This window comes from Sporosarcina highlanderae, assembly GCF_030433715.1.
Lineage (GTDB): Bacteria > Bacillota > Bacilli > Bacillales_A > Planococcaceae > Sporosarcina > Sporosarcina highlanderae.
In genome coordinates, this window is the sequence record NZ_JAROCC010000002.1 from 173,014 (window position 1) to 229,476 (window position 56,463).

69 protein-coding genes, 1 riboswitch and 2 other annotated features (1 of these 72 only partly in view) are annotated in these 56,463 nt (G+C 44.5%); of the genes, 2 read left to right on the top strand and 67 right to left on the bottom strand.

Going from position 1 to position 56,463, the window contains the following annotated elements; translation table 11 throughout:
* Positions 1–11: 11 nt before the first annotated feature.
* The 67 genes from truA to P5G49_RS03635 form a co-directional block, all read right to left on the bottom strand.
* Positions 12–758 (bottom strand): tRNA pseudouridine(38-40) synthase TruA, encoded by a 747-nt coding sequence (gene truA, locus P5G49_RS03305; protein ID WP_301242045.1) that lies wholly within the window; start codon positions 756–758, stop codon positions 12–14.
* A gap of 1 nt (position 759) precedes the next feature.
* Complete coding sequence (locus P5G49_RS03310; RefSeq protein ID WP_301242046.1) at positions 760–1,563, bottom strand: energy-coupling factor transporter transmembrane component T family protein; 804 nt, start codon at positions 1,561–1,563, stop codon at positions 760–762.
* Complete coding sequence (locus P5G49_RS03315) at positions 1,563–2,429, bottom strand: energy-coupling factor ABC transporter ATP-binding protein (RefSeq protein WP_301242047.1); 867 nt, start codon at positions 2,427–2,429, stop codon at positions 1,563–1,565. Before P5G49_RS03315 ends, P5G49_RS03310 begins: the two co-directional genes overlap by 1 nt.
* Positions 2,405–3,250 (bottom strand): energy-coupling factor ABC transporter ATP-binding protein, encoded by an 846-nt coding sequence (locus P5G49_RS03320; RefSeq protein WP_301242048.1) that lies wholly within the window; start codon positions 3,248–3,250, stop codon positions 2,405–2,407. The genes P5G49_RS03315 and P5G49_RS03320 overlap by 25 nt, the downstream gene beginning before the upstream one ends.
* A gap of 276 nt (positions 3,251–3,526) precedes the next feature.
* Positions 3,527–3,907, bottom strand: a complete 381-nt coding sequence (gene rplQ, locus P5G49_RS03325; protein ID WP_301242049.1) for a 50S ribosomal protein L17 — start codon at positions 3,905–3,907, stop codon at positions 3,527–3,529.
* A 28-nt stretch (positions 3,908–3,935) separates the two neighbouring features.
* Positions 3,936–4,880: a DNA-directed RNA polymerase subunit alpha gene (locus P5G49_RS03330; protein ID WP_147057420.1), complete on the bottom strand. Its 945-nt coding sequence runs from the start codon at positions 4,878–4,880 to the stop codon at positions 3,936–3,938.
* 137 nt (positions 4,881–5,017) lie between these two features.
* Positions 5,018–5,407, bottom strand: a complete 390-nt coding sequence (rpsK, locus tag P5G49_RS03335; protein ID WP_239430248.1) for a 30S ribosomal protein S11 — start codon at positions 5,405–5,407, stop codon at positions 5,018–5,020.
* 25 nt (positions 5,408–5,432) lie between these two features.
* Positions 5,433–5,798, bottom strand: a complete 366-nt coding sequence (rpsM, locus tag P5G49_RS03340; protein WP_283733660.1) for a 30S ribosomal protein S13 — start codon at positions 5,796–5,798, stop codon at positions 5,433–5,435.
* A 24-nt stretch (positions 5,799–5,822) separates the two neighbouring features.
* A complete protein-coding gene (gene rpmJ / locus P5G49_RS03345; protein WP_076758849.1) occupies positions 5,823–5,936 on the bottom strand; it encodes a 50S ribosomal protein L36 in 114 nt (37 codons plus the stop codon).
* A gap of 40 nt (positions 5,937–5,976) precedes the next feature.
* Positions 5,977–6,195: a translation initiation factor IF-1 gene (gene infA, locus P5G49_RS03350; RefSeq protein ID WP_060203457.1), complete on the bottom strand. Its 219-nt coding sequence runs from the start codon at positions 6,193–6,195 to the stop codon at positions 5,977–5,979.
* The gene (locus tag P5G49_RS03355; protein WP_301242050.1) at positions 6,195–6,626 is read right to left on the bottom strand and encodes a hypothetical protein; all 432 of its coding nucleotides are present in this window, start codon (positions 6,624–6,626) and stop codon (positions 6,195–6,197) included. The genes infA and P5G49_RS03355 overlap by 1 nt, the downstream gene beginning before the upstream one ends.
* Positions 6,623–7,276 (bottom strand): adenylate kinase, encoded by a 654-nt coding sequence (locus tag P5G49_RS03360; RefSeq protein WP_301242051.1) that lies wholly within the window; start codon positions 7,274–7,276, stop codon positions 6,623–6,625. Before P5G49_RS03360 ends, P5G49_RS03355 begins: the two co-directional genes overlap by 4 nt.
* 54 nt (positions 7,277–7,330) lie before the next feature.
* Positions 7,331–8,623 carry a preprotein translocase subunit SecY gene (gene secY, locus P5G49_RS03365; RefSeq protein ID WP_301242052.1) on the bottom strand — a complete coding sequence of 431 codons (1,293 nt, stop codon included), beginning with the start codon at positions 8,621–8,623 and terminating at the stop codon, positions 7,331–7,333.
* A complete protein-coding gene (rplO, locus tag P5G49_RS03370; RefSeq protein WP_060203448.1) occupies positions 8,623–9,063 on the bottom strand; it encodes a 50S ribosomal protein L15 in 441 nt (146 codons plus the stop codon). The genes secY and rplO overlap by 1 nt, the downstream gene beginning before the upstream one ends.
* A 33-nt stretch (positions 9,064–9,096) precedes the next feature.
* The gene (gene rpmD / locus P5G49_RS03375) at positions 9,097–9,279 is read right to left on the bottom strand and encodes a 50S ribosomal protein L30 (RefSeq protein ID WP_060203446.1); all 183 of its coding nucleotides are present in this window, start codon (positions 9,277–9,279) and stop codon (positions 9,097–9,099) included.
* Positions 9,280–9,292: 13 nt separating this feature from the next.
* Positions 9,293–9,793 (bottom strand): 30S ribosomal protein S5, encoded by a 501-nt coding sequence (rpsE, locus tag P5G49_RS03380; protein ID WP_301242053.1) that lies wholly within the window; start codon positions 9,791–9,793, stop codon positions 9,293–9,295.
* 22 nt (positions 9,794–9,815) lie between these two features.
* A complete protein-coding gene (gene rplR, locus P5G49_RS03385) occupies positions 9,816–10,178 on the bottom strand; it encodes a 50S ribosomal protein L18 (RefSeq protein WP_301242054.1) in 363 nt (120 codons plus the stop codon).
* A 34-nt stretch (positions 10,179–10,212) separates the two neighbouring features.
* A complete protein-coding gene (gene rplF, locus P5G49_RS03390; protein WP_301242055.1) occupies positions 10,213–10,752 on the bottom strand; it encodes a 50S ribosomal protein L6 in 540 nt (179 codons plus the stop codon).
* Between the two features lie 30 nt (positions 10,753–10,782).
* Complete coding sequence (rpsH, locus tag P5G49_RS03395) at positions 10,783–11,181, bottom strand: 30S ribosomal protein S8 (protein ID WP_147057440.1); 399 nt, start codon at positions 11,179–11,181, stop codon at positions 10,783–10,785.
* Positions 11,182–11,210: 29 nt separating this feature from the next.
* Positions 11,211–11,396, bottom strand: a complete 186-nt coding sequence (gene rpsN / locus P5G49_RS03400; RefSeq protein ID WP_066366377.1) for a 30S ribosomal protein S14 — start codon at positions 11,394–11,396, stop codon at positions 11,211–11,213.
* A gap of 19 nt (positions 11,397–11,415) precedes the next feature.
* Positions 11,416–11,955 (bottom strand): 50S ribosomal protein L5, encoded by a 540-nt coding sequence (gene rplE / locus P5G49_RS03405; RefSeq protein WP_301242056.1) that lies wholly within the window; start codon positions 11,953–11,955, stop codon positions 11,416–11,418.
* Positions 11,956–11,981: 26 nt separating this feature from the next.
* The gene (gene rplX / locus P5G49_RS03410) at positions 11,982–12,293 is read right to left on the bottom strand and encodes a 50S ribosomal protein L24 (RefSeq protein ID WP_147057444.1); all 312 of its coding nucleotides are present in this window, start codon (positions 12,291–12,293) and stop codon (positions 11,982–11,984) included.
* A gap of 35 nt (positions 12,294–12,328) precedes the next feature.
* A complete protein-coding gene (rplN, locus tag P5G49_RS03415) occupies positions 12,329–12,697 on the bottom strand; it encodes a 50S ribosomal protein L14 (RefSeq protein ID WP_239430258.1) in 369 nt (122 codons plus the stop codon).
* A 39-nt stretch (positions 12,698–12,736) separates the two neighbouring features.
* On the bottom strand, positions 12,737–13,000 hold the full coding sequence (gene rpsQ, locus P5G49_RS03420) for a 30S ribosomal protein S17 (RefSeq protein ID WP_147057446.1): 264 nt from the start codon (positions 12,998–13,000) through the stop codon (positions 12,737–12,739).
* A gap of 17 nt (positions 13,001–13,017) precedes the next feature.
* Complete coding sequence (gene rpmC, locus P5G49_RS03425) at positions 13,018–13,218, bottom strand: 50S ribosomal protein L29 (RefSeq protein WP_009499049.1); 201 nt, start codon at positions 13,216–13,218, stop codon at positions 13,018–13,020.
* Positions 13,208–13,642 (bottom strand): 50S ribosomal protein L16, encoded by a 435-nt coding sequence (gene rplP / locus P5G49_RS03430; protein ID WP_301242057.1) that lies wholly within the window; start codon positions 13,640–13,642, stop codon positions 13,208–13,210. The genes rpmC and rplP overlap by 11 nt, the downstream gene beginning before the upstream one ends.
* A gap of 2 nt (positions 13,643–13,644) precedes the next feature.
* Positions 13,645–14,301: a 30S ribosomal protein S3 gene (gene rpsC, locus P5G49_RS03435; RefSeq protein ID WP_283733648.1), complete on the bottom strand. Its 657-nt coding sequence runs from the start codon at positions 14,299–14,301 to the stop codon at positions 13,645–13,647.
* Between the two features lie 3 nt (positions 14,302–14,304).
* Complete coding sequence (rplV, locus tag P5G49_RS03440; RefSeq protein ID WP_301242058.1) at positions 14,305–14,649, bottom strand: 50S ribosomal protein L22; 345 nt, start codon at positions 14,647–14,649, stop codon at positions 14,305–14,307.
* Between the two features lie 19 nt (positions 14,650–14,668).
* A complete protein-coding gene (rpsS, locus tag P5G49_RS03445) occupies positions 14,669–14,947 on the bottom strand; it encodes a 30S ribosomal protein S19 (protein WP_147057454.1) in 279 nt (92 codons plus the stop codon).
* 63 nt (positions 14,948–15,010) lie between these two features.
* A complete protein-coding gene (gene rplB / locus P5G49_RS03450) occupies positions 15,011–15,841 on the bottom strand; it encodes a 50S ribosomal protein L2 (protein ID WP_301242059.1) in 831 nt (276 codons plus the stop codon).
* Between the two features lie 32 nt (positions 15,842–15,873).
* Positions 15,874–16,158: a 50S ribosomal protein L23 gene (rplW, locus tag P5G49_RS03455; RefSeq protein ID WP_301242060.1), complete on the bottom strand. Its 285-nt coding sequence runs from the start codon at positions 16,156–16,158 to the stop codon at positions 15,874–15,876.
* Positions 16,158–16,781, bottom strand: a complete 624-nt coding sequence (rplD, locus tag P5G49_RS03460; protein WP_301242061.1) for a 50S ribosomal protein L4 — start codon at positions 16,779–16,781, stop codon at positions 16,158–16,160. Before rplD ends, rplW begins: the two co-directional genes overlap by 1 nt.
* Positions 16,782–16,806: 25 nt before the next feature.
* Positions 16,807–17,433 (bottom strand): 50S ribosomal protein L3, encoded by a 627-nt coding sequence (rplC, locus tag P5G49_RS03465; protein WP_301242062.1) that lies wholly within the window; start codon positions 17,431–17,433, stop codon positions 16,807–16,809.
* A 38-nt stretch (positions 17,434–17,471) separates the two neighbouring features.
* The gene (rpsJ, locus tag P5G49_RS03470; protein WP_042478628.1) at positions 17,472–17,780 is read right to left on the bottom strand and encodes a 30S ribosomal protein S10; all 309 of its coding nucleotides are present in this window, start codon (positions 17,778–17,780) and stop codon (positions 17,472–17,474) included.
* 941 nt (positions 17,781–18,721) lie between these two features.
* Positions 18,722–19,909: an elongation factor Tu gene (gene tuf, locus P5G49_RS03475; RefSeq protein WP_301242063.1), complete on the bottom strand. Its 1,188-nt coding sequence runs from the start codon at positions 19,907–19,909 to the stop codon at positions 18,722–18,724.
* Positions 19,910–20,030: 121 nt separating this feature from the next.
* Complete coding sequence (gene fusA / locus P5G49_RS03480) at positions 20,031–22,109, bottom strand: elongation factor G (protein ID WP_301242064.1); 2,079 nt, start codon at positions 22,107–22,109, stop codon at positions 20,031–20,033.
* 150 nt (positions 22,110–22,259) lie between these two features.
* The gene (gene rpsG, locus P5G49_RS03485; protein ID WP_147057469.1) at positions 22,260–22,730 is read right to left on the bottom strand and encodes a 30S ribosomal protein S7; all 471 of its coding nucleotides are present in this window, start codon (positions 22,728–22,730) and stop codon (positions 22,260–22,262) included.
* Between the two features lie 35 nt (positions 22,731–22,765).
* Entirely contained in the window at positions 22,766–23,188 is a 423-nt protein-coding gene (gene rpsL, locus P5G49_RS03490; RefSeq protein ID WP_301242065.1) for a 30S ribosomal protein S12, read from the bottom strand.
* Positions 23,189–23,292: 104 nt separating this feature from the next.
* The gene (locus tag P5G49_RS03495; protein ID WP_301242066.1) at positions 23,293–23,541 is read right to left on the bottom strand and encodes a 50S ribosomal protein L7ae-like protein; all 249 of its coding nucleotides are present in this window, start codon (positions 23,539–23,541) and stop codon (positions 23,293–23,295) included.
* Positions 23,542–23,666: 125 nt separating this feature from the next.
* Positions 23,667–27,260: a DNA-directed RNA polymerase subunit beta' gene (gene rpoC / locus P5G49_RS03500; protein WP_301242067.1), complete on the bottom strand. Its 3,594-nt coding sequence runs from the start codon at positions 27,258–27,260 to the stop codon at positions 23,667–23,669.
* Positions 27,261–27,379: 119 nt separating this feature from the next.
* On the bottom strand, positions 27,380–30,913 hold the full coding sequence (gene rpoB, locus P5G49_RS03505) for a DNA-directed RNA polymerase subunit beta (RefSeq protein WP_301242068.1): 3,534 nt from the start codon (positions 30,911–30,913) through the stop codon (positions 27,380–27,382).
* 206 nt (positions 30,914–31,119) lie between these two features.
* Positions 31,120–31,743, bottom strand: a complete 624-nt coding sequence (locus tag P5G49_RS03510; RefSeq protein ID WP_301242069.1) for a class I SAM-dependent methyltransferase — start codon at positions 31,741–31,743, stop codon at positions 31,120–31,122.
* A 100-nt stretch (positions 31,744–31,843) separates the two neighbouring features.
* On the bottom strand, positions 31,844–32,209 hold the full coding sequence (gene rplL / locus P5G49_RS03515) for a 50S ribosomal protein L7/L12 (protein WP_301242070.1): 366 nt from the start codon (positions 32,207–32,209) through the stop codon (positions 31,844–31,846).
* Between the two features lie 70 nt (positions 32,210–32,279).
* The gene (gene rplJ / locus P5G49_RS03520) at positions 32,280–32,780 is read right to left on the bottom strand and encodes a 50S ribosomal protein L10 (protein WP_301242071.1); all 501 of its coding nucleotides are present in this window, start codon (positions 32,778–32,780) and stop codon (positions 32,280–32,282) included.
* A 28-nt stretch (positions 32,781–32,808) separates the two neighbouring features.
* Positions 32,809–32,954 (bottom strand) — a sequence feature (ribosomal protein L10 leader region).
* A 49-nt stretch (positions 32,955–33,003) separates the two neighbouring features.
* Positions 33,004–33,702 carry a 50S ribosomal protein L1 gene (rplA, locus tag P5G49_RS03525; RefSeq protein WP_301242072.1) on the bottom strand — a complete coding sequence of 233 codons (699 nt, stop codon included), beginning with the start codon at positions 33,700–33,702 and terminating at the stop codon, positions 33,004–33,006.
* A 118-nt stretch (positions 33,703–33,820) separates the two neighbouring features.
* Entirely contained in the window at positions 33,821–34,246 is a 426-nt protein-coding gene (rplK, locus tag P5G49_RS03530; RefSeq protein ID WP_191693394.1) for a 50S ribosomal protein L11, read from the bottom strand.
* A 167-nt stretch (positions 34,247–34,413) separates the two neighbouring features.
* The gene (gene nusG, locus P5G49_RS03535; protein ID WP_301242281.1) at positions 34,414–34,950 is read right to left on the bottom strand and encodes a transcription termination/antitermination protein NusG; all 537 of its coding nucleotides are present in this window, start codon (positions 34,948–34,950) and stop codon (positions 34,414–34,416) included.
* A gap of 176 nt (positions 34,951–35,126) precedes the next feature.
* On the bottom strand, positions 35,127–35,312 hold the full coding sequence (gene secE / locus P5G49_RS03540; protein WP_301242073.1) for a preprotein translocase subunit SecE: 186 nt from the start codon (positions 35,310–35,312) through the stop codon (positions 35,127–35,129).
* A 17-nt stretch (positions 35,313–35,329) separates the two neighbouring features.
* Complete coding sequence (gene rpmG, locus P5G49_RS03545; protein WP_301242074.1) at positions 35,330–35,479, bottom strand: 50S ribosomal protein L33; 150 nt, start codon at positions 35,477–35,479, stop codon at positions 35,330–35,332.
* 141 nt (positions 35,480–35,620) lie between these two features.
* Complete coding sequence (sigH, locus tag P5G49_RS03550; protein WP_435877173.1) at positions 35,621–36,268, bottom strand: RNA polymerase sporulation sigma factor SigH; 648 nt, start codon at positions 36,266–36,268, stop codon at positions 35,621–35,623.
* 71 nt (positions 36,269–36,339) lie between these two features.
* Positions 36,340–36,855, bottom strand: coding sequence for an NYN domain-containing protein (locus tag P5G49_RS03555; protein ID WP_301242076.1), 516 nt, complete (start codon positions 36,853–36,855; stop codon positions 36,340–36,342).
* Positions 36,852–37,610: a 23S rRNA (guanosine(2251)-2'-O)-methyltransferase RlmB gene (gene rlmB, locus P5G49_RS03560; RefSeq protein WP_301242077.1), complete on the bottom strand. Its 759-nt coding sequence runs from the start codon at positions 37,608–37,610 to the stop codon at positions 36,852–36,854. Before rlmB ends, P5G49_RS03555 begins: the two co-directional genes overlap by 4 nt.
* A 15-nt stretch (positions 37,611–37,625) precedes the next feature.
* Positions 37,626–38,060 carry a Mini-ribonuclease 3 gene (locus P5G49_RS03565; RefSeq protein WP_301242078.1) on the bottom strand — a complete coding sequence of 145 codons (435 nt, stop codon included), beginning with the start codon at positions 38,058–38,060 and terminating at the stop codon, positions 37,626–37,628.
* Entirely contained in the window at positions 38,057–39,454 is a 1,398-nt protein-coding gene (gene cysS / locus P5G49_RS03570; protein WP_301242079.1) for a cysteine--tRNA ligase, read from the bottom strand. The genes P5G49_RS03565 and cysS overlap by 4 nt, the downstream gene beginning before the upstream one ends.
* Positions 39,435–40,103: a serine O-acetyltransferase EpsC gene (gene epsC / locus P5G49_RS03575; RefSeq protein WP_301242080.1), complete on the bottom strand. Its 669-nt coding sequence runs from the start codon at positions 40,101–40,103 to the stop codon at positions 39,435–39,437. Before epsC ends, cysS begins: the two co-directional genes overlap by 20 nt.
* 60 nt (positions 40,104–40,163) lie before the next feature.
* Positions 40,164–40,385 (bottom strand) — a binding site (T-box leader).
* A gap of 68 nt (positions 40,386–40,453) precedes the next feature.
* The gene (gene gltX / locus P5G49_RS03580; RefSeq protein ID WP_301242081.1) at positions 40,454–41,917 is read right to left on the bottom strand and encodes a glutamate--tRNA ligase; all 1,464 of its coding nucleotides are present in this window, start codon (positions 41,915–41,917) and stop codon (positions 40,454–40,456) included.
* Positions 41,918–41,985: 68 nt separating this feature from the next.
* Positions 41,986–42,462, bottom strand: a complete 477-nt coding sequence (ispF, locus tag P5G49_RS03585) for a 2-C-methyl-D-erythritol 2,4-cyclodiphosphate synthase (RefSeq protein ID WP_301242082.1) — start codon at positions 42,460–42,462, stop codon at positions 41,986–41,988.
* 11 nt (positions 42,463–42,473) lie between these two features.
* Positions 42,474–43,157: a 2-C-methyl-D-erythritol 4-phosphate cytidylyltransferase gene (gene ispD / locus P5G49_RS03590; RefSeq protein ID WP_301242083.1), complete on the bottom strand. Its 684-nt coding sequence runs from the start codon at positions 43,155–43,157 to the stop codon at positions 42,474–42,476.
* A gap of 41 nt (positions 43,158–43,198) precedes the next feature.
* Positions 43,199–44,302, bottom strand: coding sequence for a PIN/TRAM domain-containing protein (locus P5G49_RS03595; protein WP_301242084.1), 1,104 nt, complete (start codon positions 44,300–44,302; stop codon positions 43,199–43,201).
* A gap of 123 nt (positions 44,303–44,425) precedes the next feature.
* On the bottom strand, positions 44,426–45,796 hold the full coding sequence (radA, locus tag P5G49_RS03600; protein ID WP_301242085.1) for a DNA repair protein RadA: 1,371 nt from the start codon (positions 45,794–45,796) through the stop codon (positions 44,426–44,428).
* Positions 45,797–45,868: 72 nt separating this feature from the next.
* Complete coding sequence (gene clpC, locus P5G49_RS03605) at positions 45,869–48,313, bottom strand: ATP-dependent protease ATP-binding subunit ClpC (protein WP_301242086.1); 2,445 nt, start codon at positions 48,311–48,313, stop codon at positions 45,869–45,871.
* Positions 48,314–48,497: 184 nt separating this feature from the next.
* The gene (gene mcsB / locus P5G49_RS03610) at positions 48,498–49,580 is read right to left on the bottom strand and encodes a protein-arginine kinase McsB (RefSeq protein WP_301242087.1); all 1,083 of its coding nucleotides are present in this window, start codon (positions 49,578–49,580) and stop codon (positions 48,498–48,500) included.
* A complete protein-coding gene (locus P5G49_RS03615; protein WP_301242088.1) occupies positions 49,570–50,133 on the bottom strand; it encodes a UvrB/UvrC motif-containing protein in 564 nt (187 codons plus the stop codon). Before P5G49_RS03615 ends, mcsB begins: the two co-directional genes overlap by 11 nt.
* A gap of 25 nt (positions 50,134–50,158) precedes the next feature.
* Positions 50,159–50,629 (bottom strand): CtsR family transcriptional regulator, encoded by a 471-nt coding sequence (locus P5G49_RS03620; RefSeq protein ID WP_301242089.1) that lies wholly within the window; start codon positions 50,627–50,629, stop codon positions 50,159–50,161.
* A 187-nt stretch (positions 50,630–50,816) separates the two neighbouring features.
* The gene (locus P5G49_RS03625) at positions 50,817–52,496 is read right to left on the bottom strand and encodes a hypothetical protein (RefSeq protein ID WP_301242090.1); all 1,680 of its coding nucleotides are present in this window, start codon (positions 52,494–52,496) and stop codon (positions 50,817–50,819) included.
* A gap of 117 nt (positions 52,497–52,613) precedes the next feature.
* Positions 52,614–53,210 carry a biotin transporter BioY gene (locus P5G49_RS03630; protein ID WP_301242091.1) on the bottom strand — a complete coding sequence of 199 codons (597 nt, stop codon included), beginning with the start codon at positions 53,208–53,210 and terminating at the stop codon, positions 52,614–52,616.
* A 138-nt stretch (positions 53,211–53,348) separates the two neighbouring features.
* Complete coding sequence (locus P5G49_RS03635; protein ID WP_301242092.1) at positions 53,349–53,531, bottom strand: histidine kinase; 183 nt, start codon at positions 53,529–53,531, stop codon at positions 53,349–53,351.
* 112 nt (positions 53,532–53,643) lie between these two features.
* A riboswitch (SAM riboswitch) is annotated at positions 53,644–53,750 on the top strand.
* Between the two features lie 81 nt (positions 53,751–53,831).
* On the opposite strand from P5G49_RS03635, the gene P5G49_RS03640 reads away from it, so the two are divergent.
* On the top strand, positions 53,832–55,679 hold the full coding sequence (locus P5G49_RS03640) for a bifunctional homocysteine S-methyltransferase/methylenetetrahydrofolate reductase (protein ID WP_301242093.1): 1,848 nt from the start codon (positions 53,832–53,834) through the stop codon (positions 55,677–55,679).
* Positions 55,672–56,463: the beginning of a methionine synthase gene (metH, locus tag P5G49_RS03645; protein WP_301242094.1), read on the top strand. It continues 2,646 nt past the right edge of the window; only the first 792 of its 3,438 coding nucleotides appear in the window; the start codon lies at positions 55,672–55,674; its stop codon lies off the right edge, out of view. Before P5G49_RS03640 ends, metH begins: the two co-directional genes overlap by 8 nt.

A 56,463-nucleotide genomic window follows, 5' to 3' on the forward strand; every position in this document is an offset into this window, starting at 1 on the left:
GAAAAGTTGGCTCAGTCATCATACGTGACGTTCATCAAGTACAAACCGTGTGCTGGCGCTGTTTTGCCGACTTTTTTCCGGTCCTTCGCCTCAAGCATTTTCTCCATATCCGATGGCTCGTTCCATCCGATGCCAACTGCGAAAAGCATGCCTGCAATCGTACGTACCATATTGTAAAGAAATCCATCGCCTTCAATCGTCATGATCAGCTCTTCACCCTGCTCAACGACTGTTAGTTCACGTACAGTTCGAACTTTACTTGCAGTCGCTGTTTTTGAAGAGCAAAAGCTTGTGAAATCATGCGTCCCGATAAAATACTTTGCAGCTTCTTTCATTCTTTCAATATCCGGGCTCCACTTACCAAGGTGAACGACATAATTCCGTTCGAATGGACTTTGAATCTCACTCGAAGACCATTTGTACATATATGTCTTTCCTGTAGCGGAATACCGGGCGTGGAACTCATCATCCACAAATTCCACATCAACAACCCTTACATCCTTCGGTAAAAGAACATTCAGGGCCATTCGCCAACGGTCCGGAGCCAACTCTAATGGCGTATCAAAGTGAATTACTTGTCCCCATGCATGTACACCGGCATCAGTGCGTCCACTTGCAACTGAATAGATGGAATCGTCCTTGTGCAGTTTTACGAGCGCTTTGTCGATTACAGATTGTACAGTCCGCATATTCGGTTGGAATTGGTAACCTGCAAAATTTGTACCATCATAAGCAACCGTAGCTTTTACCCGATTCATATCAGCTTCCTCCTCTCAGCCAAACGAGAGCGGTAACCAAAACAAGAAAAATGATAATAACCAATGTATCGCGTCCTTGCCAATTCAACTGGCGATACCTCGTCCTTCCTTCTCCACCGCGATATCCACGCACTTCCATCGCAATCGCAAGATCTTCCGCCCTTTTGAACGCGCTGACGAATAAAGGAACAAGGAGAGGTACGACAGCCCGGATTCTCTCCTTTATCGTCCCACTCGTCAAATCTGATCCACGCGCTAACTGTGCCTTCAAGATTTTATCCGTTTCATCCATCAAAGTAGGAATGAAGCGTAATGAAATCGACATCATTAACGCCAACTCGTGGACGGGAACTTTTATACGCTTTAAAGGATTCAATAAAGTCTCCATTCCGTCCGTTATCGATATAGGTGATGTCGTCAACGTTAAGATCGTTGTCATAAGCACAAGGACAAGGAAGCGGATTGAAATGAAAATACCTTGTCGAACACCTTCTTCATGGATTTTCAAGAATTTCAAGTCCACAAGCACTGGGCCTTCCTTCGTGAAAATGAAGTGCATGAGAAATGTGAAAATAATCAAGAAGAGGATCGGTTTTAACCCATTCAATAAAAAATAAAGTCTAATGCGTGAGATGAAAATAACAAGCAACGTAAAACCTAATAATAATGCATAGGTAATTGTATTATTCGCCATAAAGACTGCTATGATAAACAGAAAAACGAATAGGAGCTTAGACCTTGGATCCAATTTATGAACAAATGAATCTCCAGGTACATATCTTCCGAAAATCATCTTTTCTAACATTATCGCTCACCATCCTTCAGGGCGGCAGCAATTTCAAAAGCAAGTTGTTCCTCGGTTAACGCTAATTTGTCTAACGGCTGGCCGATCAGCTTCTCAAAATCACGCTGGAACGCCACAGAACGCGGCAACCCAAGTCGGAAGGTCTTCAATCGCTCAGCATCACTGAACACATCTGCTGGCGTCCCAGCCATCACAGAGCGTCCCTCATGCATGACAAGTATCTGATCCGCATACCTTGCCGCATCCTCCATACTATGCGTGACAAGTATTGTTGTCAGACCTTCTTCCTCATGTAATTTATTGAACAGCTCCATAATTTCCTTCCGTCCGCGCGGGTCAAGTCCTGCCGTTGGTTCATCCAAGATTAATATGGATGGTTTAAAAGCAAGGACTCCCGCAATCGCAACTCTACGCATCTGTCCACCTGATAGGTCAAACGGCGACTTTTGCGCAACATCCTCAGGCAATCCAAGTAATTTGATCAATTCATGAGCACGACGTTTTGCCTCTTCAGCAGGAACCCCAAAGTTCATCGGACCAAACATTATATCTTTCTCAACCGTTTCCTCAAAAAGTTGATGCTCAGGGAATTGAAAAACGATACCGACGTGTTTGCGTATTTCTTTCAATTCTTTTGCCTTCGTACTAGCTGTAATGTTTACATCTCCAATACGAACTGTTCCCTCGCTTGGTTTAAGAAGGCCATTTAAGTGAAGAAGCAATGTCGATTTACCTGACCCTGTGTGTCCTATAACAGCTGTATAGGAGCCGGATTTAATAGAGGCATTCACTTCCTTCAACGCCCGCTTTTCAAATGGTGTTCCAAGTGCATATGAATATCCTACTTGTTGCAGTGAAATGTCCATAGTTCATTCACCAACTCTTCTTCAGTCGTATGTTCACCTTGTATCGCAATGCCTTCCTCACGCAGGAACCGGGACAGCCTTGATGCGAAAGGCAAGTCCAACCCAATTGCCTCAAGCTCATCGCCATGAGCAAAGATTGCTTCGGGCTTCCCACTCATCATCATCTTTCCATCATTCATGACAATGACCTTGTCAGCCAACAGCACTTCTTCAAGATCATGTGTTATCGAAATAACCGTGAGTCCAGTTGTACGTTTTAATTCATCAACGACCTTAATCACTTCATCCCGGCCCTGCGGATCAAGCATCGATGTCGCCTCGTCTAAAATAAGAAGTTTTGGTCGCATAGCCAGCGCGCCAGCAATTGCTACACGCTGTTTCTGACCACCTGAGAGGTGATGGGGTTCATGATCCAGAAATCCTTCCATATTTACCTGAGCGAGTGATTCATGGACCCGTGGCACCATCTGGTCATACGGAACGCCGTTATTCTCGAGTGCGAATGCAACATCGTCCTGAACGGTCGACCCGACGAACTGATTATCCGGATTTTGAAAGACGATTCCGATTCGGGAACGAATATCCCATAAGTTATCGACGTTCAGCTCTTCAAGAAAAACATTCAACTTTCCGTTTTCCGGAAATAGTAGGCCAATCATCAACTTCGCTAACGTCGATTTTCCTGAACCGTTGTGTCCAACAATCGCAATCCACTCCCCTTCCCAAACGGTGAAGCTCACTTCATCAACCGCTTTTCGGGGCTCTCCCTCTTCAGATTCATATGTATAGGAAACATGATCCAATGATAAAATTTCTTTCACATCATTCACCTCCAGAATGCTACTATTATGTATAAAAATCATGAATACTACAATAATTCGTGAGTATAAATAAAAAAAGCGCGCACCTCATCCGAAGAAATGCGCTCAAATCTATTCTGATGCCGGGTGCTCAATCCGGATCAGCGGATGAGATGCGTAGAGCTAGACCGAGCGGCTAAACCGTCGATCGTAACACTCAGCTTTTAATATTTGTCGTATAAATGAAAAGGGTGTGGCTGTGCGTATGCCAGACACACCCTCAATTGTTGTGTTTAATTAAACTAATTCGATAACGACAACAGGTGCTCCGTCTCCGCGACGAGGTCCCATTTTCAAGATACGTGTGTAACCGCCTTGGCGATCCGCGTAACGTGGTGCAACGTTATCAAATAGTTTTTGAATAGCAAAGATTTCCTTCTCGTTGCCTTCTTCATCAGCAGTAGTAACTAACTCACGACGAATGAATTCAGCAGCTTGACGACGTGCATGCAAGTCACCGCGCTTACCAAGAGTAATCATCTTTTCAACAACAGAACGCAATTCTTTCGCACGCGCTTCAGTAGTTTGGATACGCTCATGCACGATAAGGTCTGTCGCTAAGTCGCGAAGCATTGCTTTACGTTGTGAACTTGTACGTCCAAGTTTTCTGTAACCCATAGAAGTTTCCCTCCTTCAATCTAGTTGTTTAATCTTCCGAGCGCAACTCAAGGTTCAACTCGTCCAATTTCGCCTTCACTTCTTCAAGTGATTTACGGCCAAGGTTGCGCACTTTCATCATTTCATCCTCGGACTTGTTTGCAAGTTCAAGTACAGTGTTGATGCCTGCGCGTTTTAGGCAGTTATAAGATCTGACTGATAGATCAAGTTCTTCGATAGTCATCTCAAGAACTTTCTCTTTCTGGTCTTCTTCTTTTTCTACCATTATTTCAGCAGTTTGTGCCTCGTCAGTCATGCCTACGAAAATATTCAGATGCTCCGTCAGGATTTTTGCTCCGAGCGAAACAGCTTCTTTCGGACCGATGCTACCATCTGTCCAAATATCAAACGTCAACTTATCAAAGTTTGTACTTTGACCAACACGAGTATTCTCGACTTGGAAATTGACGCGTGAAACTGGAGTGTAAATAGAGTCGATCGGAATAACACCAATCGCAAGATCCTCACGTTTGTTCTGATCAGAAGGTGCATATCCTCTACCACGGACAGCATACATGCGCATGCGTAAATGGCCGTTTTTGCCAAGTGTGGCGATTTGAAGTTCTGGGTTCAATACTTCGACATCACTATCATGAGTAATATCAGCAGCAGTGACTGTACCTTCACCCTTCACATCTATTTCAATCACTTTCTCATCATCTGAATAGATTTTGAGAGCAAGTTTCTTCACGTTCAAAATAATTGTTGCTACGTCTTCGACGACACCTTCAATTGTTGAGAATTCATGAAGTACTCCATCGATCTGGATAGATGTCACGGCAGCTCCTGGCAACGAGGAAAGAAGAATGCGGCGCAAGGAATTCCCTAAAGTATTTCCATATCCACGCTCCAACGGTTCGATAATAAACTTACCGAATTTGGAATCTTCACTGATCATAACTGTTTCAATCTTCGGTTTCTCAATCTCGATCATTCATTTACCCTCCTTCAAAACGTCTAGTATATAGGCCGTTCCATATTGAAATCGATTATCAAGTTGATAGCATAAAACAATCACACAATTCATTTTTACCAAAAATTGTGCTTTTCAATCAATTGGAGAACAAACCATTATACACGGCGGCGTTTTGGTGGGCGGCATCCGTTATGTGGAACCGGAGTTACGTCTCTGATTGCAGTCACTTCAAGACCTGCAGCTTGTAGTGAACGAATAGCAGCCTCACGACCAGCACCCGGTCCTTTAACAGTAACTTCCAAAGACTTTAAGCCGTGCTCCATAGCTGCTTTAGCAGCTGTTTCAGCAGCCATTTGTGCAGCAAACGGAGTCGATTTACGAGAACCTCTAAATCCTAGTGCACCAGCACTTGACCATGAAAGTGCATTACCATGACTATCAGTGATCGTTACGATTGTATTGTTGAACGTCGAACGGATATGTGCAATACCAGTTTCAATATTCTTTTTCACACGACGTTTACGAGTTTGTTGTTTACGTGCCATGTCTACGAAAAACCTCCTTTACCTATTATTTCTTCTTGTTAGCAACTGTCCGTTTAGGACCTTTACGTGTACGTGCGTTGTTTTTCGTGTTTTGACCACGAACAGGCAACCCACGGCGATGACGGATTCCTCGGTTACTTCCGATTTCCATCAAACGTTTGATGTTAAGGGAAGTTTCACGACGAAGATCCCCTTCAACTTTCAAGCCGTCCATTTGCTCACGGATTTTATCAAGTTCTGCATCAGTTAGATCGCGAACGCGAGTTTCTTCAGAAACACCAGCATTAGCAAGAACCTTTTGTGCAGTTGTTTTACCGATTCCAAAAATGTATGTCAATGAAATGACTACGCGCTTATCGCGCGGTACGTCTACACCAGCAATACGTGCCATATAGATAGTGCACCTCCCTTTGTATTAGCCTTGTCTTTGTTTATGTTTTGGATTTTCACAGATTACCATTACTCGGCCGCGTCTGCGAATAACTTTACATTTTTCACAGATCGGTTTTACAGATGGTCTTACTTTCATCTTACCCAACCTCCTTCAATATTCCGGAGTTGCAAAAGTTTCATTTGAAACGGTATGTGATACGACCGCGTGTTAAATCATAAGGTGAGAGTTCCATCGTCACTTTGTCACCAGGCAGGATACGGATAAAGTGCATGCGGATCTTGCCAGAAACATGCGCAAGAATCGTATGACCATTTTCCAACTCCACCTTGAACATTGCGTTCGGCAACGTTTCGACTACAGTACCTTCAACTTCAATTACGTCGTCCTTCGCCATCAATCCTGTCTCCCTTCTATATCCAATAAAGGTTTTAACCCTCGAGCGGCAGCAGTCGCCTTCAAAGCTTCCTTCAACATATGTCCGGATTGCATGAGTGATGTTCGAAAGACGTCTGTCACACTTCGTTTCCCGTAAGTCAGTCCCCGACTTTTGTTGTGGAAAATCGTATCGGAAAAGACACAAACGACAGGTTTGCCGTTGTTACATTCCATACTGGCTACACGGTTCCGGACACCATATACATTATACTCACCGAAGCGAGCATATGCATTTCTGACGTCCCGAAACAGTGCCACTTGTGGATTATCACCAGTTCCTATACCGGGCACCATATGCTTTTGCAGCTCGTTAATTATACGCTCTTTCCGTGCAATAATGCGATGCTGCCCACTATATGGCGTGCATGAATTGCGTCCGGAAAGGATCACTGAGCACTCTCTTGTAAGATAGCGTCCAGATCTTTGAAAACATCATTGATGTCTTTTTGCCCATCTATGTTCGTCAGCACGCCTTTCGCATCGTAGAAAGCCAAGAGCGGTGCTGTTTGATTCATATTTACTTCCAGACGGTTCGTGACAGTTTCCGGATTGTCATCCGCTCGCTGATAAAGTTCCCCGCCATCCTTATCGCAGATGCCTTCGACCTTAGGTGGGTTGAATTGCAAATGGTAGGATGTGCCGCATACTTTGCAAATTCTGCGACCGGTCAATCTTGCAATAAGTTCATCTTTTTCCACTTTGATGTTGAGGACATGCTCAATTTTCCGCCCCATATCCAAAAGCAATGCATCAAGTGCTTCAGCTTGAGGAACTGTACGAGGAAAACCATCAAGTAGGAATCCATTATCACAATCGGATTTGCTTAGTCGTTCACGAACAATGCCAATTGTAACCTCATCAGGAACAAGTGCGCCTTGATCCATGAACGATTTTGCTTTGACTCCAAGTTCCGTGCCTTCCGAAATCGCAGCACGGAACATATCGCCTGTAGAAATATGAGGGATTTCGTACTTTTCGACAATTTTATCTGCTTGTGTGCCTTTACCAGCACCCGGCAGACCCATTAATACGATATTCATACGTCTTGCCCTCCATCCTTGTTCCGAAAAGGAATTTCCCACCTTTAAGGAATTTTATTTCATAAACCCTTTGTAATGCCTTTTCACAAGCTGTGATTCAAGCTGTTTCATCGTTTCAAGAGCAACCCCGACGACGATAAGCAAGCTTGTTCCTCCAATTTGAAGCGACTGTGGAAGATTCGCCAAATTGATGAAGAAGATTGGCATGATTGCAACGACAGCAAGGAAAATCGAGCCGACGAATGTCAATCTATACAAAGTGCTTGTTAAATAATTTTGTGTGTTTTGTCCAGGACGAATGCCCGGGATATAGGCGCCTTGTTTTTTCAGATTATCTGCCATATTTTCCGGATTCACCTGGATGAAAGCGTAGAAATATGTGAAAGCAAGGATTAGTGACACATAAAGGATCATACCGACCGGTTGATTGTAATCAAACGTACGTGTAATGAACTTTGTTACACTATTTTCGCCAAAGAATGTAGCTATTTGCTGTGGTGTTATGAAAAACGCCACTGCAAAGATTACCGGGATTACCCCTGCAGCATTCAATTTCAATGGCAAGTGTGTTTGTTGTCCAGCCGTTGTTTGCCCACGGCCAGTCATACGTTTTGCATACTGAATCGGGATTTTACGAAGTGCTTCTTGTACGTAAACAACTCCGACGATGACTGCCACAATGACAATCAACAACAATACCATCGTTGCAATTCGAATGAACAAAGCGTCACCTGCATCTTGAATTTGTGATGCATACAGTTGGTTTACTGCGTTTGGAATAGCTGAAACAATACCTGCGAAGATGATAATGGAAATACCATTTCCGACACCTTTCGCAGTGATCTGCTCACCAAGCCATAGCAGAAATGATGTACCGGCAGTTAAGACAATCGCAATTACCACATAAGTGGAGATCCCTTCGTCCTTTATCAACGTTCCACCAAACATTTGGTTAAAACCGAATGACATGGCAATCGCTTGAATAAAAGCGAGGATAACTGTGAAGTATCTTGTAAATTGTGCAAGCTTCCGTCTTCCAACGTCCCCTTGCTTTGACCATTCAGAGAATTTCGGAACAACATCCATCTGCAATAATTGCACAATGATGGAAGCGGTGATATAAGGCATGATTCCCATTGCAAAAATGGAGAACTGCTGTAATGCTCCACCGCCAAATGTGTTAAGTAATCCGATGAATTGGTTGTTTGTTTGTTGCAAAGCTGTTGCATCAACGTTCGGGACAGGAATGAAAGCCCCTAGTCTGAAAACGATGAGCACTAATAGTGTGAAAATGATTTTAGACCTAATATCTCTAACGCGCATAAAGTTGGAGATTGTCTGAAACATTAAATCACCTCGGCTTGCCCGCCCGCTTTCTCGATTGCTTCCTTAGCAGAAGCAGAGAATTTATGAGCTTTGACAGTAATCTTCTTCTCAAGAGTCCCATTTCCAAGAATCTTAATTCCTGATTTTTCATTGCTCACGATTCCAGTTTCAATTAGCAACTCAGGCGTAACTTCGGTACCTTCGTCAAAACGATTAAGTACGTCTAAATTCACGATTGCATATTCTTTACGATTAATGTTCGTAAATCCACGCTTCGGAAGTCTTTGGAAAAGAGGAATTTGACCACCTTCAAATCCAAGACGAACGCCACCGCCCGAACGAGCGTTTTGTCCTTTATGACCTTTACCGGAAGTTTTACCTGTACCGGAACCGATTCCACGACCAATGCGTTTACGTGCTTTACGTGCGCCTTCAGCTGGTTTCATATCGTGTAATTTCATCTTATCGGCACCTCCTTATTTCGAAAATGTGCATTATTGTTCTTTAACAGTGACTAAGTGGCTAACTTTGTTGATCATGCCACGGATTGCTACGTTGTCTTGGTGCTCGACAGTTTGATTCAACTTGCGTAAACCAAGAGCCTCAACTGTTTTACGTTGTGCCGGTTTTGCACCGATTACACTTTTCGTAAGGGTGATTTCAAGTTTGTTTGCCATTGTTATTCCCCCCTTAACCTAACAGTTCTTCGACGGATTTACCGCGCAATTTAGCAACCTCTTCAGCGCGTTTCAAATTCTTCAACCCTTCAATTGTTGCACGTACCATGTTGATTGGTGTGCTTGATCCCAAGGATTTTGAAAGGATATCCGTGATTCCTGCAAGTTCAAGTACCGCACGGACAGGTCCGCCAGCGATAACTCCTGTACCAGGCGCTGCAGGTTTGATAAGGATTTGGCCTGCACCGAAACGTCCAATAACTTCATGTGGAGTCGTTCCTTTAACTCTTGGCACTTCGATCAAGTTCTTCTTCGCATCTTCAATCGCTTTACGGATTGCATCTGGAACCTCTTGCGCTTTACCGGTTCCGAAACCAACACGGCCGTTTTTATCTCCGACAACGACAAGTGCTGTAAAGCGGAAACGACGTCCACCCTTTACCACTTTCGCTACGCGGTTGATCGTTACTACGCGTTCTTCGAATTCACTTCTATTCTGATCATTACGACGCATGAAATATGTCCCTCCTTCTTAATTAAAATTCCAGTCCATTTTCGCGTGCTGCGTCAGCAAGAGCTTTCACACGGCCGTGGAATAGGTATCCGCCACGGTCGAAAACAACCGATTTGACATCTTTTTCAACGGCTTTCTTCGCGATCAACTCGCCGATTTTAGCTGCTGCTTCGGCATTCGCCTTAGAGTCCAATTCGAACCCTTTATCCATAGTGGAAGCACTAGCAATCGTAACGCCATTTACATCATCGATTAGTTGTGCATAGATATGTTTGTTTGAACGGAATACGTTCAAGCGTGGACGCGCTGGAGTTCCGCTAATTTTCGTACGCACACGTGCGTGACGTTTTTTACGGACAGCGTTCTTATCTTGTTTCGTGATCATCGTGGTCACTCCTTCCGAATGCCTTTACGCGGCATTATTTACCTGTTTTTCCTTCTTTACGACGGATAATTTCGCCTTCGTACTTAATACCTTTACCTTTATACGGCTCTGGTGGACGTACTTGACGAATGTTCGATGCTAAAGCACCAACACGTTCTTTGTTGATACCGCGAACGATGATTTTCGTGTTAGCAGGAACTTCAACTTCGATTCCTTCTTCCGGTGTGAATTCAACCGGATGAGAGTATCCAACGTTCAACACTAGTTTATTACCTTGAAGTTGAGCACGGTACCCAACCCCAACTAATTCTAATGTACGTTCGAAACCTTTAGAAACTCCAGTCACCATGTTGTCCAATAGAGAACGTGTAGTTCCGTGGATTGAACGGTGTTCTTTCGATTCTGTCGGGCGAGTCAATGTGATAACATTGCCTTCTTGCTCGATTTTAATATCAGTATTAAATGTATTTGTAAGTTCGCCTTTAGGACCTTTAACAGTAACGTGGTTGTTATCAGCGATAGTAACTGTTACGTTTTCAGGTACCTCGATCGGGCGTTTACCAATTCGGGACATCCTATTGCACCTCCATTCAATTGTTACAGATTACCAAACGTAAGCTACGACTTCTCCGCCTACTTGTTTTGCACGTGCTTCCTTATCAGTAAGGAGACCGTTTGACGTGGATACGAGGGCGATACCAAGGCCGTTCAAAACTTTAGGTACTTCGTTCGTTTTTGCATAAACGCGAAGACCAGGTTTTGAGATACGCTTAAGACCAGTGATAACACGCTCATTGTTTTGACCATATTTAAGGAAAATGCGGATAATGCCTTGTTTGCTATCTTCCACATATTCAACATCGCGAACGAAACCTTCACGCTTTAGGATTTCAGCGATTTCTTTTTTCATGTTTGAAGCAGGTACCTCAAGCTTCTCGTGGCGAACCATGTTCGCATTACGGATGCGTGTAAGCATGTCTGCAATCGGATCACTCATTGTCATTACATTAACCTCCTTCCCAAGTTAGGGGATTACCAGCTTGCTTTTTTAACGCCAGGAATTTGTCCCTTATATGCTAGTTCTCGGAAACAAATACGGCAAAGTTTGAATTTGCGATATACGGAATGCGGACGCCCACAGCGCTCGCAACGTGTATATTCTTGAACTTTGAACTTTGGCGTACGTTTCTGTTTAACGATCATTGATTTCTTAGCCACGTTTTCGCCTCCCTTTAGTTTACTTTTGGAACGGCATGCCGAACTGCGTTAACAACTCGCGCGCTTCTTCATCGGAGTTAGCAGTCGTAACGATGACGATATCCATTCCTCTTACTTTAGATACTTTATCGTAGTCAATTTCAGGGAAAATAATCTGTTCCTTCACACCTAATGTGTAGTTACCGCGACCGTCGAATGCTTTCTTCGAAACACCTCGGAAGTCACGAACACGTGGAAGTGAAATTGAGATCAGCTTGTCCAGGAACTCGTACATACGCTCACCACGTAGTGTTACTTTCGCTCCAATCGGCATTCCTTCACGAAGACGGAATCCAGCGATTGATTTCTTCGCTTTTGTAACAACTGGCTTTTGACCGGAAATAGTAGCTAAATCTTCTACTGCCGCGTCAAGCGCTTTAGTGTTTTGAACAGCATCACCAACACCCATATTGATGACGATTTTTTCTACTTTTGGTACTTGCATTACTGAAGTATATTCAAACTTGCTCATAAGAGCAGGTGTGATTTCTTTTGAAAACTTTTCTTTTAATCGGCTCATCAGTTGGACCTCCTTTCATCCATTACTCATTTGTCCAGTGCTTCACCGGATTTTTTTGCAATACGAATCTTTTTGCCATTTTCGATTTTGTAACCTACGCGAGTCGGCTCGCCAGTTTTAGGATCGATCGGCATGACATTAGATACATGGATAGCTGCTTCTTGGCTGATAATTCCGCCTTGAGGATTAGCTTGGTTTGGTTTCGTATGTTTCTTTACGATGTTAACACCTTCAACAAGCACACGATCCTTCTTAGGGAAAGCAGCTAAGATAACTCCGGTCTTACCTTTGTCTTTTCCGGTGATGACCATAACTTTATCGCCTTTTTTAACGTGCATTTTATCGCACCTCCTTGATTGGCACTGTCATGTGATTAAAGAACTTCTGGAGCAAGTGAAATGATTTTCATGAAGTTGTTGTCGCGCAATTCGCGTGCAACTGGTCCGAAAATACGAGTTCCACGTGGGCTCTTGTCATCACGGATGATAACACATGCGTTTTCGTCGAACGTAATGTAGGAGCCATCTTTACGGCGCACTCCGCTCTTCGTACGAACGATAACAGCCTTAACGACGTCACCTTTCTTGACAACGCCACCAGGTGTTGCTTTTTTCACTGTTACAACAACTACATCACCGATATTTGCAGTCTTACGACCTGTTCCACCAAGTACTTTAATTGTTAGAACTTCACGTGCGCCTGAGTTATCGGCAACTTTCATACGGCTTTCTTGTTGAATCATTGAGGCTACCTCCTCTCGGAATTTAGTTTCCGAACGATATTAGATGATGACCGCTTTTTCGACTACTTCGATGAGGCGGAAACGTTTTGTAGCTGATAGTGGACGAGTTTCCATAATACGTACTACATCGCCGATTTTCGCTTCATTTAGTTCGTCATGGGCCTTGAATTTCTTCGAATACTTTACACGTTTGCCGTATAAAGAGTGCTTTTTATGTGTCTCTACCATTACGGTAACCGTTTTATCCATTTTGTCGGATACAACACGGCCTGTATATACTTTGCGCTGGTTACGCTCAGTCATGGCTGCAACCTCCTTCATCAGTTATTTGCACTGATCTCTCTTTGACGTATTACAGTTTTCATGCGCGCAATCGATTTGCGAACTTCACGGATGCGTGCAGTGTTTTCTAATTGTCCTGTCGCTAATTGGAAGCGAAGGTTGAAAAGCTCTTCTTTCAGTGATTTCACTTTTTGCTCGATTTCTGCAGTTGTCAAGTCACGGATTTCTTTAGCTTTCATTAGACTCACCACCAATTTCTTCTCGTTTAACAAACTTGCTCTTTACAGGCAGTTTGTGAGATGCGAGGCGAAGTGCTTCACGTGCAACTTCTTCTGACACACCTGCGATTTCAAACATTACACGACCTGGTTTCACTACTGCTACCCAGCCTTCTACAGCACCTTTACCGGAACCCATCCGGACTTCAAGAGGCTTTTTCGTATAAGGCTTATGTGGGAAGATGTTGATCCAAACTTTACCGCCACGTTTCATGTAACGTGTCATTGCGATACGAGCGGACTCGATTTGGCGGTTTGTGATCCAACCTGATTCAGTTGCTTGTAAACCGAATTGACCAAATTGCACAGATGCTCCGCCTTTTGTAGTTCCGCGCATTTTACCACGGAATACACGACGATATTTAACGCGTTTAGGCATTAACATAATTAGTTGCCTCCTTCCTCAGAGTTCTTCTTCACTGGAAGGACTTCTCCCCGGTAAATCCATACTTTAACGCCGAGCTTACCATATGTTGTGTCAGCTTCTGCGTGTGCATAGTCGATGTCTGCACGTAATGTATGAAGAGGTACAGTACCTTCACTATAGTGTTCCGCACGAGCGATGTCTGCACCGCCAAGACGTCCGGATACTTGTGTTTTGATTCCTTTTGCACCAGAACGGATAGTGCGTTGGATTGCTTGTTTTTGTGCACGACGGAAAGATACACGGCTTTCAAGTTGACGTGCGATTGATTCTGCAACCAATTTCGCGTCAAGGTCAGCACGCTTGATTTCCACAATGTTGATGTGTACACGCTTGCCAGTAATATCGTTAAGAGACTTACGAAGTGCTTCGACTTCGGAACCGCCTTTACCGATAACCATACCAGGCTTCGCAGTGTGAATTGTAATATTTACACGCTTTGCAGCACGCTCGATTTCCACTTTGGAAACTGCTGCGTCCACTAGGCGTTTTTCGACAAATTCACGGATTTTCAAGTCTTCGTGTAAAAGATTCGCATAGTCTTTTTCTGCATACCATTTCGAATCCCAGTCACGGATGATTCCAACCCGCAAACCATTAGGATGTACTTTTTGACCCACGAATTACCCCTCCTTCTTTTCGGATACCACTACAGTGATGTGGCTCGTACGTTTGTTAATCGCACTTGCACGACCTTGTGCACGTGGACGGAAACGTTTCATTGTTGGACCTTCGTCAACGAATACTTCGCTAACTACAAGATTCTCAATATCCATTTCATAGTTGTGCTCAGCGTTTGCGATAGCTGACTTCAAAACTTTTTCTACAACCGGAGATGCCGCTTTCGGCGTCAGGCGTAGAATCGCGACAGCTTCACCGATTTTCTTGCCCCGGATAAGATCAACGACCAAACGGACTTTGCGAGGAGCAATACGGACTGTGCGGGCAGTAGCTTTTGCTTGTTGCATCAGAATAACCTCCTCTCAATTAACGTCTTGTTTTCTTATCGTCTGCGCCATGACCTTTGTATGTGCGCGTAGGTACGAACTCACCAAGTTTGTGACCAACCATATCTTCAGTCACGTAAACCGGTACGTGTTTGCGTCCGTCGTATACAGCAATCGTCAAACCGATGAATGACGGGAAGATTGTAGAACGGCGAGACCAAGTTTTAATGACCTGCTTTTTTTGTGCATCTTTTTGAGCGTCGACCTTTTTCAAAAGATGATCATCTGCGAAAGGTCCTTTTTTCAAGCTGCGGCCCATGTCGGATCCTCCTTCCGTGATGACTCTGCTACGGTCCATTCATAGAACCGCAGTGTCATCACATTATTTTTTACGGCGACGAACGATAAGTTTGTCGGATTTGTTGTTTTTCTTACGAGTTTTGAAACCAAGAGTTGGTTTACCCCAAGGTGTAACTGGGCTCGGACGGCCGATTGGTGTACGTCCTTCACCACCACCGTGTGGGTGATCGTTAGGGTTCATTACAGATCCACGTACTGTCGGACGTTTGCCCAACCAGCGTGAACGACCTGCTTTACCGATGTTGATCAATTCGTGTTGTTCGTTACCAACTTGACCGATAGTAGCGCGGCAAGTTGAAAGGATCATACGAACCTCACCGGATTGTAGACGAATGATGACATATTTGCCTTCACGTCCAAGTAGTTGAGCAGAAGTACCTGCAGAACGAACTAATTGTCCGCCTTTGCCTGGTTTCAACTCGATGTTATGGATAGTTGAACCCATTGGGATATTTTCAAGTGGAAGTGAGTTTCCTACTCTGATATCCGCTTCTGGACCTGACATTACAGTCATTCCAACTTCCAAACCTTTTGGTGCAAGGATATAACGTTTTTCCCCATCAGCATAGTTGATAAGGGCAATGTTAGCAGAACGGTTCGGATCGTATTCGATCGTAGCAACGCGTCCTGGAATGCCATCTTTCCGACGTTGGAAGTCGATGACACGGTATTGGCGCTTGTGGCCTCCACCTTGGTGACGAACAGTAGTCCTACCTTGGTTGTTACGTCCGCCTTTACGCTTAAGTGGTTCAAGCAATGATTTTTCCGGCTTATCTGTTGTAATAGCAGAGAAGTCTGAAGAAGTCATGTTACGACGTCCGTTGGAGGTAGGTTTATATTTCTTAATCGCCATTTGTGTTCCCTCCTTCGTTATTTATGAATAAATTAGATCTCGAATAGTTCGATGTCTTTTGAGTCTGCAGTCAACGTTACGATCGCTTTGCGACGCTTGTTTGTGTAACCTGCATGTTTGCCCATACGTTTGAACTTACCTTTGTAGTTCTGAACGTTGACTTTTTCCACTTTTACTCCGAAGATTTCTTCGACAGCTTGCTTCACATGAGTTTTGTTCGCGCGAGTGTCAACTTCGAAAGTGTACTTTTTGAATTCCATTTGTTCTGAAGAACGCTCGGTAATGACCGGACGTTTTAGTACATCACGTGCTTCCATTAACCAAGCACCTCCTCAATTTTTTGAACTGCATCTTTAGTAACGACAAGTTTGTCATGGCCGATAAGGTCAAGAACGTTAATGCCGTTTGCTGTAACAACGCTAATTCCAGGGATGTTACGAGCAGACAATGCTACTGCTTCATCAAGGTCAGCTGTTACAAACAATGCTTTTTTATCGATTGAAAGGTCTTTAAGAACTTTCGTGAACTCTTTTGTCTTCGGTGCATCGAATGTTAGGCCATCCAATACGATGATTTCTTCATCACGCACTTTCGTAGAAAGAGCAGATAGAAGTGCCAAACGACGAACTTTCTTTGGAAGCTTGTAGCTGTAGCTTCTTTGAGTCGGTCCGAATACGATACCGCCTCCACGCCATTGTGGTGAACGGATTGAACCTTGACGTGCACGACCTGTTCCTTTTTGGCGCCATGGTTTACGGCCACCGCCGGCAACTTCCGCGCGAGTTTTAACTTTATGGTTACCTTGGCGCAACGATGCACGTTGTTGAACCAAAGCTTCGAAAAGGACTGCTTCATTTGGTTCGATTCCGAAGATTGCTTCGTTCAATTCGATTTCTCCAACTGAAGATCCTGTTTGACTTAGTACGGATACTTTTGGCATTTGTGTTTCCTCCTTCCTTTAAGAATTACTTTCCTTTGATTGCACTTTTCACTGTGACAAGTGATTTGCGCGCTCCAGGAATGTTACCTTTTACTAACAACAAGTTACGCTCAGCGTCAACTCGTACGATTTCAAGGTTTTGGATCGTTACAGTGTCTCCACCAGTACGTCCTGGCAATTTCTTACCTTTGAATACACGTTGTCCGTCAACCGCACCTAATGAACCTGGCGCACGGTGGAAACGGGAACCGTGACTCATTGGTCCGCGTGAGTAACCGTGGCGTTTAATAACACCTTGGAACCCTTTACCTTTTGATACTCCTGTAATGTCGACGATATCGCCTTCTGCGAATGTATCGACTTTGACTTCCTGACCAACCTCGTACCCAGCAACGTCTCCGCGGAATTCGCGAATGAAGCGCTTAGGTGCCGTTTCAGCTTTAGCAACGTGTCCCTTTTCAGGTTTGTTTGCAAGCTTTTCACGTTTGTCGTCGAATCCAAGCTGGATTGCTTCGTAGCCGTCTGTTTCAGCAGTCTTCTTTTGAAGAACTACGTTCGGAGCAGCTTCAATCACAGTTACTGGAATGAGATCGCCGTTTTCAGCAAAAATTTGCGTCATGCCGACTTTTCTCCCTAAGATTCCTTTGGTCATTTGTCACACCTCCTGAATTAATAGTTTTATTTTATAGATTAAAGTTTGATTTCAATGTCAACGCCAGATGGTAAATCAAGTTTCATCAACGCATCGACAGTTTGTGGTGTCGGGTTGACGATATCGATTAGACGTTTATGCGTACGCATTTCGAACTGCTCGCGCGAATCTTTGTACTTATGTACCGCACGAAGGATCGTGTAAACAGATCTTTCAGTTGGAAGAGGTATCGGACCCGATACACTTGCACCCGAACGTTTTGCTGTTTCAACAATCTTTTCAGCTGACTGATCAAGAATTCTGTGATCATATGCTTTTAAACGAATACGAATCTTCTGTTTTGCCATTATTTTCCCTCCTTTTCGCCTATTTTCTAGACATTCTCCACGGAAATTTCCCACACACATGCCATGGCAAAGCGGCCGGGTGTGTCGGCAACCTCCCGCTTCATCGCAGTCAAAGACCAACATTCAACATTATACACAATGAAAAAGAATCCCGCAACCCTTTTGGCGAAATTCTTTTTGTCGGCTTTATTATTATAATGTGATGTTACCTATATTTCAACTATTAACGAGAAAAAAGTTGAGGGAAAGTGAATAAATAAATATAGCGACGATTTAGAAGACTTGAATGATAAGTTATGTTCAATAGTGGGGATATAGAAATCCTCTGATTGAAGTCTTTATGTTTTTATAGGTAGTCTCGGAGAGTTTGTGGGTATTCATCATGCTTCCATGGGAACACATGGGGACTTTAGGAGAAGTCTTTGTGCTTTTATGAGAAGTCGCAGCAAGTCTACGGGAACTCTTTGTGGCTCTACGGGAAGTTAGATTAGTTTTACGGGAAGTCTCTACGGTTTTATGGGAACTCAGGATGATTCTACGGGAACTCTCAGGGTTTCTATGGGAACTCAGTCGACAATGTCATCTCAAATTGGATGAGTGTCATCACAAACTGGCAAAGTGTGCTCGCATCCGCAGGAAGTCTACCCGCAATTCATCAAAGTGTCATCTCACCGCACAGGTGTCCCCGCAAACTGGCAAAGTGTCCCCCCAATAATAGAAAGTGTGCCCGCATCTGCAGGAAATCTACCCGCAATTCATCAAAGTGTCCTCACACCGCGTGGGTGTACCCGCAAACTGGCAAAGCGTACCCTCAATGATAGAAAGTGTGCCCGCATTAGTCGATAGTCTACAAGCAATCAAAGGAAATCCCCTCACAATCACAAAATATATCCCCCAAACCATAAAAAAAATCCCGCACGAGTGCGGGATTTTAAAGGTTATTATTTTACGATTGTTGCTACAACGCCAGCGCCTACTGTACGGCCACCTTCACGGATTGAGAATTTAGTACCTTCTTCAATCGCGATTGGAGCGATAAGTTCAACAGTCATTTCAACGTTGTCGCCAGGCATAACCATTTCCACGCCTTCTGGAAGTTGGATGATACCAGTTACGTCAGTTGTACGGAAGTAGAACTGTGGGCGGTAGTTTGAGAAGAATGGAGTATGACGTCCACCTTCTTCTTTTGAAAGAACATAAACTTCTGATTTGAAGCTTGTGTGTGGTGTGATTGTACCTGGTTTAGCAAGTACTTGACCACGCTCGATGTCTTCACGGGATACCCCACGAAGAAGTGCACCGATGTTGTCGCCAGCTTCTGCATAGTCAAGAAGCTTACGGAACATTTCTACACCTGTAACAGTTGTAGATTTTGGCTCTTCAGTCAAACCGATGATGTCTACAACGTCACCGACTTTAACTACTCCACGCTCAACACGTCCAGTAGCAACAGTACCACGGCCAGTGATTGAGAATACGTCCTCAACAGGCATCATGAATGGTTTATCAGTATCACGTGGTGGTGTTGGGATGTACTCGTCAACAGCGTTCATAAGTTCAACGATTTTCTCTTCCCACTCAGCTTCACCTTCAAGAGCTTTTAGAGCAGAACCTTTGATGACAGGAATGTCGTCGCCAGGGAACTCGTACTCAGAAAGAAGGTCACGGATTTCCATTTCAACTAGTTCAAGAAGTTCTTCGTCGTCAACCATGTCACATTTGTTCATGAATACAACTAGGTAAGGAACACCTACTTGACGAGAAAGAAGGATGTGCTCACGAGTTTGTGGCATTGGGCCGTCAGCTGCAGATACAACTAGGATACCGCCGTCCATTTGAGCAGCACCAGTGATCATGTTTTTAACGTAGTCCGCGTGACCTGGGCAGTCAACGTGTGCGTAGTGACGTTTGTCAGTTTCGTACTCGATGTGTGAAGTATTGATCGTGATTCCACGCTCTTTTTCTTCTGGAGCGTTATCTACGTCAGCGTAAGATTTCGCTTCCCCACCCATTCTTTTTGAAAGAACTGTTGCGATTGCAGCAGTCAAAGTTGTTTTACCATGGTCAACGTGACCGATTGTACCAACGTTAGCGTGCTCCTTGGAGCGGTCGAATTTTGCTTTAGCCATTGTGGAATTCCTCCTTAAAATATGAATGTTTTATTATTTATAGGTATGGAAGCTGAGGTAATATTCCCCCAACTAACCATATCTTACAAGTAATCACTGAAGTAAACAAGGATGAATTTTATTATTCACCTTTATTTTTCTTAATGACTTCTTCTGAAATTGATTTCGGAACGTCTTCGTAGTGATCGAATGTCATGGAGAATACTCCGCGACCTTGTGTATTCGAACGAAGTGAAGTTGCGTAACCGAACATTTCTGCAAGTGGAACCATCGCGCGGACAACTTGTGCGTTACCGCGTGCATCCATACCTTCTACGCGACCACGACGTGATGTAATATCACCCATGATGTCACCCATGTATTCTTCAGGGATGATGACTTCAACTTTCATCATTGGCTCAAGAAGTACCGGGTTACATTTCGCAGCGGCATTTTTAAGTGCCATAGAAGCAGCGATTTTGAACGCCATCTCGTTGGAGTCAACGTCATGGTAAGAACCGTCGAATAGACGAGCCTTCACGTCGATCAACGGATAGCCTGCAATAACACCGTTGTTCAGGGAGTCACGAACACCCGCTTCAACGGATCCGATATACTCACGAGGAACAACTCCACCAACGACAGCGTTGATGAATTCGAATCCTTTTCCTTCTTCGTTCGGAGAGAACTCGATCCAAACGTGACCATATTGACCACGACCACCTGATTGGCGGACGAACTTCCCTTCAACTTCCGCAGAAGAACGGAATGTTTCACGGTAAGAAACTTGTGGTGCACCTACGTTTGCATCTACCTTGAACTCACGACGTAGACGGTCAACAATGATATCAAGGTGAAGTTCACCCATACCAGCGATGATGACTTCGCCTGTTTCTTGGTCAGTGTGCGCACGGAAAGTCGGGTCTTCCTCTTGCAATTTCGCAAGGGCGTTACCCATCTTATCTTGGTCACCTTTAGTTTTTGGTTCAATTGCAACAGAGATAACCGGTTCTGGGAATTCCATGGACTCAAGGATGATTGGTGCTTTGTCGTCACAAAGCGTATCACCTGTTCCTGTATCTTTCAAACCGACTGCAGCTGCAATTTCACCAGAATGAACTTCAGCAATTTCTTCACGGGAGTTCGCGTGCATTTGTAGGATACGTCCTACACGCTCACGCTTGCCTTTTGTAGAGTTCAAGACATATGAACCCGATTGAAGGACTCCAGAATAAACACGGAAGAATGTAAGCTTACCAACGTAAGGATCAGTCATAACTTTGAATGCAAGAGCAGAGAACGGCTCTTCGTCGCTGGAATGACGTTCTTCTTCTTCTTCAGTGTCCGGATTTACACCCGTCATTGCTGCAATATCAAGTGGTGATGGCAAGTAGTCGACGACAGCGTCAAGTACAAGCTGAACACCTTTGTTTTTAAATGCAGTACCACAAACAACTGGGTAGAATTCTACCGCAAGAGTTGCTTTACGGATAGCAGTTTTGATTTCTTGAACTGTAAGTTCTTCTCCGCCAAGGTATTTCTCCATAAGATCTTCATCGAAATCAACAACAGCTTCGATTAGTTTCTCACGGTACTCTTCAGCTTGTGCACGATATTCTTCAGGAATTTCCTCGACAGATGTATCTGTACCAAGGTCATTACCGTACATTGTAGCTTTCATCTCGACTAAGTCGATGATTCCGCTAAATGCATCTTCAGCACCGATCGGCAATTGGATCGGATGTGCGTTCGCTTGAAGACGGTCATGTAGTGTGCCTACAGAATAAAGGAAATCTGCACCTGTCTTGTCCATCTTGTTGATGAATACAAGACGTGGTACGCCATAAGTAGTAGCCTGACGCCAAACTGTTTCAGTTTGCGGCTCAACACCTGATTGAGCATCAAGAACTGTTACAGCACCGTCAAGCACACGTAGGGAACGTTCAACCTCAACTGTGAAGTCCACGTGTCCCGGTGTGTCGATGATGTTTACACGATGGCCTTTCCATGCAGCTGTTGTCGCAGCAGATGTGATCGTGATTCCACGCTCTTGCTCCTGCTCCATCCAGTCCATTTGGGAAGCACCTTCGTGAGTCTCTCCGATTTTATGGATTTTACCTGTGTAAAAAAGGATCCGCTCAGTCGTCGTTGTTTTACCAGCATCGATGTGAGCCATGATACCAATGTTACGAGTATTCTCTAAGGAGAACTCTCTAGCCATATTGTATATCTCCTTCCGTTTCGGATTAAGGTGACAATCTATCGTGTACCGGCAATAGCCGGTAGCTATTATCTTTATTCAGCTGGAACTCGGACACCTGTTAGACAGATGTCAAGATTCTTTCGCTGAATAAAGATAAACCTTTCGATCTTACCAACGATAGTGAGCGAATGCTTTGTTGGCTTCAGCCATTTTATGCATTTCTTCACGACGTTTTACAGATGCACCTGTGTTGTTGGATGCGTCAAGGATTTCATTCGCAAGACGTTCCTCCATTGTTTTCTCACCACGTGTGCGTGAGTAGTTCACAAGGTAACGTAATCCGAGAGTTGTACGACGTTCAGGACGAACTTCAACCGGAACTTGATAGTTTGCACCACCGACACGGCGAGCACGTACTTCAAGTACAGGCATTACGTTGTTCAATGCCGCTTCAAATACTTCTAATGGATCCTTACCAGAACGTTCTTTAACAAGTTCAAACGCACCATAGAGGATTTTTTGAGATGTACCTTTTTTACCGTCAACCATCATTTTGTTGATGAGACGTGTTACAAGCTTGGAATTGTAAATTGGATCCGGTAATACGTCGCGTTTTGCAACAGGACCTTTACGAGGCATATTGTTTTCCTCCTTTCGAAATGATCATTCCGTTATTAGTTTTTCTTTGCTTTAGGTTTTTTCGCACCGTATTGTGAACGGCTTTGCATACGGCCAGTAACTCCAGCAGTATCAAGCGCACCACGAACGATATGGTAACGAACACCCGGTAAGTCTTTTACACGTCCTCCGCGGATAAGAACAACGCTGTGCTCTTGAAGGTTGTGACCTTCACCAGGGATATATGCGTTAACTTCCAAAGTATTTGTCAAACGAACACGCGCATATTTACGAAGAGCCGAGTTTGGTTTCTTCGGAGTCATTGTACCAACACGAGTACAAACACCTCTTTTTTGTGGCGAGTTAACGTTAGTCATTGACTTTTTGAAGCTGTTATAGCTTTTACCAAGTGCTGGTGCCTTAGAAGTGTCCGACTTCGATTTACGAGGTTTGCGGACTAATTGGTTAATTGTAGGCATCGGATTTTCCTCCTTTCATTGTGCTTTTAGTAAGACCACACATCCAGGTGGTTCATTTTTGGGGTAAAAACAAAGTCTTTGTGTTTTATATAACACAAAAACCATTATACAGTAATTGCGACAACAGCTGCACCGACTTGAATGCCGCATGCACGACCGAGCTTTTCCCTCGAATCGACATAGTTCACTTTGATGCCACGTGTCGTCGTTTCTCCAATTACAGGAGCGACTAACCGTTCATCAGCATCTTCGGCAATGAAAACTTCTTTCACTACACCTGACCTTATCGCTTTCACTGTTTGCTTTGTACCGATGATTGTCTTCTTTGCCTGCTCTACTTTTTCGTAAGACATTCGTACATCCTCCAAAGTACAGACATTCAACTATCAACCTTTTGTATATTACCACTTACAAGAAGACATGTCAACAAATAAAAAAATGGGGAGAGGATTTTTCTCTCCCCATTACAATCCAATACTTATTCTGCAGTTACTGCTTTTGTATCTTCGACCTTTTCCATTTGAATCTGGCGATAGCGTTGCATCCCCGTTCCAGCTGGTACAAGTTTACCGATGATGACATTCTCTTTCAAGCCTAACAATTCATCAGTTTTCCCTTTGATTGCTGCATCAGTCAAGACACGAGTCGTTTCTTGGAACGATGCTGCAGATAGGAATGATTCCGTCTCAAGTGAAGCTTTCGTAATACCGAGAATGACCGGACGTGATGTAGCTGGCACTTTTCCACTTTTTAGAACTACTGCATTTGCATCCGCGAACTGATGGATGTCAAGCAACGAACCTGGGAGTAGGTCAGTGTCTCCAGCTTCGATGACACGCACTTTGCGAAGCATTTGGCGAACCATAACTTCAACGTGCTTATCACCGATTTCAACACCTTGCATACGGTATACTTTTTGAACTTCTTTAAGAAGGTATTCTTGGACTGTAGCAACGTCTTTTACAACAATCAACTCTTTAGGGTCGATAGAACCTTCTGTTATGCTATCTCCTCGTTCAATCGAGTCGCCGACTTGCACTTTCAATCGGGCGTTGTATGGAGCAAGATACTTGCGCGTCTCCACATTTCCTTGAATTGTGATTTCCTTCTGACCTTCACGGATTTCATCAATCTCAGTTACTTCACCTTTGATCTCAGAGATGACCGCTTGCCCTTTAGGATTTCGAGCTTCAAAGATTTCCTGGATACGTGGAAGACCGGATGTGATATCATCCCCGGCAACCCCACCTGTATGGAATGTACGCATCGTAAGCTGTGTTCCTGGCTCCCCGATAGATTGAGCAGCGATGATACCGACTGCTTCGCCGACCTCAACTGCTTCACCTGTCGCAAGGTTGATGCCATAACACTTCTTACAAACACCGTGTTTCGCATTACATGTGAATGCAGAACGAATAGTAACTGTTTCGATTCCAGCTTCGATAATTGCAGCACCCAGATCCGCGGTGATTAGGCCATCCTTCGGCACAATCACTTCACCTGTTTCAGGATGACGGATTGTTTTCTTCGTGTGACGTCCTTCGATACGCTCATCCAATGTCTCGATGACTTCCGAGCCTTCCCTAAGTGCGCTGATTTCCAGACCGCGGTCAGTTCCGCAATCATCCTCACGTACAATGACATCCTGCGCAACGTCAACAAGACGACGTGTCAAGTAACCGGAGTCAGCCGTTTTCAACGCTGTATCCGCAAGACCTTTACGGGCACCATGCGTAGAAATGAAGTACTCAAGTACTGTCAGACCTTCACGGAATGACGATTTAATTGGTAATTCGATAATACGACCAGCCGGGTTCGCCATCAATCCACGCATACCAGCAAGTTGGGTGAAGTTGGACGCGTTACCACGGGCACCTGAGTCACTCATCATATAAATCGGGTTCGTATTTTCAAGTGAGTCCATCAATTTATCTTGGATAATGTCTTTCGCGTTACTCCAGTAAGAGATAACACGGTCATAACGCTCTTCTTCCGTAATAAGTCCACGACGGAATTGCTGCATGACCTTATCCACTTTACTTTGAGCATCCTGTAAGATTTCGTCTTTGTTCGGCAAAACGACGATATCTGAAATACCGACCGTAATACCTGCTCGAGTCGAATACTTGAAACCAAGATTTTTCATCCGGTCAAGCATTCTTGAAGTTTCCGTGATGTGGAACTTCTTAAAGATTTCCGAGATGATATTACCAAGGATTTTCTTACGGAACGGAAGTACTAATTCCGCATTTCGGATATGCTCTTTTATGTTCACAGTACCATCAATGAAATATTTATCCGGCGTTTCAATCTGCAAGTTGTGATTCGTCGGTTCATTAATGTAAGGGAACGATTCAGGAAGGATTTCATTGAAGATTAGCTTCCCTACCGTCGTTAATAAAAGCTTGCGGTTCTGTTCCTCAGTGAACGTCGGATTATTCAACGAGCTTGCCTGGACGGCAATTCTTGTATGAAGATGAACATGCCCCGTTTGATATGCAATCAAGGCTTCGTTCATGCTGCTGAAAATAGATCCTTCTCCGACAGATCCTGCCCTTTCGAGCGTAAGGTAGTAGTTACCCAATACCATGTCTTGGGATGGTGTAACGACAGGTTTTCCGTCCTTAGGATTCAAAATGTTTTGTGCAGCAAGCATTAACAGGCGCGCCTCTGCTTGTGCTTCAGCCGAAAGCGGAACGTGAACAGCCATTTGGTCACCGTCAAAGTCGGCGTTGTAGGCCGTACATACGAGCGGATGAAGTTGGATAGCGCGGCCTTCAACCAACATAGGCTCGAACGCTTGGATCCCAAGTCTATGAAGAGTAGGGGCCCGGTTTAGTAAGACTGGATGCTCCCTAATAACATCTTCAAGGACATCCCACACTTCAGAATGCAAACGTTCAATCTTACGCTTCGCACTCTTGATGTTATGAGCAAGTCCGCGTTCAACTAATTCCTTCATGACAAATGGCTTGAATAACTCGATTGCCATTTCCTTCGGAAGACCACATTGATACATTTTCAAGTTAGGACCAACAACGATAACTGAACGACCAGAATAGTCCACCCGTTTACCCAATAGGTTTTGACGGAAGCGCCCTTGCTTCCCTTTCAACATATGGGAGAGGGATTTCAACGGACGATTCCCAGGACCTGTTACTGGACGTCCACGACGACCATTATCGACAAGCGCATCGACAGCCTCCTGCAACATCCTTTTTTCGTTTTGCACGATGATGCCAGGTGCTCCAAGGTCAAGTAGACGCTTCAATCGATTGTTCCGGTTAATGACCCTACGGTACAGATCATTCAAGTCGGAAGTAGCGAAACGACCACCATCCAATTGCACCATTGGACGCAATTCTGGAGGAATGACCGGTAGCACTTCAAGAACCATCCATTCAGGACGGTTTCCGGAATTACGGAAGGATTCAACAACTTCAAGACGTCTGATCGCACGTGTGCGACGTTGTCCTTGAACCGTCTTCAGCTCTTCCTTCAGCATTTCAGTTTCTTTATCAAGATCGATTGCTTTAAGTAGTTGTTCGATTGCCTCTGCGCCCATCAACGCTTGGAATTTAGAACCGTATTTTTCACGATACAGTCTATATTCCTTTTCAGAAAGCAGTTGCTTTCTTTCAAGTGGTGTATCTGCAGGGTCAACGACAACGTAAGATGCGAAATAAATGATTTCTTCCAACGCACGCGGTGTCATATCTAAAATAAGACCCATTCTGCTTGGAATGCCTTTGAAATACCAAATATGCGTGACAGGTGCTGCAAGCTCGATATGCCCCATACGTTCACGGCGCACTTTTTGACGCGTTACTTCAACTCCGCATCGATCACAAACGACACCTTTGTAACGTACACGTTTATATTTTCCGCAATGACATTCCCAGTCCTTTGTAGGTCCGAAAATCCTTTCACAGAACAAACCATCCTTCTCAGGCTTCAACGTACGATAGTTGATCGTTTCAGGTTTTTTCACTTCACCATAAGACCAAGAACGAATTTTATCCGGTGAAGCAAGGCCGATTTTCATATACTCAAAATTGTTTACATCTATCAAGGAGCCTACCTCCCTCTTATCTTATCTCCACGATGGATCCTCATCATTTATCAATATCGTATAAAAATAGGGGAGCATTCGGTGCTCCCCTATTCACTTGCAAACATTTTATCGTTAAATCAAACTGTTTGATCTTCAGTCATGAGATTCAATGCGTCTGTTGGTTGCATATCATCGTCATCATCAAGATCGCGCATTTCAATTTCCTCGAACTCTTCAGTCAGCATTTTAACGTCCAACCCAAGGCTTTGAAGTTCTTTGATCAATACCTTGAACGATTCAGGAACACCTGGTTGCGGAACGCTTTGACCTTTGACAATCGCTTCGTATGTTTTCACACGGCCAACGACGTCATCGGATTTGACAGTAAGAATTTCTTGTAGTGTATAAGCGGCACCGTATGCTTCAAGTGCCCACACTTCCATCTCCCCGAAACGCTGTCCACCGAATTGGGCTTTACCTCCAAGTGGCTGTTGCGTTACAAGCGAGTATGGTCCTGTAGAACGAGCGTGTAGCTTATCATCGACCATGTGGGCAAGTTTGATCAAGTACATGACCCCAACGGATACACGGCTATCAAACGCCTCACCAGAGCGGCCATCGTATAGAATCGTCTTACCATCACGGTCCATCCCTGCTTCTTCCATTGTCGACCAAACGTCTTCTTCGTTTGCACCGTCAAATACTGGCGAAGCCATATGGACGCCCAAATTCCGCGCGGCCATTCCTAAATGCAATTCAAGAACCTGTCCGATGTTCATACGGGATGGAACACCTTGTGGGTTCAACATGACATCTACAGGAGTTCCGTCAGGAAGATACGGCATGTCAGATTCAGGTAAGATACGGGAGATAACCCCTTTATTACCATGTCGACCGGCCATTTTATCCCCAACCGAGATCTTACGTTTTTGGACGATATACGCACGGACGAGTTGGTTTACGCCAGGCGGCAATTCGTCACCGTCTTCACGGTTGAACACTTTTACGTCAAGGACAATCCCGCCCGCACCGTGTGGAACACGTAATGATGTATCCCTTACTTCACGTGCTTTTTCACCGAAAATAGCATGAAGAAGTCTTTCTTCAGCCGTTAGTTCAGTAACCCCTTTTGGCGTTACCTTACCGACTAAGATATCACCATCGCGAACTTCTGCTCCGATACGGATGATGCCGCGGTCATCAAGGTTTCTAAGCGCCTCTTCCCCGACATTCGGAATATCTCTTGTGATTTCTTCAGGTCCAAGTTTCGTATCCCGTGCTTCCGATTCGTATTCTTCGATGTGAATCGATGTGAATACATCATCTTTCACGAGACGTTCACTCATAATGATGGCATCCTCGTAGTTGTATCCATCCCATGTCATGAAGGCAACAAGAACGTTACGACCAAGCGCAAGCTCTCCTTGTTCCATTGAAGAACCGTCCGCAATAATATCGCGTGGTTTTACACGATCTCCGACACTAACAATCGGACGTTGGTTATAGCAAGTCCCTTGGTTAGAGCGAATAAAGTTCTCAAGCTTGTAAATAGTAAGGTCACCCTTAACTTCTTTGCCATCCACCGTTTCGATGCGACGGACACGGATTTCCCTTGCTTCTACATGCTCAACAATTCCATGGAATTTCGAAAGAACTGCAGCACCTGAATCACGCGCTGACACATGCTCCATTCCAGTTCCAACAAATGGCGCTTCCGGGTTCAATAAAGGTACCGCTTGACGTTGCATGTTCGCACCCATCAATGCACGGTTGGAGTCGTCGTTTTCAAGGAACGGAATACATGCTGTCGCGGCAGACACAACCTGTTTAGGAGATACATCCATATAGTCGATCTGTTCACGTTTGAATACTGTGTTGTCACCTTGGAAACGTCCAACGACTTCTTCATTGACATACGAACCGTCATCGTTAAGTGGAGCATTTGCTTGAGCAACGACATAGTTATCTTCCATATCGGCAGTCAAATAGTCGATACGAGCAGTGACGCGGTTAGTTTCCGGGTCAACCTTTCGATAAGGAGTTTCAATGAATCCGAATTTATTCACTCTCGCAAATGTCGATAGGGAGTTGATCAAACCGATGTTCGGACCCTCTGGAGTTTCAATTGGACACATACGTCCGTAGTGGGAGTAGTGGACGTCACGCACTTCCATGCCTGCACGTTCCCTTGTCAAACCACCAGGCCCTAATGCGGATAGTCTACGCTTATGCGTCAACTCGGCAAGCGGGTTCGTCTGATCCATGAATTGTGAGAGCTGTGAACTTCCGAAAAACTCTTTAATCGATGCGATAACCGGTCTGATATTGATCAATTGCTGAGGCACGATAGACTGAGTGTCATTGATAGACATACGTTCTTTTACGACACGTTCCATACGGGACAGCCCGATACGGAATTGGTTTTGAAGCAATTCACCTACAGAACGAAGGCGTCGATTTCCAAGATGGTCGATATCGTCCGTATTTCCTACCCCGTGCAGCAAGTTGAAGAAGTAGCTGATGGATGCCACAATATCTGCTGGCGTTACATTTTTCACCGCTTCATCAATATTCGCATTGGAGATGACATTGATTACTTGCTTCTCTTCACTTTTCGGTGCGTAGATCTTAATTGTTTGAATTGTGATGTCTTCTTCAAGAACTCCACCTACATGGGAGATTTCTTGAATCCCAACTCCCTTTTCAAGGTGAGGAAGTAGACGGTCCAATGTTCTACGGTCGATAAGCTGATCCTTTTCGACAAGAATTTCACCTGTTTCAGGATCTACAAGAGTTTCTGCGACTGTCTGGTTGAAGAGACGGTTTTGCAGATGTAACTTTTTGTTCATCTTGTATCGTCCGACATTCGCCAAGTCATATCTTTTCGGGTCGAAGAAACGAGAGAATAACAGGCTTTTCGCGCTGTCTAACGTTGGTGGCTCACCAGGACGTAGGCGTTCATAAATTTCAAGCAAAGCCTTTTCGGAGTTTTCCGTGTTATCCTTTTCAAGCGTATTTAGTAAGTATTCATTCTCACCGATCAAATCGATGATTTCCTGATCTGTAGAAAAACCAAGTGCACGTAGAAGGACCGTGATTGGCAATTTCCTTGTGCGGTCAATTCGGACATGAACGACATCCTTAGCATCCGTTTCATATTCCAACCAAGCACCACGGTTTGGAATTACGGTAGCTGCAAATCCGCGCTTTCCGTTTTTATCCGTCTTGTCATTGTAATAGACACTCGGGGATCGAACTAACTGGGATACGATAACCCTTTCCGCACCGTTGATAATGAAAGTTCCGTTTTCCGTCATAAGCGGGAAGTCGCCCATGAAAACGTCCTGTTCTTTCACTTCTTCTGTTTCCTTGTTATGCAAGCGCACCTTTACGCGTAACGGTGCTGCGTAAGTTACATCGCGCTCTTTTGATTCATCAACAGGGTATTTCGGTTCACCAAGTTGATAATCAATGAATTCCAACGAAAGATTACCTGTGAAATCCTGGATCGGAGAAATATCACGGAACATTTCCCGTAATCCTTCTTCCAAGAACCACTCATAAGATGCCGTCTGGATTTCAATCAAATTCGGCAGCTCGAGAACTTCATTGATCCGCGCGAAACTTCTGCGCTGACGGTGTTGACCATACTGAACTAAATGACCTGTCAACTATTTCACCCCTCAAAACAATATTAGTCTTTGCGAAATCATAAAAATGGTGTATGATATCGAAAAACAAAAAGAAAACGAGTTCCGGCAAGAGCTCATTTTCGGTTTAACAATCTTTTATCCATTGCCAGTATGCCTTAGATTTCCAAAACTTATGCAAAAGGGCACACGAACGCATTATATTATTTATGCATTTTACAATACTATCACAAGAGACCAATTGCGTCAATGCTTTTTTGGGCTTTCAGTATAAAATACCCTTTTTTCTTCTCCACTATTTCTACGTTTCCGAAGAGCTCTGTCAAGTGAGCCATTGTCGAAGGAGCGCCTTGCTTCTTCTGAATGACAACCCACAACTCTCCTTTAGCTGCCAATTTCAAATATGCTCCATCGTATATTTTGAATACCGTCTCTTTTCCTGCCCGGATAGGCGGGTTCGTCAATATTGCGGCGAATCCTTCCGATTCCACAGCAGACAATGCGTCACTTGGATAAATCTCCACGTTCTCTATATTGTTTAATCCTGCATTCTCTTTTGCCAACGACATCGCCCGTTCATTCACATCGACCATTTGGATATTCCGATCCGGAAAAGATACGGCAATTGACAAGCCAATCGGTCCATACCCGCAACCGACATCCAACAGATCGCCTTCTATTTCAGGCATGATGAAGGATTCAGCTAACAGGCGAGAGCCAAAATCCACCTCACCTTTACTAAATACGCCAGCATCTGTCTTAAAACGCAGCCTCTGATCACGTATCGTAGCATGCCATTCTCTCGGATCACTTTTCACCGAAGGATTTTTTGAATAATAATGTTCAGACATCTCGATCCTCCCTTCACTTGAAAGGTTGCATTTTTTGAAGATAAAAAAACGAAGAAAAGCCCGTCCGAATTCGACGAGCCTTCCTTCATCTATAAAGAAATTACTTAACTTCTACGCCAGCGCCAACTTCTTCAAGTTTAGCTTTCATTTCTTCAGCTTCTTCTTTAGAGATGCCTTCTTTGATTGCTTTAGGAGCGTTATCAACTACTTCTTTCGCTTCTTTCAAGCCTAGGCCAGTAAGTTCACGAACAACTTTGATAACCTTAATTTTTTGGTCTCCTGCAGATGCAAGAATTAGGTCGAATTCAGTTTGCTCAGCAGCAGCTTCACCAGCACCTGCTCCGCCAACCATTGCAACTGGAGCTGCAGCAGTTACGCCGAATTCTTCTTCGATAGCTTTTACAAGATCGTTCAATTCAAGAACTGTCATTTCTTTAATCGCGTCAAGGATTTGTTCTTTAGTCATTATATTTTCCTCCTAAATAGGTTTTGTTTTGTCGGGAATTACCCCGCAGATTTTTGTTCAGGCCACCAGATTAAGCGCCTTGTTCCTCTTTTTGCTCTGCAACTGCTTTTGTTGCAAGCGCGAAGTTGCGCATTGGAGCTTGAAGAACGCTGAGTAGCATGGAAAGAAGACCTTCGCGTGATGGAAGTTCAGCCAACGCTTTAACTTCTTCAACAGAAGCGATTTGTCCTTCGATCACACCTGCTTTGATCTCAAGTTTGTCGTTCTTTTTAGCGAAATCATTAAGGATTTTAGCCGGAGCTACAACATCTTCAGTTGAGAATGCAATTGCATTCGGTCCTGTCAAATGTTCGTTCAACCCTTCAAGACCCGCTGATTCAGCAGCACGACGTGACATCGAGTTTTTGTAAACTTTGAAGTCGATACCTGCATCACGAAGCTGTTTACGAAGTTCTGTAACTTGGCTGACGTTCAGACCACGATAGTCTACAACGACAACAGAAACTGCTGATTTCAATTTGCCTGAAATCTCTTCAACTACTGCTTGTTTAGCCTCTAATACTTTGCTCATCTTGACACCTCCTGTAAGAATGTCACTTATACCGATATGAAAAGCCCTCGCAGTCCACATTGTAGACCACGAGGGCAGAAAAGTCGTCATCTTTAATAAAAGAGCGTCTTGTCCTCGGCAGGATGATTATGCGTTTAACGCCCCTGCTGTCTACGGTACAAATGATTAAGTTTCGCAACAAACGAAATCTTATCATAAAGATTTCATGCTTGTCAACAGTTTTTTATTTAATAACTACAGACGATGGATCGATTTTCACCGCAGGACCCATAGTAGTCGTAACGTTTACAGACTTCATGTAAGTCCCTTTCGCTGCAGCTGGTTTAGCTTTTTGAATTGTTTCAAATACAGTTTTAAAGTTTTCTTCAAGCTTTTCGTTGTCGAAAGAAGCTTTTCCGATTGGCGCGTGGATGATACCAGCTTTGTCCGCACGGTATTCAACTTTACCTGCTTTGATTTCTGCAACAGCCTTAGCAACATCAAATGTCACTGTGCCTGTTTTAGGGTTCGGCATTAGGCCTTTCGGTCCTAATACACGACCAATTTTACCAACTTCGCCCATCATGTCCGGAGTTGCAACGATTACGTCGAAATCGAACCAGCCTTGTTGGATTTTAGTGATGTATTCAGCATCTCCTGCATAGTCTGCACCAGCAGCTTCCGCTTCTTTCAATTTTTCGCCTTTCGCGAAAACTAGAACGCGTTGAGTTTTACCAGTTCCGTTTGGAAGCACAACTGCTCCACGGATTTGCTGGTCGTTTTTACGAGTGTCGATCCCAAGACGGAATGCCACTTCAACTGTTGCGTCAAAGTTGACTGTGCTTGTTTTCTTAGCAAGCTCAATCGCTTCTTTCAAGTCATACACTTGTGTGCGATCTACAAGCTTCGCCGCTTCAGTGAATTTTTTACCTCTTTTAGCCATTGTAAATTTCCTCCTCTAGTGGTTTTAACGGATTGAACCTCCCACGAATAAGGGTTGCGTGTTCCTAAGAACAAGCGCAACCCCCACTACAAAGATACATTCGCGCATGCGATCAGAATCAGTCTTCGATTGTGATTCCCATACTGCGAGCAGTACCTTCAACCATTGCCATCGCCGCTTCAACCGATGCTGCGTTTAGGTCTTCCATTTTTTGTTCTGCAATTTCGCGAACTTTATCACGTTTTACAGTAGCTACCTTCTTTTTGTTAGGTTCGCCTGAACCTTTTTGAAGATTAGCTGCAACTTTCAGCAAAACTGCTGCTGGTGGAGTTTTTGTAATGAATGTGAATGAACGGTCCTCAAATACAGTTATTTCAACAGGAATGATTAGACCTGCTTGATCTGCTGTGCGTGCATTGAAATCTTTACAGAATCCCATGATGTTAACACCTGCTTGACCTAGTGCTGGTCCAACCGGTGGAGCTGGGTTAGCTTTACCTGCAGGGATTTGCAATTTCACAATTTTGGTTACTTTTTTAGCCACGAGACACACCTCCTTAAGTCCGTGATGTGGTAATTGGGTTGCCCCTCCCACTCAATATGTGTCTGCCGGTTTCATCCGGTAGAATTTGGTTAATCCGCCCAGGCTGTTTTGTTTACAGTCTGACCTTTGAAATGATACCACTATTTTGCTTGTCTTGCAAGTGATATTTATGATAATTTTTGAACTTGCTCAAAGTCAAGTTCCATAATCGTTTCTCTGCCGAACATATCCACAGAAACACGAACTTTTCCTTTGTCTATATCGATTTCTTCCACTTTCCCTTGGAAGTGTGCAAACGGTCCGTCAAGCACTTCGATCATTTCGCCAACTTCGAAATCAGCTTCAGCCTTGCGTTCTTTCATACCCATTTGCTTAAGGATGAAATCGACTTCTTCCGGTAGGAGTGGAGTCGGTTTTGCGCCTCCGCCCGAAGAACCTATGAAACCTGTAACTCCCGGTGTATTTCTAACGACATACCAAGAATCGTCCGTCATGATGATTTCCACAAGGACGTAGCCAGGAAATGTCTTTTTCATAACCGTCCGCTTTTTGCCGTCTTTAAAGTCTGTTTCCTGTTCTTCAGGGATTACTACTCGAAATATCTTATCTTGCATACCCATTGTCTCGACACGTTTTTCAAGGTTGGCTTTCACCTTATTTTCATAACCTGAATACGTATGGACAACGTACCAATTTTTCTCCATTTCCATAATGACAAGGACTGTGTGTCCGTCCCTCCTTTTTATTAACGCTATCTAAAATTTGATGTATTTTTGAGAAATGAAAAAACCCGTTCATTTAACAAGACGGGATATTTTCAACAGGGATATTCATACTGCACGGGATATTTTCAACAGGGATATTCATACTGCATTACTTATTATAACCCAACATACCATTCCATTACTTCAGAAATGCCCAAATCTACAAGACCGAAATAAACTGCCATGAAAACTACTGTAAAGATAACGACAATTGTATAACGTGTCAATTCTTTCTTTTTCGGCCAGCTTACTTTCCGCATTTCAGAGACAACAGATTTTAAAAATCCGGTAATCTTACCCATTTATAAACCTCCGAACACTAAATTGTTTGTTTATGTTCTGTATGTGCATTACATTGTTTGCAAAACTTCTTAACTGCGAACCGGATTGTAGATTGCTTATTCCCCTCAGGGACAACATAGTTTCTTGATCCACAATCATTGCAGCTTAAGATCATCTTTTTAGACATTATCTCACCCGAAATTTCTATTGTTGCAAAAAATGCTTGTCAACTGTCTAAGTAATTTGTCATTGTCTTGCTAAAGAGTACCACCTAACATTCCTGATGTCAACATGACGGGAATTGTTCGGCAACCTATTACACAAGTATTCAAAATACGACATCAACCTGCATATGTCGCTCAAGCTTCCGTTTAATCCGTTGTAAAGCATTGTCCACTGATTTCACTTGCCGGTTCAACTCGTCTGATATTTCCTGATAAGATTGTCCTTCCAAATACAGTGAAAGTACTTGTTTTTCAAGCTCACTGAGAACTTTATTGATTTCCCCCTCCATTTGGATGAAGTCCTCCTTATGAATTATCAAGTCTTCCGGATCGTCCAGCACCGAGCCACCAATTACATCCAGTAGCGTGCGATCAGAATCTTCGTCATAAACAGGCTTGTCCAATGATACAGAGGTGTTCAACGGGATATGCTTTTGTCTTGTTGCCGTCTTGATAGCTGTGATGATTTGCCTTGTAATGCACAGTTCCGCAAATGCCCTGAAGGAACTCAATCGATCCATTCGGAAGTCCCGGATTGCTTTGTAGAGACCAATCATTCCTTCCTGGATGATGTCTTCCCTATCCCCACCCGTCATGAAATATGACCGCGCTTTCATTTTTACGAATGGTTGATATTTTGTGATAAGGAAATCCAGTGCATCCGTACCGCCTTCCTGAATACGGACTATAAGCTCTTCATCGGAAAGCTTTGTGAAGTCTTTTATTTCCCCCTGAACGTAAGTCTTTCCCACCAATCGCCACACCCCGATTCATCATTGCGTTTCAACCAGTATACCGTATGGAAAATTTTTGAGTCAACCGTTCATTTCAATCCACGACGCCATTTTTCAAATATTTCTGCCACCTCGTCAGACAGTTGAATCTTTGAAGACGGACGCTGTTCCTGAATAACCTTCACATTATTTGTAATCAATTTATCGATTTCATTCATTTCAATTTCAAGTTCTCTGGCTGATTTTCTAAGGGCTCCTTGGGCAAATATGACCCATTGTTCAGTCATATCCGAGGTTGCAACATGAATTTGAACACGACGTCCACTAAGCTCAGACACCATTTTTTCAATTCGTTCGTCTGCAGTTTCGTTTTCACGGGTGAAGACGATTTCAACTTGGTGTTTCTTATTTTTCTTCTCTATCCCAGGCATAAGGTGCGCATCAAAAAGAATAATGACGCGCCAGCCCGTATGCGCTTTGTACTCAGCCATCCGTTCAATAAGCCTGTCGCGGGCATCAGAGAGACTTTCAAGCTTTAACTTTCTAAGTTCCGGCCACGCCCCAATTACGTTATACCCGTCGACTAACAAAATCTCCTGTTTCATGACCCCGATAGTTGTGGGGTGCGCTTACGCAATACTTCATACATGAGTAAGGAAGCTGCTACGGAGGCGTTCAACGAGGTGACATGTCCAACCATTGGCAAATGGTAGAGAAAGTCGCATTTCTCCTTCAGGATACGTGACATTCCTTTGCCTTCACTGCCAATGACAATTGCTAACGGAAGGGTTGCGTCCATCGACCGGTAGTCCTTGGAGCCTTTCGCATCCGTTCCCGCAATCCAGACACCCGATTTCTTTAATTCATCGACTGTTTGAGAGAGATTGTTCACACGGACGACCGGTATATGCTCAATTGCCCCTGTTGATGCTTTTGCAACAACACCCGTCAAGCCGACGGACCGACGTTTCGGTATAATGATTCCATGCACTCCCGTCGCATCAGCCGTCCTAAGAATCGAACCAAGATTATGCGGATCTTCAAGTTCGTCTAAAATAAGGAAAAATGGATCCTCACCACGATTTTTCGCACTAGCAAATAAATCGTCCAATTCAGCGTATGAATAAGCCGCCACAGAAGCGATGATACCTTGGTGATTGACGTCAAGCATGCCGTCCAATTTCTGCTTCGGTACCGCTTGCACAATAACACCTGACTGTTTCGCCAAGGACAAGATTTCCCCGATGCCTTTTTTATTCAATCCTTCCGCAATCCAGATCTTGTTCAGTTCCCGACCAGAGCGAAGTGCCTCCGCGACTGGGTTTTTACCGCCGATCAATTCCGATTCCTGATTCGTCATGTTATTCCCTCCTCTTTAGGATTTTCCGTTTTCTGACTTTCCGTTTTCAATAAAGCGTATCGTTTCACTAATGAATTCCTTTACCCGATCATCTCTTCCAAGCAAATATAAATATCCAAGGACCGCCTCGAAACCCGAGCTATGATTGTATGTCACAACGTCGGTATTTTTAGGGACGGATCCCGATTTCGCATTTCGGCCACGGCGCAAGACCGCTTCCTCTTCTTCAGAGAGGAAGCCGGTATCCTGCATCATTTTGACGGCTGACGCCTGGGCTTTGGCGGAAACATAACGAGTCGCTTCTTTATGAAGGATGTTCGGCTTAACCCGACCCAAGCGCAGCAAATGCTCTCGTACCGCCTGCTCGTAAACCGCATCTCCCATATAGGCAAGCGCAAGCGCGTTCAGTTGTTTTACATCTGCATCACGCAACGTGTACACATCTGTCATCCCCTCTTCCACCGCGTTCCTTGTGCGGTATCTTCAAGAATGATGCCCTTATCTTTCAATAGATCCCTGATTTCATCCGAACGACCGAAATTCCTTTCACGGCGTGCTGTCAGACGTTCTTCGATGAGCGCTTCAATCTCGTCATCCAACAAATCTTCATCTGCGAACGGCAAGCCTAACACTTCCATCAGGTGTTCGAAAGCGGATATGAAGGAATTAAGGACTTCCGTCTGCGTATTCTTTTCTAACTGATATAAATTCGCAACCTTCACAAGCTCGAAAATGGCTGCAATGCCATTTGCCGTATTAAAGTCATCATCCATCGCAACTTCGAATAAACGTACAGCTTCATCCACTTTATTCTTCCAAATATCCTGTTGGTCACCTAATTCCGTTGACGATTTCAACCGGTGTTTCAAATTCGTATAAGCCGTTTGAATACGGTCCAATCCATTCGCAGCGCTTTCCACAAGTTCCTGCGCAAAATTGACAGGGTGTCGGTAATGGACGGAGAGTATGAAAAAGCGAAGTACTCTTGGGTCAATCTGCTTACGTATGTCGTTGACAAGGACAAAGTTTCCAAGTGATTTAGACATTTTTTCATTATCAATATTAATATACCCATTATGCATCCAGAAACGCGCGAATTGCTTGCCCGTCATCGCTTCTGATTGCGCAATTTCATTCTCATGATGAGGGAATGTTAAATCCTGACCACCTGCATGAATGTCAATCGTATCACCCAAATGCTCCCTTGCCATTACAGAACATTCGATATGCCAACCTGGTCGCCCGTGGCCCCATGGGCTTTCCCATGAAATCTCGCCTTCTTTTGCGGATTTCCATAACGCGAAGTCCAGCGAGTTTTCTTTAATTTCGCTTTCCTCAATACGTGCCCCGACTTTCAACTCATCGATTGACTGATGGGACAATTTCCCGTATCCATCAAACTTTCGCGTCCGGTAATAGACGTCTCCCTGTGCTTCATAGGCAAAACCTTTTTCGATCAGCACTTGGATGAATGCGATGATGTCACCGATATGTTCTGTTACTCGCGGATGTGCATCCGCCTTTGCGCAACCAAGTGCACCGACATCTTCGAAATAGGCGTTGATGAATCGGTCGGTGAGTTCGCCGACTTCTTCTCCAAGCTCATTGGCCGTCCTGATGATTTTGTCGTCGATATCCGTGAAGTTGGAGACGTAATTCACGTCAAACCCACGATATTCCAAATAGCGTCGCACTGTATCGAAAACAATGACTGGTCTTGCGTTACCGATATGAATGTAGTTGTAAACGGTAGGTCCGCACACATACATTTTAACTTTCCCTTCCTCCATTGGGATGAAAGGCTCCTTCTTGCGTGTAAGTGTATTATAAATTTGAATACTCATCGGTTTCCCCTTCCTTCTTTTCCAGTTTTTTAAGCCGATTTTTCAATTCCGCAATTTCGTTTTCAAGTCGATTACAAATATCTGAAACAGGGTCCGGTAAATTTTGATGATCGTGTTTATCCTTCACCCGAACGCCATTCGATATGACGACTGTACCGGGTATGCCGACGACCGTCGAGTCAGGCGGCACATCTTTTAGAACGACAGAGCCCGCCCCAACCTTGCTATTCTCACCTATCGTAATCGAACCTAATACTTTCGCGCCCGATGCGACAAGTACATTATTTTCAAGAGTCGGATGTCGCTTCCCTTTCTCCTTGCCAGTTCCTCCTAACGTAACGCCTTGATAGAGCGTAACGTCATCGCCTATTTCACAAGTCTCACCGATGACAATTCCCATACCATGGTCGATAAATAGACGCCTGCCAATCGTTGCCCCCGGATGAATTTCAATTCCTGTGAAGAACCGGCTGATCTGTGAAATGACTCTCGCCAAAAACAACATGTTCTTCTTGTAAAATGCGTGGGCAACTCTGTGTGCCCATACTGCATGGAGGCCGGAATACGTTAGTACAACTTCCAACGTACTCCGTGCTGCAGGATCCTGTTCAAATATGCATTGTATATCTTCTCTCATCCTACGAAACACTTTTCTCGACCTCCCCTTGTATATTTCTCAAAAACACAAAAACGCCCCTGTCCATATATAGACAGAGGCGCAATATGCGCGGTTCCACTCCGCTTGGCAGAATACGTGAATCTTCTACCCGCTTGATGCCTTTAACGCTGGCGATGCGTCCGGCCTACTGTAGTGTTCGGCACGGCGCTCAAAGGGGCATTTCCACGATGCAGGGGCACGGATCACTTTCAGCCGGTGATGATCCTCTCTGTAGAGCGTGCATTGTGTACTTCTCCTTATCAAAGCTTTACTTTTTACTTTATGTCGTTTTCAATGATTGTACGTCAATTGTACAACGATTATGCATTAAGTCAACTATATTAAGCTCCGGCGTATTTCGAAACTCGTTCGATTGTTTTTTCTTTGCCGATTAACGCAATGGAATCTGGTAGTTCAGGTCCGTGTGCTTGGCCAGTCGCGACAACACGGATAGGCATGAATAGATTTTTCCCCTTATGGCCGGTTTCCTTTTGAACGGCTTTGATGGCGGCTTTAATTGAAGCCGGATCGAATGTTTCAAGTTCGCTCAATTGTTGTTTAAAGGATGCCATAACTTCCGGAACTTGTTCACCCGCAAGTATTTCCTTGGATTGTTCATCATATTCAATATGGTCATTGAAGAATTGGGCGGTCAGGTCGACGATCTCTGCACCGTAACTTAATTGCGCTTGGTAAAGGGCGATTAGGTCGTGTACCCACTGACGCTCTTCTTCTGTCATATTTTCACTAACGCGGTTAGCTGCTTGAAGATGCGGTAAAGTCAAATCGATTACTTCATCCAAGTTCAGTTTTTTCACATACTGGTTATTCATCCACGTTAGTTTCTGTTTATCGAACATCGATGGTGATTTGGATAGTCGGCTTTCGTCGAATAGTTTAACTAATTCATCATGGGAGAAGATTTCTTCTTCCCCGCCTGGTGACCATCCTAATAACGCGAAGAAGTTGAACATCGCTTCAGGCAAGTAACCAAGGTCCTTGTATTGAGAGATGAATTGGATGATTGACTCATCACGTTTCGAAAGCTTTTTACGATCTTCGTTAACAATCAATGTCATATGTCCGAAACGTGGGTATTCCCATCCGAACACATCGTAGACCATCAATTGTTTAGGTGTATTCGTCAAATGCTCTTCACCACGGAAGACGTGTGAAATTTCCATAAGATGATCATCGACGACAACTGCAAAATTGTATGTCGGGATGCCATTCGCTTTTACAAGCACCCAGTCGCCAACGTCTTTAGATTCGAAAGTGACTTCTCCACGCACTAAATCGTCGACCGTGTATGTAACGTTCTCAGGTACTCGCATGCGTATTGTGTAAGGCATGCCCGCGTCTTCCTTTTCAGCTACTTCTTCAGCTGTCAAATTGCGGCATGTACCTGCGTACATAGGTGCCGCTACACCCGCAGCCTTCTGTTTTTCACGCTCCGCCTCCAGTTCTTCAGGCGTACAGAAACATTTATAGGCATGCCCTTTATCAAGCATCTCTTGTGCATATTTCGTATAAATATCAAGGCGTTCCATTTGGCGATAAGGTCCGTACTCCCCGCCAATATCGACAGATTCATCATGATGGATTCCAAGCCACTTCAAGTTGTCCAGTTGGGATAGTTCACCTGCTTCGATATTCCGAACCGTATCGGTATCTTCGATTCGAACGATGAATTTTCCACCATGGTGCCGGGCGAATAGATAGTTGAACAATGCAGTCCGAGCTCCGCCGATATGTAAATGGCCAGTTGGACTTGGCGCATAACGTACACGTACTTCTTTTGTCATTTGAGTGCATCTCCGATCATCGTTAATTGCTCTGTAATTTTATCATTCAAAAAGACTTTTTAAAAGGATCAGGCTTTTTGAAGAAGAATCGTTGCCATTGAGGCAATCCCCTCTTCCCTTCCTGTAAATCCTAATTTCTCAGTAGTCGTTGCTTTAACGTTTACCTGCGTTATGTCCGCCTGAAGTAATTCTGCAATGCGGGCACGAATTGTTTCGATATGAGGCGCCATTTTTGGTCTTTGCGCGATAATTGTACAATCAATATTACCCAATTTATAGCCCTTTTCCTCAACAATTTCCCACACCTTTTGAAGGAGGACCGCTGAATCCGCGTCCTTGAATGCCGCATCCGTATCCGGGAAGTGTCTTCCGATATCTCCCTCTCCGATTGCCCCAAGCGCCGCATCGGTTACTGTATGCAAAAGTACATCCGCATCGGAATGCCCCGTTAATCCTTTATCGTGAGGGATTGTAATTCCGCCGATAATTAAAGGCCGACCCTCCTCAAACTGATGCACATCAAACCCTTGTCCAATTCGAATCATCTGAAATCCTCCTACTGTCTACGTTTCAAGAGGACCTCGCCAAACAGCAGATCCTCCTTAGTTGTCATTTTAACATTATCATACGTACTTTCCACAATTCTTACGGGATGGCCAAGACGTTCGACAATCATCGACTCATCAGTCCCTAAGAAACCATCCACTTCTGCCTTATCAGTGGCCTCTTTTAATAACTCATACTTGAACGCTTGCGGTGTCTGGATTGCCCAAAGCTTCGAACGATCCACCGTTTCTTCGACAATACCATCGGGCGCAAATTTCATCGTATCCTTCACCTGGACTCCGGCAATTGCGGCCCCGTGTTCTGCAGCGACGTCCACAAGCTTGCGGATGACGTTCTGGTCAATGAAAGGTCTTGCCGCATCATGCACAAGAACAATCCCTCCAGACTGATGGGCCCGGATGCAAGCAGCAACACTATGCTGCCGCTCCTCACCACCCTCAACAAGCGCCTTCACTTTCGTTATACCAAAACGTTCAAGCATCTTTTCGATTTTCTGCTTCTCTGTAATTTTCACCGAAAGAATCATCCCTGAACAATGCTCATCCTTTTCAAATACTTCCAATGTGTGAATAAGGATCGGCTTTTCTGCCATTTGCAGAAACAACTTATTGAATCCAGCACCCATGCGCCGTCCGCTCCCTGCCGCTGGGAGCATCACAGTATACTTCTTCATTAAACGTTCCTCAACTTTCTCTTGTTGGACATTAGGGGGCATTAGTGGGACTTAGCGCTTTTGCCATTTTTTGGCTTCGCGAAGATCATTCGGCCGGCAGAAGTTTGCAATACACTCGTAACGATGACGTCAATTGCATTCCCGATATGCGATCTACCATCTTCAATGACGATCATTGTTCCGTCATCTAAATAGGCGACCCCTTGATTATGTTCTTTTCCATCCTTAATGACGACGACATGCATCTCTTCGCCCGGAATTACGACCGGCTTCACCGCATTCGCAAGATCATTAATGTTCAATACGGACACACCATGTAAATCCGCCACTTTATTCAAATTGAAGTCGTTTGTCACTACAATCCCTTTCATGCTTTTCGCAAGACGGACAAGCTTCAAATCGACCTCTGCCACATCGCTGAAGTCTTCATCTGTGATTAAAATATTCGGGCCATCGTCGGTTTGAAGGCGTTTGAGTACATCAAGACCTCGTCTACCCTTCGTACGTTTCAATGAATCCGAGGAATCCGCAATATGCTGGAGTTCCGTTAAAACAAATTGCGGGACGACAAGCAGGCCTTCAAGGAATCCTGTGGCAGCAATATCTGCAATTCTCCCATCAATAATGACGCTCGTATCCAGGATTTTATGCACTTTATTGACAGGTTTGCCGACAGCCTCTATGCCATCCTTTTTCTTTGGATTATTGCTCCTCGCTGCAAAGATTGCATGTGAAAACTCTTCTCGCTTTTTGAAGCCGACCTGAAATCCTAAGTATCCAAGAAAAATGAAAAGTACTACCGGCAAGATTGATGTGATGAACGGGATTTCCAAACCACTTAGTCCGAAACTGGCAAGAAAGGCGACACTTAACCCGACCATCAGACCGATTGTCCCGAACAGTAAATCGAAAATAGGGGCCTTCAATAACCGATCCTCTATCCATTTAATGAAATTTACAATCGGCTCTGCTAAAAATAGACTTAGCAAATAAAATAATATCGCCCCTAAGATTGCCGCTACATAAGGATTATCAATCATCGGCTTGGAAGTATAAGAAGATAAAGTAAATAAATACGGTAAGAATAAGACGCCGAGAGTGCCCCCTATGAGCAGAAATCCAACTTGAACTACTCTTTTCAACATACACAACACCTCCATTTCGTTACTGTCAACTATACACGTTTTCCATTCCCTACGCCGTTCTGGACCATCCAAAACGGCGTATTCCCGTCAAAAGTAGGACTTTCCCTTAGGTACAAAAGTTTCTCAAGAGAACACGATAGTTAATGCTTCCTTTACGGTTTCGACACCAACTACCTGAATTCCTTCCGGAAAATCCCAGCCCCCGATATTGGAGGATGGAATGAAGACCCGTTCGAATCCTAATTTCGCTGCCTCGATGACACGTTGTTCAATACGGGAAACCCGACGCACTTCCCCAGTCAGTCCGACTTCTCCGATAAAACAGTCCATCCCCCCCGCGGATGCATCACGGAAACTTGAGACAATGCTTACAAGGACAGCTAGGTCAATGGCTGGTTCGTCAAGCTTAACACCACCCGCGACCTTTATATACGCATCCTGTGTTTGCAAAAGCATACCCATTCTTTTCTCTAAGACTGCCATTAGAAGAGAAACCCGGTTTTGATCAATCCCTGTCGCCATCCGTTTCGGGTAATTGAAACTTGACGGTGTGACAAGCGCTTGGATTTCGACTAATATCGGGCGGGTACCCTCCATAGATGCCACAACCGTGGACCCCGCGCCTCCTTGTGATCTCTCCCGTAAGAACAACTCAGAAGGGTTCAGCACTTCCTTCAGCCCTGACTGCAGCATTTCGAATATTGCAATCTCATTGGTGGAACCGAAGCGGTTTTTCACACTGCGTAATATTCGGTACGTATGATGACGTTCACCTTCAAAATACAGCACTGTATCCACCATATGCTCAAGGAGACGCGGACCTGCTATCTGTCCATCTTTTGTCACATGACCGACAATAAAGATGGCAATATTTTGCGTCTTTGCTATGCGCATCAATTCTGCGGTACATTCCCTCACTTGAGATACACTGCCTGGAGCGGATGTAACTTCAGGGTGATGGATTGTCTGAATAGAGTCGGCGATGACAAATTTCGGTTGCACGTCGTTTATCGTCTCATGTATTTTGGCCAAATCGGTCTCCGCATATATATAAAGCTCGTCTGAAGTGACACCAAGACGTTCGGCGCGAAGCTTCGTCTGCCTGATTGACTCTTCCCCTGATATGTAAAGGACACGTTGGTTTTGGTTAGCAAGAAGCGACGAAACTTGTAGTAACAAGGTCGATTTCCCGATTCCCGGATCGCCGCCGATCAGGATTAATGACCCGGGAACAATCCCGCCACCAAGAACGCGGTTCAGTTCGCCTAACTCCGTTTTGACCCTTGGCTCTGCAGCTGTTTGAATCGAGCCGATCGGCATCGCTTTTTGATGGGTTGTCTCTGTATGTTGGAAAGCGCCTCGTGGACCTTTACTTATTATTTCAACTTCCTCGTCCATCGTATTCCATTCACCGCAACCCGGGCATCTCCCCATCCATTTTGGTGACTCGTACCCACAATCCCTACACATGAATTTCGTTTTCCTTTTTGCCATATATACCTCCATATGCGAAAAGGATAGCCCTCCCCAGTAGACAGCAAACACTACGGGAGGGCCATCCTATTATTATTTTTCTACTACTGCTGCTTGTTCAGTCTTTACGACGAATTTATCATCCTCGACGTCTACAATCACTTTGCCGCCAACAAGGACAGTTCCACTTAAAAGCTCTTCAGACAAGCGGTCTTCGACATGCTTTTGCAACGCACGGCGCAATGGACGTGCACCATATTCAGGGTCATACCCTTCTTCAGCAATTTTCAATTTCGTCGCTTCCGTCAATTCCAAAGTGATATCCTGTTCTGCAAGACGCTTTGTCAACTCATCAGACATTAGCGAAACGATTTCTCGTAGGTGATCCTTTTCAAGTGAGTGGAACACGATCATTTCATCCACACGGTTTAGGAACTCAGGACGGAACGCTTTTTTCAACGCGTCAAGCATATTTGACTTCATGCCTTCGTAATCCTGATCGCCATCATTCAAATTGAATCCGACATACCGGTTCTTTTTCAATGTGTCCGCTCCGACGTTTGACGTCATGATGACGACCGTGTTGCGGAAATCGACAGTTCGGCCCTTCGAATCCGTCAATCTTCCATCCTCAAGAACTTGAAGTAGGATGTTGAAAACATCCGGGTGCGCCTTTTCAATTTCGTCAAGTAAAACTACTGAATATGGTTTTCTGCGCACCTTCTCAGTTAACTGTCCGCCTTCATCATAACCTACATATCCCGGAGGCGAACCGACAAGACGGGAAGTTGCATGCTTTTCCATGTACTCGGACATATCAATGCGGATCATTGCGTCCTCATCTCCGAACATGGCCTCTGCAAGCGCCCTTGCCAATTCAGTCTTACCGACACCCGTTGGCCCAAGGAAAATGAATGAACCAATTGGACGCTTTGGATCTTTCAAGCCGGCACGAGCTCTGCGGATTGCCCTTGAAATGGCTGTTACCGCTTCTTTTTGTCCGATAACTCGTTCATGTAGAAGTTCTTCCATGTTCAATAGCTTGGCAGTTTCCGTCTCTGCAATTTTCGTAACAGGAATTCCCGTCCACATTGCGACAACTTCAGCAATATCGTTGACGGTCACTTCGGATTCCTTCTTGCCTTGCTTCTCTTTCCATGCCGTCTTCGTCGTTTCAAGTTCTTCCTTCATCTTCTGTTCTTTATCGCGGAATGATGCCGCCTTTTCGAATTCCTGGCTTTGCACTGCAGCATTCTTTTCATGTCGAATGGCTTCCAATTTCGCTTCAAGCTCTTTTAGATTCGGAGGCGTTGTATACGAACGGAGACGTACTTTCGAACCCGCTTCATCGACTAAATCAATTGCCTTATCTGGCAAGAAACGGTCGGAAATATACCGGTCCGACATCTTAGCAGCTGCCTCAATTGCTTCATCTGTGATTTTCACACGGTGATGCGCTTCATAACGGTCACGTAAGCCCATTATGATTTGAATTGTTTCATCGACTGTCGGCTCATCGACTTGGATTGGTTGAAAACGTCTTTCAAGGGCCGCGTCTTTTTCAATATATTTACGGTATTCATCAAGAGTAGTTGCACCGATACATTGCAATTCACCACGTGCAAGGGATGGTTTAAGGATATTAGATGCGTCAATTGCACCTTCCGCACCACCTGCTCCGATCAGCGTATGCAATTCATCGATGAATAGTATGATATTGCCTGCTTGACGAATTTCCTCCATCACTTTTTTCATACGGTCCTCGAACTCACCGCGGTATTTCGTTCCCGCTACGACCGTTCCCATATCAAGTGTCATGACGCGCTTATCCCGCAGGATTTCAGGCACTTCATTATTAACGATTTGCAATGCTAAACCTTCTGCGATTGCAGTTTTACCGACACCTGGCTCCCCGATTAAGACAGGGTTGTTTTTCGTTCTTCTTGCAAGAACTTCGATGACTCTTGTGATTTCCTTGCTACGACCGATAACCGGGTCTAATGATCCTTCGCGTGCAACTTCCGTCAAATCCCTTGCGAGGCTGTCGAGAGTCGGCGTTGACGCGGATGACGTTGACCCTTGCGCGTTGACGGAACTATCATTGCTACCAAGCAATTGAAGAACTTGTTGTCTTGCACGGTTTAAGCTGACACCCACGTTATTTAGGACGCGTGCAGCAACTCCTTCTCCTTCACGGATTAGCGCCAACAGGATATGTTCCGTCCCGATATATGAATGACCTAATTTACGGGATTCATCGACAGATAACTCGATAACCTTCTTCGCCCTTGGCGTATAGTGGACAATCGGACCAACTTCCTTTGAACCTGAACCAACGAGGCTTTCCACCCCTTTTTCGATTGTATCGAAGCTGACGTCGATCGCTTCCAATGCCTTAGCTGCAATGCCGCCGCCTTCGCGGATCAGTCCCAATAAAATATGTTCAGTACCAATTGATTCATGTTTCATCCTGATCGCTTCTTCTTGTGCAAGCTGTAAAACCTTTTGCGCCCGCTGCGTAAAACGATTGAACATCATATACATTCCACTCCTTCTGTTTTAATGTTTACCATCTATATTTTCCCCACTAACGAAAGCGTGGAATTGGGATCTCTCTTTACTTTATTCTGATAGATTGTAAACAATCCATCTTCATGAAATTGAATTTGACCATCTTTGACTTAAGTATAATAAATAGAAAAGCGGCGTGCAAAATTATTGCCTAATTTTCTTTATTATTATCTTCGGATTGTGTTTCAATTTTTAGACGTTCACGGAATAAATTTGCACGGAAAATATCCCTTTCTTCCGCCGTTAACTCAGATCCGGCATATTGTTGAAGGAATCCCGGTTGCATGAAAATCATTAATTCGTTCAAAATAGACATATCAACATCTTTAATAATACCAAGGTCAATACCGAGACGAACATCCGATAGGCAACGAGCGGCCTCCCCTGAAGGTAGTAATCTTGCGAAGGAGATAATGCCAAGAGAACGGAACAGCTTGTTCGAAAGGGCAACCTGTGACTTGGAAAGTAAAATTTCACGTGAACGACGTTCATGGGCGATTAGCCGTAACGCTATATTCTTTAAATCCGCCAAGATCTCCTTCTCCGGTTTACCCAAAGTGGTCTGGTTTGATACTTGATAAATATTTCCCGGCGCTTCACTGCCTTCCCCGTAACTACCCCTCACTACCATGCCAAGTCTTGTGATGGCAGGAATGATGCGCTCAATCTGCTTCGTAATTGTCAACGCCGGTAAATGCATCATTACCGATGCACGCATGCCAGTTCCGGTATTCGAAGGGCAGCTTGTCAAATAACCGAAATCCTCGTCAAATGCGTAGGGCAGTTTTTTTTCAAGGTAATCATCGACCGAATCCGCATGTTCGTATGCATTTTCCAACTGGAATCCCGGATAGATGCACTGAATACGAATGTGATCTTCCTCGTTTACCATGATACTCAACGTTTCGTCTTCTGATAGAAGTACCGCACCATGGCGTTTCGGATCCGTTAATTGTGGACTGACAAGATGCTTCTCCACCAATACTTGTCGATCAAGCGATGGCAATTCAGACATCTTCATATAGGCATACCCTTTTTCATCAGAATTAAGCAAGGCAGTAGCAGCTTGCTCGTCAACTTGTCTCGCCTCTTCAGCAGTAAAAGCTATCGGGAAACGGAAACCCCTTAAATTACGGGCAAGCCGAATCCTTGTCGACATGACAATATCGGAGTGTTCTCCATGGGACGCCATCCAACCAGTGACAGCACCCCGCATGAATTTATCAATCGACATTGCCTTCACCCCCTCCGTTGCCCTCTTTCACCAAATGCAGCTTCAACTCATTCACTTCGTCCCTTAAGGCAGCAGCATCTTCAAAGCGTTCTTCTTGAATCGCTTCCTGCATTTTTAATCGAATCTCTTCGATCTTCTTTTTCACAGAAAACATTTTGTTGAATGAAACCGGTATTTTCCCTGCATGCTTCGTATGACCATTATGCAGCTTGCCAAAAACACGCGGCAATCGCTCCCTAAATGTGTCATAACAAGTCGGGCATCCAAACTTCCCAATGTCGAGGAATTTCCTGAATGTCAGGTCACATTCCGGACAAGTTGGTCCCTCAGGCATGCTTTCTCTGGATTGCTGAAAAGGTTGTACCGATTCGCTCCCACCGAACCAATGCGAAAGGAATTGTTGAATTGACAACGGTTCCTGATTCGGGTCAAAGTGAAACATTTGTGATTGGAATGCACATTTTTCACATAGATGGCGCTCCGTCGTACCATTTACGCTTTCCTGTGTAAAGATGACGGAAGCCGGCCGTTCATTGCAATTATCGCAATTCATATCTGCACCTCGTATTCGTCAATTTCTATTCCATTTGCCTGTAGATTAATGTCATAAGCATTGCTTGCATAATCCTTGCCCTAACAAGGTCACGCTCCGGTAGTGGGTGGTGGAGTGTCGTTCGATCCACGGCGGCAAGTATGATTCTTGACTCGCGCTCAGAGATGACTTCCTCCTCCATTAACCGGTGGACGATATCCTCCGCCATTGTGTATGTCGCGCCTTGCTGGATACCATTTAAAATATGCTCGATCAATTCTTTATGCGAATTCGTTTGAACTCTGTAAATGCGGATATACCCCCCGCCACCACGCTTCGATTCAACCGCGTAGCCTCGCTCGACTGTGAAACGCGTATTAATGACATAATTGATTTGAGAAGGGACACATTGGAACTTCTCCGCAACTTCACTTCGTTTGATTTCCACAGTTCCATTATCTTCACTTTCGATAATCGCCTTTAAATACCCTTCAATAATGTCTGAAATATTTCGCATTAATCTCACCTCTTTCTTCTGGTGATAAGCCATTGACTTTGACTATCTTTGACTTAATTGTACATGAAAAAACGTTGTGAAGGCAATTGAAATGCAATCTGTTTAAAGGATGAGACATTTAGTTGAGATACATACGAACAAACGGAAAAAAGGCAGCCTCCGATAATTTGAAGGCTGCCTCAGTTAATCATTCAATTGTCATGTTTTTCATTTCCTTGACTGGCAAGAAAAGTTCACCGGTTTCGTAGTATGTGATGGCAAGACGATCACCTTCTTGAATATAGATCGAAAGCGGCACGGCTTCGGTGGAAACAATATAATTCCGGCCGTCATCGGCAAGAATGGATATAATGATAACTTCCCCCGCTCGCTCCTTGTAAACCCGAACTACACCAACTTGCACTTTCGCTTCCGCAGCACCTGAGCTGCCGTCAACTGTGCTGCCTCCTCGTTGCAATGCTGTCTTATAAAGCCTTAAAGCTTCATTTGGAGAATTTGCGTAAACAGAGATTTCCGGATTAGCGGCCGAGACGATGAAATAGTTTTGCAAGAAACCATTTGAATCGAGAACCGGAGTCAACCAACTTGCTTCCCCGTAGAAATTGTAAAGCACCGGCATTTCACCAGACCATTTCTTCTCAATGAATTTCTTCTCGATAATTTGGAGCGTTCCTTGCGAATCCATGTAGGACTCTTCCAAATTACCAGTGTAATAAATCGCTTTTCCAGTTCGACCATCCGTCAAGGCATACCCAAGCATCGAATCTACTTCCGCTTTCGGGCTTGTGAAATCAGTAAAGTAAAACATATGCCCGTTTTCATCGAAGACAGGGCTAACATTTGCCTCTGTTCCTTCATCCGAAGGTAGCTTTACATCCCTTTTTCCTACAATCGAGTTCCAGAACCCGTGGACGTATTTACCGAAATAGCTATTTTGAAGACTCACTGCTTCCGGAGAGACTGCACCGTCAACAAATTCCGGTACATTAGAAAGTGCATACTGATTGATTTCTCCTGTAGCCGGATCGACTATTACGATACCCTGAACGTCGAATCCGTTCCTTGCCGAGATGAAATTTCCATAAGAGCGGATATAATGCGGCTCTCCATCATCATCAACCTCAAGTTGGACATCGCCATAATAAATCAGTTCAGGTTTGGCCATTCGCATATGGCGTTCCACTTGCTTGCCGAAAAAAGAAGATGGTGTGTATGTCATCTCCGTTTTCACGAACTTCGGATTGTCCGCTGAATCTGTAGCGCTCATCGTGAAATACCCGGGTGTTGTCTTTGCATTCCACCATTTAAAGAATCCGGAAAATTCAACAGGTGCAATATAGACAAATTTTCCATCCACTTTTTGGATTTGCAAATGACCTAACTCGTAATAGCTTGTATTCGGCACTTGCCCGAATGCTTTCTTCATTTTATTCCGTGCAAATTGCGGCGGCACACTTGCAGGTGTTTTTGTTTCATCGAATGCTTTGATCTCAACTTGCTGTTCCATTTCCACTGCCTCATATTTTTGATTGGCATTGAAGAGCGGCGCACTAAGGATAAATGCACTTACAGCTAAGGCTGCCAAAAATAGCACCACCTTGATGCTTCTTTCCTTACCAGTCGCAAAAACAACACCAAGAATCGTCGCAACTAACAACAGGAACCATAGTGATGTCCAATTCCTGTCCAAATTCGTAAGGTAATATATCGCAAATGTAGCTAAGCCCATAAGAACTACCGCCCCGGATAAAGCCCCTATCCGACCAAAAGAACCTTCACGGGTTTCTTTCGACCCGGAAGTAAACGGTATGATTATAACTGCGGATACGATTCCCATTACGAGTGAAAATAGCAATAAATTTATCATTGTTAACACTCTCTTCTATATAAATTAACCCACTCCTCTACTATACGGATGAACATGCCTTAAGATTCGTTTATAAAAAAACGATCCACACAGTTGTTGCTGTGCAGATCGTCTTTATTAGACCGCCCGTCTTACTCTTAGTATCTTGTACATCCTGTGTCCAAAAATCCCGGCAAGAATCGATAGTAAAATATCCTTCGGCAATGGCGGTACCATCCACATCCAAGCTACCGAATAACTGAAAGCTTCGGGTGCTGCCGCCCAAAATTTATATGCAAAATACATCCAATTCGTCCCGATTACATAATTTACGACAAGGGCAACAAGACCCGCAACGACATAACTGCGTAAACTTCCGTACTTTTCGACAATTTTCCCGGCTATATACGCAACCAATATGAACGAGACTATGAAGCCGAATGTAGGAAGCAAAATGGCCCCGAATCCGCCTTGGAACTTTGCAAAAATAGGTGCTCCTGCCAACCCGGTAATCATATACACCGTCATCGCGGTTGCACCTAACCTACTTCCAAGAAGAAGTCCTGCCATCACCGCAAAGAAGGTTTGCAATGTTATTGGTACTCCTCCAACGACAAGGAATGGCACAAACCATGTTATATTTGCTCCAATCATCATCAATGCTGAGAACATCCCGCAATAGACAAGACTTAATGCGCTCATACCGCTTTTCGTTTTCACTGTAGCTGTTGTCATAATCCACCTCATAATTTAAGTTATCTTCAATAGAATAATAGTTAACTCAAATTAGGTCAACCACTTTTCTTATTTTAGTTAACACAAATTTATAGAATAAAAAACCGACAGCATTTTCTGCTATCGATTTATGGATAATCATTCTTTATCTTCACTTTTAGGGAATAAGAAATAGGATATCGCTCCACTTAAAATAGCAGCCCCTATCGTTATCCAAACTCTGGATGTTCCCGGTACTTCTTGAAAGTTTATATGGAGCATATACCACGAAATTCCGGCTACAAGGAGTGCAATCGGAACTGAAAACTTGAAAATCCTCAACGTATTCACCTTCTTGTTTTGTTCGTATGCCCATTCTATCACAATTCTGCTATTGACGTATTAAACAATAAACGGTATGATGTTTTAAATTATTCGAACAACTTAATAACAATTCTTATCAAGAGAAGCAGAGGGACTGGCCCGTCGAAGCTTCAGCAACCAGCCGTTATCGGTAAGGTGCTAATTCCAGTAGGTTCATAGGGACCTTAAAGATGAGAAGGAGCGAATCTATCGCGTTTGTAAAGCCTTCTTTTCAAGAAGGCTTTTTATTTTTATCTGAAAATCGGGAGGATGATAGGCATGAAATTACTTGATCGATTGCAAAACGAGGTACTTGTAGCAGATGGTGCAATGGGGACGTTGCTATATTCATACGGGATTGACTTTTGTTATGAGGAATTAAATGTTGAGAAACCTGACATAATCGAAAAGATCCATCGAGATTATATTGCTGCCGGCGCCGATATCATCCAGACAAACACATACGGCGCGAATTCCCTTAAACTTGCCCGGTACGGACTAAAAGATAGAGTGAAAGAATTTAATGAGGCTGCAATCAAAATTGCAAAGCGGGCTGCAGCTCCCGGCAATCAGTACGTTTTAGCGACAATCGGCGGACTGCGTGGCATCCGAAAGAGCGACGCGTCATTACCTGAAGTGCTGTCAATGGTGCGAGAACAGACGGACGCCTTGCTCTCCGGCAATCCAGACGGTCTATTACTGGAAACGTATTATGATTTCGAGGAATTATCGTCAGTCGTCACTGACCTGAGGAAGCTGACCGACATTCCGATCATCGCCCAAGTTTCAATGGATGAACCAGGGCTTTTGCAAAACGGTATGCAGCTGAACGATGCACTGCATCAGCTTGAAGCGCTTGGTGCAGATATTGTCGGTGTGAACTGTCGATTAGGACCATTTCATACAATCCAGGCTTTCGAGAATGTGACACTTCCGAAGCATGCATTCCTGTCCGCAGCACCAAACGCAAGCTTGTTAGATGTAGAAGACGGGAGAATTGTTTATGCGTCCGAAGCCGATTATTTCGGTCGGGCAGCAACATTCCTTCGCGAAGAAGGCGTCCGTCTAATCGGCGGCTGCTGCGGTACAAGTCCAATGCATATCGCGGCTGCTAAAAAGCAACTGAAGGGATTCCCTCCGATTACAAAGAAAGTCGTCTCGCCGCAGAAACCGATCGTCATCCGGGATGCCGAACCTACGAAACATGAGCCGTTACATATAAAAGCAAAAACGGAACGGACGGTCATTGTAGAGCTTGATACACCGCGCCACCTGGAGACGGATAAGTATTTCGAAGGTGCAAATCTTCTATACGAAGCTGGGGTTGATGCGGTTACACTGGCTGACAATTCCCTGGCCTCCCCCCGCATCAGCAATATGGCGATGGGGTCGATCCTGAAGCATGAGCATAATGTGCGGCCACTTGTCCATTTGACGTGCCGTGACCATAACCTGATCGGACTTCAATCCCATCTAATGGGGCTCGATGCGCTTGGTATTCACGACATCCTTGCGGTGACAGGTGACCCGACAAAAGTTGGTGATTTTCCAGGCGCTACAAGTGTCTATGACGTTTCCAGCATGGAATTAGTACAACTTATCAAGCAGTTGAATGATGGAATTTCTTTCACTGGGAAACCCCTCCGAAAAAAGGCGAAATTCTCGGTAGCTGCGGCATTCAACCCGAATGTACGCGTCCTTGATCGCGCAGTGAAACGGCTTGAGAAGAAGATTGAATGCGGGGCGGATTATTTCATTACGCAGCCGGTCTACACAAAAGAGAAGATCATTGAAATTCACGAGGCAACGAAACACCTTGAAACACCTATTTTCATCGGCATCATGCCGCTAACAACTATACGGAACGCTGAATTCCTGCATCACGAAGTACCCGGCATCAAGCTATCCGATGAAGTGTTGGAAAGGATGCGTGCATGCGGAGATGATCGCGAAAGAGCGACCCAAGAAGGCATCGACATCTCCAAAGAACTGATTGACACGGCTGCCAAGCTGTTCAACGGCATCTATATCATCACACCGTTCCTTCGCTATGACATGTCATTAGAATTGATCGCTCATATTCAAGAGCTTGATGCAGAAAAAGAAAGGAAGGTTGTCCATGCCTAAACATCTTATCGAACAACAACTGAAAAACAGAATTCTTATCATCGACGGTGCAATGGGTACGATGCTACAGGCGGAAGACTTGTCTGCCGACGATTTCGGTGGAGAGGAATATGAGGGTTGCAACGAATACCTGAATATCCTTCGCCCTGATATCTTAGACAAAATCCACCGGGCTTATCTCGAAGCAGGCGCAGATATCATCTGCACGAACACATTCGGGGGCACTCCCCTTGTATTAGATGAATTCAGCCTCGGCCACCGCACTTCGGAAATCAATAAAAGAGCCGTTCAAATCGCGAAACAGTGCGCAGCCGATTATTCGACTAAAGAATGGCCGCGTTTCGTTGCCGGGGCGATCGGTCCGACAACAAAGACGCTTTCAGTCACGGGCGGTATCACTTTCGATAAGCTCTCCGACGATTTCTATGTGCAAGCAAAGGCATTGATTGAAGGCGGCGCCGATCTATTATTGATGGAAACGAGCCAGGATATGCTCAATGTGAAGGCAGGGACAATCGGGATCAAGCGCGCATTCGATGAAACCGGTCTTGAGTTGCCTGTTATGATTTCCGGTACGATTGAGCCGATGGGAACGACACTCGCTGGGCAAAGCATTGAAGCGTTTTATATTTCAATTGAGCATATTAAACCGCTCTCTGTTGGCTTGAACTGCGCAACTGGTCCCGAGTTCATGACAGACCATTTACGCTCGCTTTCCGATCTTGCAACGAGCTTCGTCACTTGCTATCCGAATGCAGGGCTTCCGGATGAGGAGGGCCACTAC

Bases quoted from the DNA above. Each gene is read 5' to 3' on its own strand.
- rplB (WP_301242059.1), bottom strand. From the start codon at position 15,841: ATGGCGATTAAGAAATATAAACCTACCTCCAACGGACGTCGTAACATG.
- rplP (WP_301242057.1), bottom strand. From the start codon at position 13,642: ATGTTAATGCCTAAACGCGTTAAATATCGTCGTGTATTCCGTGGTAAA.
- P5G49_RS03360 (WP_301242051.1), bottom strand. From the start codon at position 7,276: ATGAATATCGTATTAATGGGTCTGCCGGGTGCTGGTAAAGGCACACAA.
- rplO (WP_060203448.1), bottom strand. From the start codon at position 9,063: ATGAAATTACACGATATGAAACCAGCTGAAGGCGCACGTAAAGCACGT.
- radA (WP_301242085.1), bottom strand. From the start codon at position 45,796: ATGGCAAAAAGGAAAACGAAATTCATGTGTAGGGATTGTGGGTACGAG.
- P5G49_RS03315 (WP_301242047.1), bottom strand. From the start codon at position 2,429: ATGGACATTTCACTGCAACAAGTAGGATATTCATATGCACTTGGAACA.
- rplW (WP_301242060.1), bottom strand. From the start codon at position 16,158: ATGGAAGCACGTGATGTACTAAAACGTCCGGTCATTACCGAGCGTTCT.
- secE (WP_301242073.1), bottom strand. From the start codon at position 35,312: ATGGGTAAGATTACCGGATTTTTAAAATCTGTTGTCTCTGAAATGCGG.
- rplA (WP_301242072.1), bottom strand. From the start codon at position 33,702: ATGGCTAAAAGAGGTAAAAAATTCACTGAAGCGGCGAAGCTTGTAGAT.
- rpmD (WP_060203446.1), bottom strand. From the start codon at position 9,279: ATGGCAAACAAACTTGAAATCACCCTTACGAAAAGTGTAATCGGTGCA.
- P5G49_RS03615 (WP_301242088.1), bottom strand. From the start codon at position 50,133: ATGAATTGCGATAATTGCAATGAACGGCCGGCTTCCGTCATCTTTACA.
- P5G49_RS03310 (WP_301242046.1), bottom strand. From the start codon at position 1,563: ATGTTAGAAAAGATGATTTTCGGAAGATATGTACCTGGAGATTCATTT.
- P5G49_RS03495 (WP_301242066.1), bottom strand. From the start codon at position 23,541: ATGTCTTACGAAAAAGTAGAGCAGGCAAAGAAGACAATCATCGGTACA.
- P5G49_RS03595 (WP_301242084.1), bottom strand. From the start codon at position 44,302: ATGTTGAAAAGAGTAGTTCAAGTTGGATTTCTGCTCATAGGGGGCACT.
- mcsB (WP_301242087.1), bottom strand. From the start codon at position 49,580: ATGTCGATTGATAAATTCATGCGGGGTGCTGTCACTGGTTGGATGGCG.
- rpsQ (WP_147057446.1), bottom strand. From the start codon at position 13,000: ATGACTGAGCGTAACCAGCGCAAAGTATATACAGGCCGTGTTGTATCC.
- rpmC (WP_009499049.1), bottom strand. From the start codon at position 13,218: ATGAAAGCTAAAGAAATCCGTGACTTGACAACTGCAGAAATCGAGCAA.
- P5G49_RS03330 (WP_147057420.1), bottom strand. From the start codon at position 4,880: ATGATCGAGATTGAGAAACCGAAGATTGAAACAGTTATGATCAGTGAA.
- rplJ (WP_301242071.1), bottom strand. From the start codon at position 32,780: ATGAGCAAAGTATTAGAGGCTAAACAAGCAGTAGTTGAAGAGATTTCA.
- rplD (WP_301242061.1), bottom strand. From the start codon at position 16,781: ATGCCAAAAGTATCCGTACTAAGTCAAACAGGATCTTCAGTTGGAGAA.
- rpsL (WP_301242065.1), bottom strand. From the start codon at position 23,188: ATGCCTACAATTAACCAATTAGTCCGCAAACCTCGTAAATCGAAGTCG.
- rplN (WP_239430258.1), bottom strand. From the start codon at position 12,697: ATGATTCAACAAGAAAGCCGTATGAAAGTTGCCGATAACTCAGGCGCA.
- rplL (WP_301242070.1), bottom strand. From the start codon at position 32,209: ATGACTAAAGAACAAATCCTTGACGCGATTAAAGAAATGACAGTTCTT.
- tuf (WP_301242063.1), bottom strand. From the start codon at position 19,909: ATGGCTAAAGCAAAATTCGACCGCTCCAAGGAGCACGCTAACGTTGGT.
- P5G49_RS03620 (WP_301242089.1), bottom strand. From the start codon at position 50,629: ATGCGAAATATTTCAGACATTATTGAAGGGTATTTAAAGGCGATTATC.
- rplQ (WP_301242049.1), bottom strand. From the start codon at position 3,907: ATGGGTTACAGAAAACTTGGACGTACAAGTTCACAACGTAAAGCAATG.
- nusG (WP_301242281.1), bottom strand. From the start codon at position 34,950: ATGGAGAAAAATTGGTACGTTGTCCATACGTATTCAGGTTATGAAAAT.
- infA (WP_060203457.1), bottom strand. From the start codon at position 6,195: ATGGCGAAGGACGACGTAATTGAAGTTGAAGGTACTGTAGTCGAAACG.
- ispF (WP_301242082.1), bottom strand. From the start codon at position 42,462: ATGATTCGAATTGGACAAGGGTTTGATGTGCATCAGTTTGAGGAGGGT.
- P5G49_RS03565 (WP_301242078.1), bottom strand. From the start codon at position 38,060: ATGACAGATGTGTACACGTTGCGTGATGCAGATGTAAAACAACTGAAC.
- rplX (WP_147057444.1), bottom strand. From the start codon at position 12,293: ATGCACGTTAAAAAAGGCGATAAAGTTATGGTCATCACCGGAAAAGAC.
- rpsE (WP_301242053.1), bottom strand. From the start codon at position 9,793: ATGCGTCGTAATGATCAGAATAGAAGTGAATTCGAAGAACGCGTAGTA.
- rpsM (WP_283733660.1), bottom strand. From the start codon at position 5,798: ATGGCACGTATTGCTGGTGTAGACGTACCGCGCGATAAGCGCGTAGTC.
- rplF (WP_301242055.1), bottom strand. From the start codon at position 10,752: ATGTCCCGAATTGGTAAACGCCCGATCGAGGTACCTGAAAACGTAACA.
- rplE (WP_301242056.1), bottom strand. From the start codon at position 11,955: ATGAGCCGATTAAAAGAAAAGTTTTCAAAAGAAATCACACCTGCTCTT.
- fusA (WP_301242064.1), bottom strand. From the start codon at position 22,109: ATGGCTAGAGAGTTCTCCTTAGAGAATACTCGTAACATTGGTATCATG.
- P5G49_RS03640 (WP_301242093.1), top strand. From the start codon at position 53,832: ATGAAATTACTTGATCGATTGCAAAACGAGGTACTTGTAGCAGATGGT.
- secY (WP_301242052.1), bottom strand. From the start codon at position 8,623: ATGTTTCAGACAATCTCCAACTTTATGCGCGTTAGAGATATTAGGTCT.
- rpsJ (WP_042478628.1), bottom strand. From the start codon at position 17,780: ATGGCAAAACAGAAGATTCGTATTCGTTTAAAAGCATATGATCACAGA.
- clpC (WP_301242086.1), bottom strand. From the start codon at position 48,313: ATGATGTTCAATCGTTTTACGCAGCGGGCGCAAAAGGTTTTACAGCTT.
- rplV (WP_301242058.1), bottom strand. From the start codon at position 14,649: ATGCAACAAGCAAAAGCTACTGCCCGCACAGTCCGTATTGCTCCTCGC.
- P5G49_RS03555 (WP_301242076.1), bottom strand. From the start codon at position 36,855: ATGAAACAGGAGATTTTGTTAGTCGACGGGTATAACGTAATTGGGGCG.
- rpsG (WP_147057469.1), bottom strand. From the start codon at position 22,730: ATGCCTCGTAAAGGTCCTGTTGCAAAACGCGACGTATTACCGGATCCA.
- rpsK (WP_239430248.1), bottom strand. From the start codon at position 5,407: ATGGCACGTAAACAACAAACTCGTAAACGTCGTGTGAAAAAGAATATT.
- rlmB (WP_301242077.1), bottom strand. From the start codon at position 37,610: ATGACGAATCAGGAATCGGAATTGATCGGCGGTAAAAACCCAGTCGCG.
- truA (WP_301242045.1), bottom strand. From the start codon at position 758: ATGAATCGGGTAAAAGCTACGGTTGCTTATGATGGTACAAATTTTGCA.
- P5G49_RS03510 (WP_301242069.1), bottom strand. From the start codon at position 31,743: ATGTCTGAACATTATTATTCAAAAAATCCTTCGGTGAAAAGTGATCCG.
- rpsS (WP_147057454.1), bottom strand. From the start codon at position 14,947: ATGGGCCGCAGCTTGAAAAAAGGACCTTTCGCAGATGATCATCTTTTG.
- gltX (WP_301242081.1), bottom strand. From the start codon at position 41,917: ATGACAAAAGAAGTACGTGTACGTTATGCGCCAAGTCCAACTGGCCAT.
- rplR (WP_301242054.1), bottom strand. From the start codon at position 10,178: ATGATCACGAAACAAGATAAGAACGCTGTCCGTAAAAAACGTCACGCA.
- cysS (WP_301242079.1), bottom strand. From the start codon at position 39,454: ATGAGTATTCAAATTTATAATACACTTACACGCAAGAAGGAGCCTTTC.
- rpsH (WP_147057440.1), bottom strand. From the start codon at position 11,181: ATGACAATGAGTGATCCGATTGCAGACATGCTTACACGCATCCGTAAT.
- rplC (WP_301242062.1), bottom strand. From the start codon at position 17,433: ATGACCAAAGGAATCTTAGGGAGAAAAGTCGGCATGACGCAAATTTTT.
- P5G49_RS03630 (WP_301242091.1), bottom strand. From the start codon at position 53,210: ATGACAACAGCTACAGTGAAAACGAAAAGCGGTATGAGCGCATTAAGT.
- P5G49_RS03625 (WP_301242090.1), bottom strand. From the start codon at position 52,496: ATGATAAATTTATTGCTATTTTCACTCGTAATGGGAATCGTATCCGCA.
- ispD (WP_301242083.1), bottom strand. From the start codon at position 43,157: ATGAAGAAGTATACTGTGATGCTCCCAGCGGCAGGGAGCGGACGGCGC.
- rpmJ (WP_076758849.1), bottom strand. From the start codon at position 5,936: ATGAAAGTAAGACCATCTGTAAAACCGATCTGTGAAAAATGTAAAGTT.
- rpmG (WP_301242074.1), bottom strand. From the start codon at position 35,479: ATGTCTAAAAAGATGATCTTAAGCTGCAATGATTGTGGATCAAGAAAC.